A 57,671-nucleotide genomic window follows, 5' to 3' on the forward strand; every position below is an offset into this window, starting at 1 on the left:
AAGGCTATTGGCTGCTTTAGAGGAAGGAGAGGTAGACGCCATTGTAGCTGATGATGTGGTGCTCAAATATATGATAGGTAACGGTAGAATGAGCGGCCAATTTGAAGATTTAGAGGTGTTACCGTATCAGCTAGAGAAACAGAACTACGGTTTTATCATTACAGAAAACAACCCTTACGAAGAAGAGATTAACCGCGCTCTGTTGCAAATTCGAGAGTCTCGCAAGTGGCGTAAAATCCTAGTCGAGTATTTTGCGGACAATTAACCGAGACAGCGATATATAGCGTGAGGTATTAGCTATCAGTCTGCTCTGATTCTAACGCTGAAACTTTACGCTTTTTGAAATATTTAACACCTATCCAAACGACATAAGCGGCAACAAAAACAATTAACGCAGAGCGGAGTAGGATAGGCGCGTCATGCTCTAATTGCTTAACATGGGGTGCGATACTGGCGAACAATCGGCTGGTAAAAAGCATCCCCATTACAAACATAACAACTTTATTCATCTGACTCGCCACTCAATTAGACACGTTACACAGAGCACATTCTCTTTCAGTTTGGTTATGAAAACCGAGAAAACGACTCTGCTCGAAATGAAAGCATGCGCTTCTCAAACGACATCGTCAACGCGATATCAGCCTATAGCCTGTAAGCTAAAATTCCGTTTTTGGAGGTGCTCTACTTTAATGTTATCCGTTACTAGGCTTAATTTATTGACGAACCTGGAGAATCAAACGAGACTTTGAGTCAGATTCGATCTTCTCTTCTAATGCGGCTCTATTCTTTTTATCCAAAAAAGCGTCCCATTCATCAAGTAATAGCGTCTCTTGCGTGTTGTTGAGTAACCAATCTAGGCATTTCTTGGTGTACTCTCCGTCGGAAATATCTTCTTTATTTAGCTCCGACTCCCAAGGCCAGCATACGCGGTACGAGGGGTTGAAATACAGAGCGCCGGAACTTCGTTGATAGTCTTTAAGGTAAGTGGTTTTTCCAGAACCGTTCGAACCAATAACAGAGAGATAGCCGTTACGATAGCTCTGAAGTTCATTTGCGCTGACTGGTTTATTGGTTTGATTATCTTTGAGCTCAATAGTAAGCGTATCTATTTTAAATGGTGCTTTGGTGTCATTAAATTTGGTGAGTAGCCTAAGCTGCCCTTTTATATTAGGTAGCAGGATAATTATCGATACTAATTCGTTTGCCGAAGCAAGCAGATGGTAGATACGAGTCAGGTTTACCACAATCCCCAGTTTAATCGCTGCATCTATTTGAGGTGAAAACAGCAAAAACACGACCAAAGAAGTGGTGGGTAAGAGCGAAAATAAAGAAGTGATTAGCATCGCAGCGTATTTACTGCGAGCCTCTTTCATTCGAGATGAAAGATACGCCTCGGTACTCAGTCGTGTATCACTCTGAAAACTGTCACGATTAATAGACGAGCCGTGATGATAGTTTTCATGGATGGCCGATAATTTCTTGGTAAGGATTGAGCCTTGAGTATTTCGAGTCTCCGATAGCCCCTCCATTCTTTTGGATATGTAGATCTTGTAGGCAGCAATAAAGAATGCGCTGACCAGGATTGAGAGAGCAAATCGATAGTCTAAAACCACACTAATCACTAACAAGCTCAAGCTGAAGTTTAGTAGTGCAGAGATAGAATGAAATGAATAACCAATAACGCTAATGATGGTCTCTTTACCTTGAGAGACCAGAATACCTTTGATGTTATCGGTGTCAGTTTTGTTGGTGCACGAACCGTAGATCGTTGTGGCAGCAGACCAAAAGTCACTTAGTGCAGAGCACAACCAAGCCTCCCGAGACATGTCACTGAAATATGACACAAAGTAAGGCAGCACCATACACGTCAAGTAAACAGCGGCCCACAGTTTGAAATCAACACTGTCGAAGCCAACATTATTGACTTCGTAGATAATTTGAACGGATGCGTAAACAGAGATTGCGATAGATAGCTGGTGTATACCCGCAAAGGAGATTGCCAACCAAGAGTGCTTATTGAACAGGCTTAGCGCAATAGATCTTACTGATTCAAACTTCATACAGGGAATATCCGTTTAGTGCTGTAATTTCGAAAGGCGTGTGCTTTGTTCTTTCTGTATTTAAGGAAATTAGCGTGTAACGACTCGATCTCCTCCTTAAGCGCTATATGGTCTTCCGCACTAATATTATCGAGCCTTGTCTGGTGTGTAGGTAAGCACGCCCACTTTAAAAAGTCCGATAGCGTAGGCGTAACAATACTGTAAGTCACATGGAACGATTTACGTGATTCCGAAACAGGGTTATGAGCAACTCCTTTAGGAACAAAGAGGAGATCACCTTCGCTGAGTACGATATCGTCTTGGTTCTCGCCAAATTGCCAGCGCTTCTGACCAGCCAGTTGTTTGACCAACACATGGTGGTCGTCTTTATGGTATCCAAATCCGCTGATTGAACCGTAAGAAACATACAAATTAGCTGATGATTCACAATGAAGAAGCTCGCTAAGTTGCCGAGTAGTCGATGAAAAGTAGCCTTTGAACTCATCAATAGAGTCCATAGCAAACGTACCTCCAACAAGAAACTGGTCGTGTAGCTTATCGTTTCTTATATAGAGATTGGTTTTCCCATGTTTATTCATGCCTTTGGTGGAGACTAATTCTGTTTGTTCGGTCCCATTGCGGAAAAACCTAGCTCTGTCACTCGTCATTCTTGCACCGGACAACAATGTCTCTATATGGTCGGTGATGGGGGCGCTGTCCCCGTCTAGTGCGCGCATCAGCTGGGTCTTGTTAGAAAGCCGGTTGTTAACCAATAGGGCACCGATGAAGGCTTGCTCCTTCTCAGAAAAACTCATATTTTCTCCAATTTTGCGTTGCACACTTCTAATATCTCTTTCCCTCTTGGTTTCAATAAGTGGGATTCTAAACAAGATTGGATTGACGTTAGTGTTTGCGCTAATAATTGTTCTGTTGGCGGGTGAGCACAAAATTCTTCTGGTACGATCGATAACTCGTGTCGAAATAAGAGTAACTCGGTTCCTACAACTGCACTGTGATATGACTTATCGAGAGGGCGAGATTTATTTAAGACTGCAGAACGAGTCCAGTTCTCTTCCTTATACATATTTTCATACGAATAAAGGCCTCTAATCAGTTCTTCAATAAATAAGAGGTTATGTGTTAATTCATGAACGAGGAACTCGACTCGGTTATTTATACACCAATGTGTTTTAGGGTTTACCCAAATAACACCTGGCATACCAGAGGTGCTTCCGCCACTTGCTTGATCTGAGCGCATGAAAAATATGACATTAATAGCCAACTCGAAAACTTCATGGAGGTCAGGTGATAACTCTTTTAGATAGTCTAGAGAGAGTAAATAGTCGGCCATCTCTTCTGAAGTTACATTACATGTTGAGTTAGATATAATGTCCGACTGGGATAAGTCGTCGAGTTTTGACAAGTTATAACCTGTAGACAACTCACTACATAGGTTTGGCTCGTTTACCTTAAGTATCTGATTGTTTTCTGAGATGTTATCCAGACCTATCGGAATGAATTGAGATATTGTTTGTATATACGAATCTTTAAGGCGTTGCTTAGCATTCTCTTGAGTTAAACCATTGATGTCGTTTTTTCTTGAATAGAGATCTAGAAAATTCTTTTTAACCGTGTTTGAACCAAGTGAAAAATACATATTATCCTCCTGTAACCTGCTAGCTAATATAAAGCTAGCAGGTTAGTTTTAGTTACTCTTGGTCTTCAAAAGCGATCATGTTTCGACGATCATTACCGTTGTTTGGTCCATCCCAATTTAATTCACATAGGTTTAGTTCTTCGCTTTCTGGACCATTAAAATCAGCCATGACGTTTTCAAAATTAATCATTTTACAATCTCCGTTATTGGTTTTAATTAATGAGCCTATTTTTGGCTCGGCGCTATTAATTGTATAAATAAGATCTTCTTGCAATATGAATTATCCGTAGATTTCTATATATGCAACGCAATGCTCAAAAGTTATGGTTTTGTTAATATAATGTTATCAATACAATCTCACTAGGAGGTCAAAAAGTCACCGCTTTGAACTTGCTTCTTATCCTGTTTTTCTCTCTAGATTTAAGGTAGGGCTTTAGAATTGTGCTAATTAGTGAGGAGGGAGATTATGGGGACGTGTTAAAAAGCCCCGTGAATACGAGGCTTTCTTTGTGTCACAAGTCACTTATTTGCGGATGTTAAGAAGGTGTGGCGAGTTTACACTCTCTCAACTTGCTTTCGCTAAATCTACGTTTAACGTAATAGGAGCCTGTAGGTGAGGGTTAATAGCGGCTCTGAGATCCTCTTCATATTGGTCCAGCCAAGCGTAACGTTGGCGGTATAGCTTTCGTTTTTGGCGTTTAAGCGGCTCAAGATCCTTTCTTGTTGCGCGTAAAGGCAACACGTAAAAGCACTTGTTATGTTGTGCTCCGTTATGCTCTTCCCAAAGCTCATCATATTTTAGGTTGATGTCTTTGCTTTTCTTTCCATAGCGGAATGAGTTTGACACATGGCTCGCTTCGTTGACTGCGTAAATGTGGGTTATACCCAGGTCGGAGGCCATTAGTCTCAGTGTTTCAACGATAAATGACTTAGGTCTTAAGCCGTGCAACGCTTTGGTAAACGCTCGGCTGAACCCGTTATCATTGGCACCCCCTTGAACACCACCGATGTAGATATCATTGTTGAAGACAGAGAATGATAGGGTGTACATCTTATTCAATTGAGAATCAGTCAGCGACAGCGTGAGCTCGCCTTCTTTTCTTGAATTGCGCTCAAAACTGAGATTCAGTAAGTAAGTTTGTTCACCAATTTCTAGCTCTAAAAGGTTGATTCTTTCGTTGTAAATATTGTGTCGAGCTGGAGTCTTGAACGTATTTTCAAACCAGTCGTAATGCTTTGATAAAATTTCAATTTTCTGCTTTTTGCTAAAGCCATTACATAGGTAGGGTGTGACAAACTTAGATAGGAAATTCGGTTGCTTTTTAAATAAGAGTTTTCTCTCATCAGAGTTGAAATTCTCATTCATTCTTTTCGTATCTGAGTAATAAAACAATGCTCGAATTGTAAACTTAGCTATCGCTTTGTACTTGCCCTTGTTTTTATGGACATTAGCGTCAATTCCCATACGAACTACATTCATAATCACCTCAAAAGAAGAAGCATCCCCCGAACACATCCGCGTCGGGTTTTACGTTCTTTACACTCTTAAACATCAAGGCTGCGATGATAATGAAAAGTGAAATTTAGGTATGTATGGTTATGTATGACAATGTAATAGGAACAATTACTTAGTGTGTGGAATTTGCGCAGAGTAAAACGGCTAGATCTCAGATATTTTGATGGTTAATAAAAATGCCACTGCAAAGGTGCAGTGGCATTGTTTATCTATCGCTTGTTATCAACGCAGGGCTAAATTAAAGCTCTAACAGTTTGGCCAGTTCACGCTCTTCTAGAAGCTCTTCAATACGTTGTCGAGTTTTAGGTGCTTGGTTTTCTGTTGATTTACCTGCTTTTTTAACGCGACTGCTTTTGGCTTTTTCCTTTGGCGTAGTCATCGTCATTTTCCTTATAGTTCTGCGTTTTAGGGCGCTAGCTTAAAGGTTGCACGCCTCTTTTAGCGCTTTACCTGCTTTGAATGCTGGTGTTTTAGATGCAGCGATTTGAATTTCTTCGCCTGTACGTGGGTTACGACCCGTGCGAGCGGCACGAGTGTTTACTTTGAAGCTACCAAATCCAAGGATCGCTACTTCATCACCGTTAGCAAGCGTTGTTGAAATACCTTCTACAAGTGCATTTAGCGCGTTACCCGCTTGTTCTTTTGAAATGTCTGCAGATGTAGCGATGTGTTCAACTAATTGAGATTTGTTCATATTCTTGATTCCTTAGTGAGTAAGGCTGGTGTCTACCTTTGGCACCTAGCTTGAGTGATCTTATCAACACCAAGTACGATATTGTCAGTGATTGGGTAGGGCTTTGTTAAGTAACCAACAAGATCGTTTAGAAAACCATCAATTGACAGTCTAATACAAGTTGTTGATTTTTAGCGTTTTAAATACGAATAGTAAAAGAGCTATCAGGAATTTTAGAGTTTGAGGGAGTAGGTGAGTCATCATCGTGCCAATTATCTGCAACCTGAGTTATTCGTTTTACTTGATGATAGATAAAGCAAAGCCCAGCGAATTGCTGGGCTTAAGGTATTCAGGTTGAGCTGCTCTGAGTGAGCTTATTTATTGGTGACGAAAATTTGCTCTGTCTCTAGTGAGGTCATGTCACGAACTTGGCGCCAGATGTAGTAAAAAATACCTAACATCATTAGTAAGCTTGGAATCGCAATCGCAGGGTAGCTATATAGAGTCAATTTACCGAGTTCTTCATTGAACGCTGCAGTACCAGCAGGGCTAGTAACAATCCAAGTCGCCAGGAAATAGTTCATCGCAGAAGAGAATGCGAACGTGCTAGCGAACATGTAGTTAGACGTCATTAGGCAACGATCAAACTTAGCTTGGTTTCCGAATTGCTTTAAACGCTCTTCAATTAGAGCAATGTTCAGCAATGCAGGTGTGAAAATCACTTTTTGGATGAATGGGTAGCGAGTAAAGGTAGAGCCAAGTACCGCTAGGCCAATTAAGCCAGGGATTAAGGCTTCTTTTAGAGCTAACCAACGCGTGTCTAGTTCGAAGAAACCAATACCACCAGTTAGTAACACGCTGACAAAGCCAAGTGCAGCGATGAAGTTAAATTTCTTGTTGCGGATTAACTCCATGCCACCGTAAGCAATAGGGAAGGCGAGTGCGACAAGCAGTGCTAAGCCAGTTCCGAGGTGCTCTTCTCCGCTGAACTTCATTAGGATAAATGATGGAAGAAGGACGTTAAATACGACTTCAAAAAGAGGACTCGATTTTTGGTTTTCAGTGTTACTCATAATATCTAAATACATTGTGTTATGGATTTATTCTCAGGGATTGTTGTTTACCTCGACTGAGATGTAAAGCCTAAAGGGGTCATGCTATGTAACGACATGTGACACCGACGACATCTTTTAAGGAGTTTTGCTCGTATTGCAGCCTAATAAATGCATTATGCGCGACGCTTTTTAAAGGCGTGCCAGCCTGCCGTTAGAAGGGTTTTGACCACGACACCTAATGCGCTAAGTTTTGGATCTGCGTCTTTTCCTGCAGCAATTCGCCGCATTTGGTGTTCATACCAAACCAGCCCGACCATCGCCATTCTATCCAGTGCGGGTTTACCAGTTGTTGGTACGTCTAATGGCATTCCGTGAGCTGGGTCTGCCAGTAACTTATTCGGGAAGTCAGGGTCTACTGCCATTGTTCGAGCAATCCCAACGAAGTCAGTGGCTGATGTCTGCAGAGCGTCATTCATTGCCGGTGCTGTTCTAAAGCCCCCAGTTACCACTAAAGGCGTATTAACTAACTTTCTGACCTTGACCATATAATCCAAAAAATACGCTTCACGCTTAGCTGTACTGGCTTTTACGGGTTCACCTTTGTTCTTCGAACCCATCATCGACGGACTCTCATAAGTGCCTCCGGATATCTCAATAAGATCGATACCCTCATGGCTGAGTACTTGAACCACTTGCATCGATTCTTCTTCAGTAAAGCCGCCTTTCATGAAATCTGCGCTGTTAAGCTTGATTCCGACAGGGAAACTTTCTCCAACTTCTTTACGAATCGCGCGATACAGCTCGATCACAAAGCGAAGTCTGTTCTCCAGTGAACTTCCCCATTTATCGTCACGCTGGTTGTGTCTTGAAGATAAAAATTGGCTGACAAGGTAGCCATGTGCACCGTGTATTTGCACTCCAGTAAAGCCGGATTGCTTTGCTAGTTTGGCGCTTAAGGCAAACTTGTTAATGATGTCATGGATTTCAGAATCGGTTAGCGCTCGCGGTGTATTGAAGCCTTTTTCTAATCCACGCTCCAGACTAATAGCCGATGGAGCAACAGGTTTTTCACATAAGAACTTCGGGATTTGTTTTCCTGGGTGGTTTAGCTGCATCCAAATCTGCGAGCCATTTTGTTTGCCCGCACTTGCCCAAGCTTCGAATTGAGTCAGGTCACTGTGTTTATCTAGAACCACGTTGTTAGGCTCGCCGAGCGCGTTTCTATCAACCATTACGTTGCCTGTAATGGACAAACCAATGCCGCCTTGCGCCCAGCGTTGGTACAAGGTAGCTAGCCCAGGCTTAGGATTATGCTGTTTATCGCCAAGTTGTTCACTCATTGCCGATTTAAATAGGCGATTCTTAATGAGTTGACCGTTGGGAAGAGAAAAGGAGTCGCTGAGGCTGATAGAGTTCATGATAGGTACTGGCTGTATTCTTTTGAGTGTTGGTATTAGTGCTTAGTATGTCCTATTTTAATGCCGCTTCCGAGTGGCTGATTGGACTTTCGTGGGGGAGTGTGTGGAGGTTTGGACTTTACGCACACTCATAGGGTAATGCTGTGATTACCCTATGAGTGTCTGGACTCGTGTTAACTCACTCTGTAATCGACCTTTATTTATCGAACATTAAGTTGAAGTTGAGTGGCACCTTATCGGAAAGCGCTAATCCGCCTACCGTTGCCGAAAGTTTGTTTAGATTGTCGGTTGAAATACCAAAATCTGCACCATTGACGATGATGGTCGAAGTTGAATTCACCATGACAAAACCGTCAGAGGGTACGACTATGACAGGGAAATCGATTGTTTTGGTTACACCATGCAGAGTCACTTCTGCTGCTATCGTCGTATTTTGGGGTTCACCTGTTAACAGCGAAGGCTCAACCGATCCCGAGATCTTAACCTCAGGAAAGTTCATTGATTCAAAATACAGTTCGTTTAGCCTTTGATCACGAATAGACACACCAGTGCTAATACTCTTCAAGTCCAATACGATTGAAAATTTCCCATCTTCGGTAAGCCCGCCGGACGAAGGCTTGATGGAAGCGGGTTCAACGACGAACTGCTTTTTAATGGTTGCGAATGTGACATTCGACAGCTTCGGATCTAATGTGTAGCCGCTTTCCGCAAAAGACTGCGCTGATATGACGGTGCAAAGAAGCCCGATTGTTGTAAGTAGTTTTTTCATAAGTTGTCACCACATAATGGATTGCCAGTTGAACCAAATAGCGCTGTTCGTATTTTGAACAACTTTGAGAAGTATAGGAGCAAGCTCAGCTCAACACCTTACTCATGCGCTAAATTCGGTAGGGGGCACACAGGTCATATTGGTACTTATGGAACCATGATCTCCTAAGTTGTTTGAATCCTTGTTGTTATGTTATAACATTTCCTTGGTTTGTTCTTTTGGCAAACAGAAATATTGCCTCTAGAGAATACGAGCACGCAGCAAGGAGATGAGATAATGAATGCCGTTTTAGCTGAACCTTTGACAACGAGTTGTAATCAATCGTCAAGCATTGATGGAGTGTTGACTCACAAAGGGCAGGAGGGCCGAAATCCATCTTGTAGTACTGCGCTATCCCCGACAGTGTTGGCTAACATTTACCAAGATGATATCAATGTCGCGATATGGCAGCGTAACTTTGATGAGAGCTTGGTGGCTGAAATAAATGAGTTTATAGCGGCTAACCCAAATTTTAGTAAGTCTGTTAGCGTGTCACCTGCAAACGCTTTTGACAAATTGGAATTTGCTACAGACGGAACGGCTTCAAAAGCCCTGCTAGAAAATATGGCTGAGCTGGTGGACATGTTCTGTTGCTTGTTTGAGCTTGAAGAAGTTGGTCTCCGTTTGGCTGTATTGAATCAGGCAATGTGTCCTCGCTTTCATTTTGACCAAGTACCTTGTCGGTTAGTGACAACCTATCATGGCATTGCGACTCAGTGGATAGAGAACGATGCGGTTGACCGTTCTAAATTAGGTCGTGGAAGTAATGGCCAGCCAGACTCAGCATCTGGCCTCTACAATAACGAGTCTGACATCCAGCAAATGTCCGCTGGTGATGTGGCGTTATTGAAAGGGGAGCGTTGGAGCGGTAATGAAAACAGAGGCCTTGTCCACCGATCGCCTGTCACTTCATCTGAAGAAGCTCGACTGTTACTGACCATAGACTTCGGTTAGTTCTTTTTGGCTGATGAGCTAGATGAGATGAGCAAGCAACTGGAGAGTCGCTTGCTCTTTTCATTTAGGCGAAGATTCGAATGCGGTGGCCGTCTGGGTCAATCGCGACAAAGTTAGTACCAAACACGGATTCTTCTGGTGCTTGTTCAAACTGGATTCCTTTCGCTCTCCATTCTTTATAGAGGTTTTCCAGAGCTTGTTTATCTGTCATTGCTATCGATAGCTCAGTGCCACCACCAGTTATTTTGCTTGTTGGTGTTAGAGCGTCAGATTGCTTGAGGGCGATCTTCACGTTGCTTGCAAAAGTTAACGCTGCAAACGTCGGTGATAGCAGTGTTGGCTCACAGTCAAAGGCTTTGGAATAAAAACCCATACTGCTGTGAATGTCTGTGACGTAAAGGACAAATGAATCGATAGTAAACATAGCTGCTCCTAGTTAGGTTATCTGGTGTGGTGCTTATTTGGACCACAGAAATATATCCCTAACTAGTGACAGTTTTTGTCAGTAGCGAATCACTTTGTCTGTAATTCCTTCCATTCTTTGCCACTCTTTGAGTAAGCTATTCCGCGATTTCGGATACTTTTCTTCCAGCTTGGCCCATTGGTTAATCCTATCGAGTCTGAAGTTTCGATAGGCACTGCGTGTTTCACACCAAGCGACCAATACATAACAGTTTTCAAATACGCCAATCAGCATTGGCCATACGACCCTAGAACTGACTTTTGCCTTGGCGTCTGTGTAATGAATTTGTGCTTTGTTCTGGTGTTTAATCGCTAGTTTTATTTCCGACAGTTCAAAACCTAAGTCTGCAATCTCAATAATTGAAGCAACACGAATGACATCTTCACTTCGTTTAGCCTGATGGTCTGAAGGGAGCACGGCCGAGATCTTGGCAATCGCATTTCTAGCCGATTCACTGAACTCTCCATTAGCTTGTTTAGCGACCCATTCCGCGCCGAGTCGCAACGCCTCTAGTTCATCCGAAGAGAACATCATAGGTGGCAGAGTAAAAGTGGGTTTAAGCAGGTAGCCAACACCAGCTTCGCCATCAATTTCCGCGCCTTGTGCTTGTAGCGTGGCAATATCACGATAGATGGTACGTGTACTGACATTCAGTTCGTGAGCAAGGTGATCGGCAGGCACGGGATATTTGTGACAGCGCAATAATTGAAGCAAATCAAAGAGGCGTTGGCTTCGAGACATAAGAAAACTCTATGGACATAACGACTTATAAGATTAATCGAATGATAGGGTGAACGCTAGGTTACCCCCATAGATAACTGATTTAATGAAAATTGTTTGTTGACTTAAAGTTAAGTTGAAGTTTTACACTCCCTAACGTTAAAAACACAGCTTAATAGGTCAAAAGAATGTCACGTAAAAGATTGAAATTTTATAATCCTGAAAAACTTTTTAACCCAACTTCTTTTGGTTTTTGCCATACGGTGAAGACCTCCGCGAACGGAGAGTTTGTTTTTATTTCAGGGCAAAGCGGTGGTGAAGGGCTAGAACATGAATTGGTGGAAGACTTTCGTCGTCAAGTCCAGGTTGTATTATCTAACCTTGATATTGCTTTGAAGGCTCATGAGATGGATTTTAGCGATGTCGTAAAGATTACCGTTCTAATCGTTGAGCATGATTCAGATAAACTGCATATCTGGAGTGAAGAAATGCTCAAACGTTGGTCTGAAGAGCGCTTACCCGCGAGTACACTGATTCCAGTACCTAGACTTGCGTTAGATGAAATGCTAATTGAAGTCGATGCTGTGGCCTTTAAATCTGAAATATCGAGTAGTAATAAATAAGGCAACCTTTTCAGCACATCTCATTTTTACTTTTCATCAGATTAATTCCTCTGGGCAATATTAAACATGCTAAAAAATTATTTAACGTTAATCGCTATCGGGCTAATTTGGGGTTCCCAATTTGTTTTTCAAGAAATCTCACTTCAAGGGTTCTCTCCAGTCTGGGTTGGGACACTTAGAGCAGTGCTAGGTGCAATGACACTTATTGTTATATGTAACCTTATAAGAGTTAAAAGCATTAGCAATCAGTGGGGGCTTTTTGCTCTTATAGGGCTATTAGAAGCTGCGATCCCTTTTATTCTTGTGCCTTGGGCACAGCAGAGCTTATCCAGTTCAATTGCGGCGATACTGATGGGCACACTCCCTTTTTATGCGTTATTGCTAGCACCTGTTTTTATAAAAGATGCAAGAATAACCAAGGGGAACGCTGTAAGTGTCATCGTTGGCTTTAGTGGGTTATTAGTCTTATTCTCCCCAGAGCTATTATTGACTACTGGTGATATCAATTTAATAAGTGCCACTGCCATTATGGTTGCAGCGGTGTGTTTCGCTATTGCATTACTATTACTTAATCGAGTGAGAGGTGAGCATCCATTGATTGTTGCACGAAATGTACTTTGTATGGCGAGCATTCAACTGATGTTAATTGCGTTTTTGACTTCGCCAATCGTCAGCGTTAAGCCTACCGCTTCATCAGTGTTTTCGTTGGTTTACTTAGGAGTGATGTGTGCAGGTGTTGTTTATTATCTTTATATGATGAGCATACAAAACGCCGGGCCAGTATTTACTTCAATGACGAACTATCTTGTACCCGCTGTGGGTGTGTTCATCGGAGTATTACTTGCGAATGAGTCTGTTCACCCCACAACATGGTTAGCGTTGGTTATCATTTTATCAGCACTGTTTATCAATCAAAAGCTAGCCAAAAACCATTAGCGGCTGTTTAGCAATATGGAGATTCATTTCTTTTAAAGTGAACAATAAATGGCATAGGTCACGTCTCTTTATAGATAGAAATTAAAGGTCTCGTAACGACGAGGCCTTTTGGGTTGGCTTGTGATTGATAACGAATCAACACGCGCGGCATTTATTCTCGACATAATAACGAGGAAGTGGAATAGAACCTTATCGAATGATATTCGACCTTTTGGTTTGATCTGGATCTATTTTTCGGCTCACATATACCTTAAATACAATAGCTTAGGGCATTTTATAATTTATTTTAATGTGTAAAATATATCAGCTTGCTTGCAGCGTGGGAACGGTTCTGTTTCTGCGGGCTATTTATATAAAAATTATAGGTTTCCTATGTTAAAGAAACTCTCACTTAAGAATAAGCTGGCGATCTCTGCCAGCCTTGCCATCATCCTGGGGGGGATTTTGGTTGAAGTACTTTCATTTCGTGCTTCATTGCAGCGATTGGATACAGAGGTTGAACAGCGCTTAGAAGGTGCATCGGCTTCTTACAATCAATATGTATCGGATTGGATCTTATCCAAAGAGCGTGCGCTTACTTCTCTGTCTCAAGAGTCCCGAAAGGAAAGTTTGGTTACTCACCTGAAACAGGTTCGCGATTCTGGCTCTTTTGATAATGTCTTCTTGGCGTACCCTGATGGTTCACAAGAGAATGCCAACGGGGTAGTGCTACCACCGGGTAATGATGATCCTCGTTTGTGGGGTTGGTATACCAATGCGGTTGCTAACCCAAGTAAGGTTTTCATGGATAACCCTACGGTTGCGGCGGCAACAGGAGCGAATGTAGTGTCACTGGGCACCGCAATGCAATTGCATGGCCAACAGGTGGTATTGGGGGCGGATGTTGAAATTACCGACATTCTGAACAGCCTTGAGCAAGTAATTCTTCCAGGTGAAGGTTACATGTTTATCGCGACCAACAAGGGCACGGTTTACACGCACGCAGACACTAAGCTACTGAACAAAGATATCAGCTCACTTGGTTTGAACTTTTCAGATGTGCAAAAGGCGTTGGTAAGCGGTAAGGACATTTCCATTGAGTTGAACGGGACTGATTATGTGCTGTACGCACGCACGATTGATGGAACCAATCTAATTACGATTAGCGTGGTGAATCATGACTCTTTGGTCGCGCCACTCTTTGATGCTGTTATCGGTCAGGTGTTGGTGACATTGCTGGTGGTTGTGGTTTGTACTGTACTATTTAACTTACTTTGCACCATTCTATTCCGTCCACTGAATCATGTGTCTCAAGCTCTGGCGCAAATTGCGAACGGCAGTGGTGACTTAACTCAACGCATTCATGTTGATAATCAAGATGAAGTGGGCGAGCTTGCTCAGAACTTCAATACGTTTGTCGGCAGCTTGCAGCAGCTAATCGGCCATATCCGTAGTCAATCTGAGCAGTTGAACAGACAATCTGAACAGAGCGCACAACGTGCAAACCTTTCGGTGAATGAGCTAAACCATCAACAGCAAGAAATCACGATGGTCGCTACGGCCGTGACTGAAATGGCGAGTGCAACGCAAGAGATCGCATCGCATGCAGAGCAAACGGCAAAAGCCGCGCAAGACTCAGCGACGAGCACCAACAGCGGTCACGCATTAGTTGTCGACACTAAAGGTTCCATCAATAACCTAGCGAATGAAGTGAACGAAGCGGGTAGTGTGATCAGCGATCTGAATAAACACGCTCAAGAAATCTCAACTGTATTAGCCACCATTCAAGGTATTGCGGAGCAAACGAACTTGCTTGCCTTGAATGCTGCAATTGAAGCAGCTCGTGCCGGTGAACAAGGCCGTGGCTTTGCCGTAGTAGCTGATGAAGTTCGTGTGCTTTCTCAACGTACTCACTCTTCAACGGAAGAGATCAAGGCAACGATCGATGTTCTACAGCGCACAACAGCCCAAGCCGTTGAACTGATGGAAACGAGCTCTAAGCTAGCACTACATTCTGTAGAAGATGCAGACCGAGCTTCTCTCGCGCTAGAAGAGATCAATACGTCTGTTGCCTTGATTAGTGATATGGCGACTCAAATTGCGACTGCAGCAGAAGAGCAAACCCATGTGACGGGTGAGATAACTCAGAATATTACGACCATTAAAGATGTGACTGACCACTTGGTGGTAGGTGCTCAGGACAGTTTAACTGAGTCGAATGAACTTAAGAGCCAAGCCGCTGGTTTAAGTGACAAAGTGGCGACTTTTAAGCTTGCTTAAGCGTCTAATGGACTGATGCCTGATCAGCCTGTTTGCATTAAGCAATAAGCCAAAGCGACGTACATTGCGTCGCTTTTTTTGTGCTTCCTCGTTGCAGTCTTCTCATTTTCAAATGTCTGTTAGACAGGTCGTTGGTTTAACCTAGTAGGTGATGACACATTAGCTCGACAAACTCGTTTGGTGCTTCAAACATCGGAGTATGAGATACACCTTTAAGCGCCACTAGCTCAAGCGAGCCAAATGAATTTTTTAAAGGCAACCACGTATCCAAAGGCGCGATGCTGAAATCAAGCTCACCAATGGCGACAGTAACATCCAGTTGGTTAGCATTGGGCAGCGTAGCGAGGTTTATTTTGTTAAAGGCATCACCCCAGAGCGAATCCAGTACAGTCGTATTGGTTGTAATTTGCTCCCAAAGAGGAAGCTCATTAAAGGCGGGATCTGCCCAACGCATCGGCCCTAATCTATGACACAAGTGCGCAAACTTCCGATGTGGTTCTCTGTTTATATCCTGTTCAAGCTTTCCAAGGCTTTGCTCCAAAAGGTGCTTTCGCTCGTTTGAGGCATTGTTCTCCCAGTAAAGCAATTGCTTGGCTTTCATCGCCTCCGATAGGTTTGGCGGAGCGCCTACAACCATCACTTTATTAATCTGAATATCGGTCAAACTCGCGAAATGAAGTGCCATGTACGCGTGTCCGGAATGTCCCAGAATACTGGCTTTACGAATATTGAAATAATTGCAGATAGCTTCAATATCCTTGGAGATGATGTCCAGAGTGATGGTGTTGTTCTGCTTGTCGTTTACGATTTGAGCAAAGCCTCGATGATCTAGGTACAGACAAGTAAAGTGATCGTGAAGCCTTGTTGGAATCACTCTTTTGTAATAATCAACACTGCCAATAATCAATAATTTCGGTCCTTTACCATGCTGCTCTACTTTGAGTTTGTATCCATCGCGCTCAAAAATTTTCGATTTGATTGCTGTCATAATTTGTTCTCCTTAGCGAATTTTCTGTACCTTATCGTGATAAATAATCCTGAAAAATAGGCTAATATTAGATTCAGTATTAGCAGTTTTGGGATAATGAATTGGAAAGGATCGATAACGCTTGGTTGAACTCATTTATTTGTGTCTTTGAACAGAGTAGCTTTGTAAAGGCATCAGAACGCTTGCTAATTCCTAGCTCAACGGTAAGTAGACATGTTCAACAGCTTGAAGCTGAGCTTGGCAATAAATTGTTCTACCGGACAACCAGAAAGGTGACGCCAACTTCGGCCGGTGAAATGCTTTACAACGAAATCCGAGAGCCTCTTCGTCAATTGAGCCAAACATTGCAAAACGTCAGCATTTCAACGGAGTCAATGAAAGGCAGTATTCGCGTGAGCTCACCAGACATCCCTTTCATTGGTGATGTGCTCGCTGATTTTGCTCTTAGCTACCCCAATGTTTCTCTGTTTTGCGAACACAGTACGTCGATAGAAAGCGCGTTAAACAGCGATCCTGATATCGTTATTAGTTTTGAGCGAGGCTCGCTTGATGATCGCGACTGGGTTTCACGGCCATTGTGTCAATGGGAGAGTTCGGTTTTAGCTTCGCCATCTTGTCTGGCGGAATATGGCTCACCGACCACAGTTGAGGAGCTGTCCGCAATGCCTTGTATTTCAAGTTACAAAGCTTTTGCTGGTAACCCCTGGATATTTAGTGGGCCAGAAGGCTTGAAGAGTGTGGCTATCAAGTCAGACATCAATGTTGATGGCGGGTTTATCGCTAAAGCTATAGCTGTCAAAGGGTTAGGTTTTGTAGCGTTACCAAGAGAATTCTGTCGAGATGAGTTGGACCGGGGCTCGTTAGTCGAACAACGGTTAGACCTTGAATTAGCCCCACTAACGATTTACATCCATTATCGGTCAATGAGCTATCACACGCATCTCACCAAGCTCTTGGTCAGCTTTATCCGTGAACAAGCGAACTCATCTACTTAGAGCGCTTATGTTACTAGTTCGCTTCTGCTAGTTTGCTTCTGAGAATTCTCGAAGTGCGCTCATGGCTTGATCAGCTTTGTGCTTTTGGACGAAGATATGATCGTGATAATAGCCTGCAATCACATTGGCACTGATGCCGTACGAGCCAAGTTTAGTCGCAAAGGCGGCTGTTAACCCGACGGCTTCTAGGCTCGAGTGTACCGATAAAGTGATCATGCTAAATACACCGTCGAAACTTAACTGCGCTTGAGTCGCCACTTCTTCTGTCAGCACCAAAGTTAACCCTTCTTTTTCTCGAAAGGTCGCCATCGGATTGAGGTGGACATAGTCGGCTAGTCCTCCATCTACCGTACAAAAAACATAATCACCTTCAATGAGCTCAGGTGACATGGACTTTAACAGAATGTCTAAATCGGTAATGGCGGTCATCGTTTTCCCTGTGTAATCGCGTTGGTTTATGGTGTTTGGTAATGTAGCCAAGATAGAGATAAGCTGCCTGCGAGTACAATTAATAATATTTATTCACTATAAGCAGGACTAATCACCTTTAATTTTGATGCTGTATTTTTGAGTTTTTGCGGGATTTTTGGTGTGTAATATGTCAATAGTAAAGATGATCCCTCTCACATACACCATTTTTAACCAACCATTCGACTTTTGTTAAAATTAGAGCTTTTGATCAAATTATATAAAATGTGATTGCATAAGCTTTTCAAAATAGTTTGCCCCCACTCGAAGTTCCTAGTGAGATGAATATAAATTAATAAGCAATCTCATTTGTATTGTCTTAGGTTGAATTTGTAACACTGTTGCTTCACGTATTGAGCGTATAACGCTAGCTGTCTGCATTTTCGTGTTTGTCGTAGGTAACAACCAACAAACCTAAAATATCAAGGAACAAGCTATGTTAAAGAAAGTATTAAGTTGTTGTATTGCAGCCACATTTGGTATCTATTCTGCATCAAGTTTGGCTCAAGGTTCGGCTTTAAATTCAACTGAAAACTTACAACAACCTATTGCTCCACTGATGTTGGCTTCATCAGATGATGCGATCACTGATCGTTATATTGTTGTATTGAAACAACCGCAGATGCTAATGAATGACGCGGCTGGATTACAGCAGTTCACTCAACAAACGGTAGGCCAGATGGCCAATTCGTTTTCAATCAAAACAGACGATGTTTTTGATAGCTCCATTATTGGCTTTGTGGCAAATCTAGACGCACTTCAATTAAAGCAACTCAGACGTGATTCTCGCGTTGAATATATAGAACAAGACCAAATACTCAGTATCGATCCTGTTGTTTCAAATGAAGCCGTTCAAAGTAACGCGATTTGGGGGCTAGACCGAATTGATCAAAGAAGTCTTCCTTTGGACCGAAACTATAATGCCAATTTTGATGGCTCTGGCGTAACAGCATACGTGATTGATACGGGCGTTAATAATAATCATGAGGAATTCGGCGGGCGCTCGGTTTCTGGCTATGATTTCGTGGATAATGATGCTGATTCGAGTGACTGTAATGGGCATGGTACCCACGTTGCAGGAACGATTGGCGGTAGCCAGTACGGTGTGGCTAAAAATGTCGATATTGTTGGGGTAAGAGTACTTAGTTGTTCGGGTTCAGGAACCACATCTGGCGTAATATCTGGTGTGGACTGGGTTGCTCAAAATGCATCAGGGCCTTCAGTCGCCAACATGAGCTTAGGTGGCGGTCGTTCAACCGCATTGGATAGCGCGGTACAAGGCGCAATTCAATCCGGCGTGAGCTTTATGTTGGCAGCGGGTAACTCAAATGCCGATGCGTGTAATACATCACCAGCTCGTGTACCAAGTGGTGTGACGGTGGGCTCCACAACCAGCTCTGATTCGCGTTCAAGCTTCTCGAACTGGGGCAGCTGTGTTGATCTATTCGCACCGGGATCTCAAATTAAGTCTGCTTGGTATGATGGCGGCTATAAAACGATTAGCGGAACTTCCATGGCGACGCCACATGTTGCGGGCGTTGCAGCCTTGTACTTACAGGAAAACAATGGCTTAACACCGCTTCAACTCGCAGGGTTACTGAACTCAAGAGCCTCGGAGAATAAGGTTTCTGACACAAGAGGAACCACCAATAAACTGCTGTATAGTTTGACTGATAGTGGCTGTGAACCGGATTGCGGTGGTCCAACACCTGGACCAGATCCAGATGGAAAACTAGTCTCTGGCGTGCCGGTTAATGGACTGAGTGGCAGCCGAGGGCAAAAGGATTACTTCTACATGGACTTAGAGCAGGGTCAACAGCTGACAGTGGTCACCATTGGTGGCACAGGCGATGCGGATCTGTATCTACGTTTCGGGGATAAACCAACGCTTAGTACGTGGGACTGCCGACCTTACCGATCGGGCAACAGCGAGACTTGTACGGTGAATGTCACCCAAAGCGGCAGATATCACGTGATGTTGAATGCATACTCGGCGTACAGTGGTTTGACGCTTCAAGCAAACTTTTAACTTTTGGTTTGAACAATGGTTTCAAAAAGTTACTCACTAGTTTAGTCAGTTCAGAAGACTGATAACCAAAGCCCACCCTGTTGTGGGCTTTGTTTTTGGTTTGTAGGAGGCAACAAAAGGATATGGCGTTGCTTGCTTTGGTTGATAAGCAGGAATTGGCGGTACTTCGACGAACTTTCGGTTACGTCTCAGAAAAGCTCGAAGTTTGTATGCTAGATTTAATAGTGATACACAACTGGAGATATCGATGATCTGGCTTTCGGTGAAAGTACTACAGATTGGACTTGTCTACGGATACAGGAAGTATCAACAAACAAAAAGAGCTCCAGTGTAGGGGCTCTTTTCTTTTGTTTTTCGAATAAACGCGTTTTATGTTGCGTGGTAAGGAAAGAAAAATCGGTTCTGTCCGGTTTAATAACGAGTAGCTAAATGACTTCCCCTTAATATCTCTTAACCGATAAGCGAAAGTATGTTGAAAATTGAACCCATTACACCTCACATTGGCGCTCGTATTCATGGATTAAGTCTTTCGGATTGCAGTGAGAGTGAACTCGATGATGTGTACAAAGCACTTGTTACTTATCAAGTCATTTTCTTGGATGAACAAAGCCTCTCTCCAGAACAACACTTAGCACTTGCAAAACGGTTTGGAGATCTCGAACCCGCTCATCCTTTCTTTCCGCGTGTAGAACAAGTTCCGCAAGTCAGTGTGATAGAAACTACTCGAGGTAATGCGCCAATGGAGAGTTATTGGCATACCGACTTAACTTGGCGGGAGCTGCCATCTAAAGCCTCTCTATTACATGCTCAACATGTACCGGATGTCGGTGGCGACACGATTTGGTGTTCAATGACCGCAGTGTTTGATTCATTAGATGAAAGCATGAAAGACAAGCTAAGGGGCTTATCGGCAACGCATTCGTTAGTCGCATTTGAGGGTATTGAATCGGACCAAATCGAGCTAGATTGGCATAAGTCGCTGCTGAAAACTGCGCAAGAAAACCCGCCTGTGGTACATCCCTTAGTGCAAGTTCATCCAGAAACGGGCAAAGAGACGTTATATATCAACGAGCAATTTACCCGTTACATCAATGAGCTTGAGCGTGAAGAAAGTGATTCATTACTTAGCCAGCTGTTTGAAATTGCACGACGACCAGAATATCAAGTGCGTTTTAAATGGAACAAGGGCTCAATGGCGATATGGGACAACAGGGTCACTCAGCATTATGCCGTTATTGATTATGGTGATACTCCACGAAAAATGCACCGGGTAACAGTCACCTAACGTTGTAAATCAAGCCCAAGACGAAGCGACTAAATATTTTGACTCATCGATTAATGTGATTTACTTTTAGCGCTAATGTTCAACTCAAGACAAATACAAGGAGGATTTTTATGAAAGTGTGTGAATTTAACTTCGCGCATATTTTTTGGTACGACCAAAACTCAAGTTTTAACACTATCGTGCTGCGATAACCAAAACTTGAGCGAAGCATTTCAATATAACCTTCAATAGAGTTTCTTCACTCTAGTTTACTTGGTTGTTGTCAGCGAATGACGACAGCGCTTTGTTGCGCTTGAAACTTGAGTAAACAAATGACTACATTAATATCTACATCATCCATTTCTTACGATCTAACATCATGCCGCCTATTTGATGGGCTTTCCTTTACCATTAAAAAAGGTGACCGCATTGGCCTTATAGGCAGTAATGGCTGTGGCAAAAGTACTTTATTACGTCTGTTAAACAAAGATTTACCAGACTTTGTGGGGAATGTTTCCTTTGCTTCGAATGCCGTAGTTGCTTTGATTGAGCAACACCTACCCAAGCGACTGTTGAGTCTCTCAATGCTTGATGCTGTGACCGATAACCTTCCTTTAAACATGCAGCAAACAGAACAATGGCGTGCGCAAATTACTCTTTCTAATTTAGGGTTTGATGAAAGCTATTGGAACCAGCCAATAGGCACTTTAAGTGGCGGTCAATACGCGCGAGTGTTAGTCGCGAGAGCATTGATTCTTGAGCCAGATGTCCTGTTGCTAGATGAACCAAGTAACCACTTAGATCTACCGACGTTACTTTGGTTAGAGCAGTTCCTGAAAGGTTGGAGAGGGACGTTTGTCATGGTTTCGCATGATCAACGATTACTCGACCACGTCACTGATTCTACTTGGGTGTTACGTGACAAAAGGATACTTAGCTTTAGCCAAAGGTGCACCGAAGCTCGAAAAGCATTGGAAGATAAAGATCGAACGGATGCTGAAAGGCAACAAGCAGAAAAGAAAGAGATCGATCGCATCGAAAAGAGCGCTCATCGTTTAGCGATTTGGGGGCGTGACTTTGACAATGAAGGTCTGTCACGAAAAGCAAAAAGCATGGAAAAGCGAGCCGAAGGGTTACGCTCGACCATGACTCGTTTAGACTCCGTTGAACCATGGACACTAAGTTTGTCCGGTGAATCCATGAAGGCCAATCGACTACTTGAATTGTCGGAGGTGCCAATTACCGCCGCTGACGACCAAGCGCCACTGTTTGAAGTGCTGTTCCAACAGATAAAGAGCGGTGACCGTGTTGCTGTGTTAGGCAAAAATGGGTCGGGTAAGTCATCGCTTCTGAAAGTACTGTGGGCGAATTATCAGGCGTCTCAACTTGGAGATAATGATTATTTTCACCCCAATGCCGAAGTCGGGTATTACGATCAAAGCTTGCACCAATTACGTGATGACCATTCACTACTGGATTCACTTTACTCATTTTATCCTGTGTCTCAGGAAGCTAGGAAAATGGCTTTGATTAGCGCGGGTTTTTCCTACGAAAGGCACGAGCAAAAGATCGCTGAGCTGAGTGGTGGAGAGCGTTCACGACTGCTGTTCGTTGGGCTATCGCTAGCGAAGTATCACTTCCTGTTGTTGGATGAGCCCACTAACCACCTTGATATTGAAGGTAAGGAAGAGCTTGCGAATTGCTTAACTCAATTCGACGGGGGGCTACTGTTGGTCAGCCATGATCGAGAGTTGATCGAAAAATCATGCAATAGATTCTGGTACATCAATGACGGTCAACTTATGGAAATGACTTACTTAGATGCGGTGTATGAGGCGATGTCTGTCAGCCATCAAGGTCATAACGTGGAACCTTGCTCTGCGACGATTCAGTCTAACTCTAAAGCCTGTGTCGATTCAGGTTCTGAGCTGCTTAAAACAGATGATCAGCAGTCGCAAAATGATGAAGAGGGCCTTTTAGAAAGGCTATTCGAGCTCGAAGAATTACTCAGTAAGGACCAAGCTCGTAAAGCAAAGCATCAGAAGCCTGATCTGCAAGTGAAATGGCAGCAAGAAATAGTTCGGATTAATGCGATGTTGGAGCTGAACTAGCCCAGTTTGTAATGCAGTAGGCATCACAATGCTCAATATCTATTGTTGAGTAGGATTAGGCTCTTTAGTGCTGTATTGGCTAAAGAGCCTTTTGTTATCACTTAATATAGAATTAAACACAACAGTTAAGTCAGTCTCGCAATCTCAATCAGGCGAACTTAACGCCTCGTCGGTATTATCTCTTCGAATTCTTTATTGGGTAACAAAAATGAATGTAGCGAAACATCATGAACGACGAATACGAAATGTGTGTGACTTCATTGATAGACATTTGGATGAGTCATTAACTTTGGAACAGCTGAGCTCAGTGGCGGCGAGTTCAAAGTACCACTTTCACCGGATCTTTAAGTCGTTTATGGGGATTAGCACTATTCAGTATGTGTTGTTTGCTCGGTTAAAGCGCGCTTCTTTTCGTTTAGCTTTTGAGCCCGAGTACAGTGTCACCGATATTGCATTGGAGGCTCACTTTGAGAGTCTTGAAGCCTTCTCTCGAGCATTTTCGAGGCACTTTGAGCAGACACCTTCTCAATTTAGAAAACAACCCAACTGGCCATATTGGCGTTCAAAGTATGAGTTTAACTCACCAAAGAGTGGAGAAAAGATAATGGATGTGAAAGTCGTCGATTTTTACGAAACAGAGGTTGCACTGATTGAGCATAAAGGAAGCCCAAAGCTGGTTTACAATACTGCTGCTAAATTTATTGATTGGAGGAAGTCGACGGGTTTTTCTCCGGTAAAAACCAGTGACACATTTGGTGTGGCTTATTCTGACCCTTCAGATACCCCTGAAGATGACTATCGTTTCGATATTTGCGGAAGTCATAACGGGGATGTGCTAGAAAATATGTTTGGTGTTAAGAAGGGGACTATTCCGGGTGGTCGCTGTGCGGTTGCTGTTCATAAGGGTAACCATGATTTAATCGCTGACACGGTCAGCTACTTATATCGTGAGTGGTTACCTAAGAGTGGCGAATCTTTGAGGGATTTTCCGTGCTTTTTCCAGTACGTGAATCTAGTCCATGAGGTGGATGAATGTGATTTGCTCACTAACATCTACCTGCCGATACGCTAGCTTTATGTGTGACAGATAACACGTAATGAAATCAATATTAGGCCTCGTATCAACGAGGTCTTCATGTATTTGGCAACTGGGCTGAAACAGATTAAATGCAAAAGCGCGTATATATTTGATTCAAACCTCACTGCTCGGAGGTGATGTGTAATATAATCGTTCGGTTATAATAAAAACAAAAACTCAATTATAAAATGAGTAAACGTCTGGGCTTAGAGAATAAAGAATTTCGTATGAACGCTATTCGTAAAGTTTATCAATATGCTGAACCGAATCTAACCCTCGTAGGTTGGATGGGCTTTGTCGGTTTCCCTGTTTACTTTGTTGTGTGGGAGTATCTGTTCCCGCAGCCTTATGAAAATCTGACTCTCCGCCTATTATGCTCGGTGTTGTTCTTCGGTATCATTTTCCGTAAACACGTTCCCTTCGAATGGCGAAAGTATCTACCTGCGTATTATCAAGTCGCGATTACGCTCTGTCTGCCGTGTTTCTTCTTCTACATGTTGCTAATGAACAATTGGTCCAATGTTTGGGTCATGTCTTTCATGTCGGCAATATTCCTTCATATTCTTTTGGTTCACGTCACAAGAGTGATGTTTGCACAAACCTTTGCCGGAATAGGGATTGCGACGTTGTGTGCTTGGGTGGCACAAGGCTTCTATCTTGAGATAAACATGAACTGGACGCATGTGCCGATTTTCTTGTTTATCTATCTATTCGGTAACCTGTTCTATTTCCGCAATCAGGTGGAACACGAGAATAAGGTATCCCTGGCAAAATCTTTTGGTGCTGGTATTGCACACGAAATGAGAAACCCTCTTAGTGGCTTGTTAACTTCTATTGATGTTATTCAATCGATACTGCCAAACCCAAAGAGTGGGGACATCAAAGAGCCATATGCGCTAAGCGTCGAAGAGTTAAAACAGCTGCGTGACGTCGGTGATGAGGCGATGGAAATCATCCATTCAGGCAACGAAACTATTGATCTGCTTTTAACGTCAATTGATGAGAATCGTGTATCTCGTTCTACCTTCAAAAAGCACTCCGCGCAATCAGTGATTGAGGACTCAATCGACAGCTTTAACTACAAGCGCGCTGCAGACAAATCAGCCATATCTTTGGATGTGCAAAACGACTTTGACTTCTTAGGGAGTGATACCTTACTGAAGTACGTGATGTACAACCTATTCAAAAATGCTTTCCATCATCGTAGCCCTGAAGATTTTCATATCCATGTCACCATGAGCAGTGATGACGTGACCAATCAAATTGTAGTGACGGATAACGGATCTGGGATTTCGAGTGATGCTATCCGTCGCATCTTCCAAGATTTCTATACGACAGGTAAATCAGGCAACTACGGGTTAGGCCTACCATTTTGTCAGAAGGTGATGCGCTCGTTTGGTGGTGAGATCAAATGCCAATCAGAGGTGGAACAGTGGACTCAGTTCACGATGACATTCCCATCCTTGACGTCAAATTCCGTCAATGAAATTAAGAGTGAATTGAGGAAATTGAAGTCGGTACTGATGGTGAGTGATCAAACCGTGTTGACCAAAAAACTGACTGAGATGTCTCGATTTATGGGATTTGATCTTACGACTTTGGATGTGGCGTCAGCACTTAAAAACAAAGAGTATCAGTTCGAATTTGATTTAGTATTCGTCGACATGGAGAGTTTGGATTTGAGGGCAAGCAGCCTTGATAAGCTCGAGTCTTTGTTGTCGTTTACAGAAGCGCGAATTGTTTACTTGTATGAACATCATCCTATTCAACGGGTGAGGAATATTTCATTTGAACCGATTTGGGTCGAAACTCAAGTATGGCTGCTGAATACCAAAGCAACGATTGACCGTTTATTGTTTGACTCGAATTACGTGATGCCCTCGGTGGCCGCTAAGCCGATTGAAAATGCAAATAAGCGTACCATTATGGTAGTGGACGATAACGAGTCTCTGCGTCGTTTCACGGCGATGTTACTGGAAAAGCAGGGTTTTGATGTCGTACAGAAAGAAGATGGTCAGCAAGCATTGGATGCGCTGGATTCAGACGATGTAGACTTGATCCTGATGGATATCGAAATGCCTATCATGGACGGTGTAGAAGCTTCTCGACTGATTAGAAGTGCGAATAAGCCTTACTCTTCGGTACCGATCATTGCACATACAGGAGACAGCTCGCCAGTCACGCTAGAGAAAATGGAGTCATCAGGAATGTCGGACTTTATTGTGAAACCAGCAGACAAGAACCGATTATTCGACAAGATTGCTCATTGGATATAGTGGTTCTAAACACAAGTGTGTTTGAGGTTTGAAGTAGAGCGAGTCAATTTAATGAAGAGCTCAGCGATAAGCTGGGCTCTTTTAGTTTTGCGACATGATAGTGTCCATTCCGTCCTGCCGTATTGTTGGTTATTGAATTGGTGTGTACAGCGTTATACGAACTCTAGATCTGGATTTTGGTATGCCTCATGACAAACCGTAAGAACATGGTCAATGTCCTTTGGAGTCATGTCTGCATTCACAGAGAAGCGGATAATGTTTTTATTCCTTCCTGTGGCCGGGCGACAAAATACCGCACCGAACACATCTCGCTCCTCTAAGAAATCACGCACACGTTCAGTATTTCTCTCGCTACCGCATTCTAACGCTACGATCTGGGATTCGCTACGAATATTAAAACCGATCTGCTTCAGGCCTGTAGTAAGCGATTTGGCGCGCTTGAATAGGGCTTCTCGCTTTTCATCGGACTCTTTTATTACCGCTAAGGTTGTTTCTAAGCGAGCGACCTCATGTGGTAATACGGTTGAACTAAAAATCGCAGGGTACGCGACAAAGGGAAGTGTTTCCGATAGCTGCTTCGGCCCAAGGATTGCGCCAGCACGGTAAGCAAAGGTTTTGGCCAAGCTGACAGTAATAAAATCGACTTGGTTAGTCAGCCCAAGTGCTTCAACGAGGCCAGCACCTTTGGTGCCATGAGTCCCCAGAGAATGCGATTCATCAACCACGAGTGCACAATCAAACTCTTGCGCCATTTCGTAGATGTCGCGGAGTGGGGTAATTGTGCCAATGGTGCTATAGACCGAATCCACAACTATGACGCCAGAGCCATAGCGCTCAAGCTGCTTACGCAGATGGTTCATATTGTTATGCATGAACGGATGCGCGCTCGCACCTGCGGCTCGAATACCTTCCCATAAAGACATGTGGGCAAAGAAATCAATATACACAGGAGCTTGTGGTGGACAGATAGTTTGCAGTAAGCCTATGTTCGCCGCCCAACCAGACTGAGAGAGCAAGCAGCTTTCCATTCCTACATAGCTCGCTAGCTCATTTTCAAAGGCGGGTTTTGAATCCTCGTCTTGCAAAAAAATAGCTGACATGACGACATTGTCATCATGTTCACCAATCGCTTGCTGGTGGGCTTGTTGAATCTGTTTGTTGTGTGACAGCGCGAGGTAATCGTTGCTTTGCATTACAACTGAATTGAGCCTAGGACGTTTACCCAGAACTAAGTGTGTTTGGCTTTCGTTCTGGGTAATGAGATCTTCAATGTAATGGTTTAAGCGTTCTTCAATAAAGGAAGGTAGTGGTTTATTTTTGGTTTTATCACTCATAATTATTCTCTTCATATACAGGATAACGCCAGCGCTGACGGGTGTATATTGACGACAAAAAATGAGGTGTCATTAGCTAAGTTGCATAAATGGGCACACCCTTGCAAACTCAATATTTATGGGTTTTAAGGTGAGTGGATTTCCTTACGGTAACGAGCTTTAGTCTGGTTAAAATCGAATAATAAATGCCTTTTTTATAATAAATAACGATGAAAAACTAAAGTTCAAAGCTTGGGTGGAAGCTATTTGCTGACACATTGTCGGATAAGTTTAATCAAGTCATCTAGCTGTTGTTTGGCCGCTCCCTCTAGCGAATAACCAATGTTGATGCGTAAGCAGTTGCTATAGAGATCAAGAGTACTGAATAGGTGTCCAAGTCGAATATCAATCTTTTTCTCGGTAACGGCTTGAGCAAAAATTGGTTGATTCAGATTTGGAATCTGTAGCCAAAGTACCATGCCACCTTGTGGGTTACTGATCTTTACATCTGGAGGCAGGTGTTGGGTTAAATAGTTGAGGTATTGCTGGCGCAACGATAGGATTTGAGAGCATCTTCTTCGAACGTGTTTTGCGTATTGACCAGATTCAATAAAGTCAGCGACAGCGAGTTGAGTGGGTAGAGCAACGCCGTAGCTTGCAGCAGAAAACTGTGCCTTGTACTCATTGATATACCTTCCCGGTAAGCACCATCCTAAGCGGTAACTCGGTGATAAGCTCTTCGAGACAGAACCACACCATAAAACATAACCACCTTTGTCATAGTATTTGGCAGGCAGTGGAGTGTGCGAAGAATAAGAGAGTTCCAGGTAGACATCATCTTCAATGATCGGCACTCGATATTCATTCGCCAATGCTGCCAATTTCTGCTTTTGACTGGCAGACATATTGATCCCTTGAGGGTTCATATGCGAGGTACAGAAGATAGCGGCATCGACCCGCTTGCTTTTCAGATGTGTTTCTAACTGTTGTAGGTCTACACCGTCATCTAAAGAAGGGATCTCAATGATCTTTCGCGACATCTTGCCAAGTAATTCCAGTATACCGTTGAAGCATGGTGAACTGATGGCAATGGTGTCACCCTCTTTGGTGCATGATTCAAGAGCGGCCTTAATCGCCGACATACAGCCAGCGGTAATGACCATCTCGTCGGGCGTAAAGTGCACATCAAGCTTGGCAAAGTGAGTGGACAATGCTTGTCGTAATATCGGCTCGCCTTGAGTATCAGGGTAATGGTTGAGTCTGTTCCCCATGCGTTTTATAGATCGGCGGAAACTACGCTCTAGCTCAACGACCGATTGCTCATCATTGGTGGTGCTAGAGACACCTAAAGGACCATTGATTGAGTTGTGAGTCGATGAAGTTTGCTTAACTCTGGAAACCTTACTCTCAAACTGTGCCCACTCAGGCGTTGAGTGAGCAGGCTTATGAGGAGAAACAAAATACCCAGCTTGTGGGCGAGAGTGAATCCAACCCTGTGATTCTAACTCTTGGTAACAGCTCACTACAGTCGACATGCTGACGGCTTGTTGCTTAGCCAATTGACGAAGCGAAGGCATGCGCCCACCTTCAGGCCTTTTCCCACTTTCAATCTCATTAATAAACTGATTGGCAAGTTTTCTGTAAATGCTCATGGTCACGACCGTGGTTAACTGTACTGGTTTTTATTGTAAAAATTGTATCTGTACCGCTTTTGCTGTTCAAGGGATACTTTTTTAAAACAAAAGAGGGGGACAGTATGAAAAGAAATGATTTGTTGTTAGCGGTATTGGTGATGGCAATTTGGGGATTCAATTTCTCAATGATCAAAATGGGTGTGACCAACGTGCATCCATTGTTGGCAACGGCTGCGCGTTTTTCGCTAGCGGTAATACCAGTGATATTTTTTGTCGCAAGACCGAATGTCGCGTGGCGCTATTTAGTGGGTTACGGCTTCGTGTTTGGTGTAGGTATTTGGGGGATGGCTTCATGGTCAATCACTGCAGGGCTCTCATCCGGGTTGTCGTCGGTATTGCTTTCTACCAACGTATTAATCGGTATGGCTGTTGGCGTATGGGTTTTCAAAGAGAGTGCGTCGGTTCGTAAGTTAATAGGTGCGATGTTAGCCATGTGTGCACTTGCAGTCTTAGTCTCTGCGGCCAAGGGGAATGTGACCGTCAATGGCGTTATCTTGATTATGATTGCAGCGTGCAGCTGGACGCTAATGGGAGTGATTGTTAAAGCATCCAAAACTAAGCAGGCGTTTGCGTTTAATGTGTGGGGGATACTGTTTGCACCAGTTCCGTTGGTATTGTTTGCCGTGATGTTACATGGGGATCAAATCATCTGGCAGGGGATTGAACAGTGGGATTGGAACACAACGATTGCGGTGTTGTTTCAGGCTTACCCGACCACATTGTTTGGTTACTGGGTGTGGAACAAGTTGTTAATCCAATATCCGTTAAGTACAACGGCACCGTTAACCTTACTAGTACCAATATTTGCTTTGATTAGCGGTTACTTTATGTACGACGAAGTATTGTCGCTCGCTCAAGTGGTTGCATCGGCGTTGTTTTTAGTCGGGATTGGTTTGATCGTGAAACCAGCAAAGGCAGCGATCACCAAAACACGAGGCGACAGAGAGGCGGAAGGAAACCTCGCTAAGCAATCATGAGGTCGTTTGCAGTAAAGAAGCACGATGTAAACTAATCATTGAAGCTACAGTGTTGATTAAGGAACTAAGGCCTCGCAATCGCGGGGCTTTTTCATGTGAAGGTTTCGAGGTGAAATATCGTTGCGGTTTAGCGTTCTCGTGGTTCCTTTGAATTATCTGATGCTTGCTCGTTAAGTCTTCTGGAGAAATAGGTATATTGTTGTTATGTTATACCATAACGGTAACGCAAGGGTGACTTGCACTTTCGATACTTGGAAATCAATTACATGGATAACATCAATCAAGTCTTACTGGTTGCCGGAACTCACGGTAACGAGCTTTCTGGAATCTACTTAAACAAACTGATCAAAGAGCGCATGTATGCCGCCAATCGTTCGACATTCTCTACGAATTCAGTTATCGCAAACCCTAAAGCGGTAGAGCAGAACGTAAGGTACCTAGACACGGATTTAAATCGTGAGTTTTCTCAGCTCAACAATGACGACACGCTAGGTTTAGCCGAGCATACCGTAGCTCGCCAGTTTGCAGAGCGATACGCAAGCAAAGAGCAGCAACTCATTATCGACCTACACAACACGACCAGCAATATGGGGGCGACATTAATCTTGCTTTCCAATGATGCTTTCTATCAAAAAATGGGCGCGTATGTGAAACAGCGAATGCCAGAAGCTAATATTCTGTTTGAAGATAGAAAGCCTTGGGATGAGCAGCCATACCTTTGTACTGCCGGGAAGTGCGGTGTGATGATTGAAGTGGGCGCTCAGGCACATGGTTCGCTTAAATTCGACACGCTTAAACTGATGAAGCAGATGCTGACCATGGTTCTTGATTACGTTGAGAAGCACAACCTCAACCAAGTACAAGCGTTAGAAGACTACGATGCTTTCTTCTATGTTGAAGAGGTGAATGTTCCGCTTGGCCCAGACGGTATGCGTGTTGCTACTGTGCACCCAGCGATCTGTGGTCGAGACTTCGAGGTAGTGAAGCAAGGGGAGCCGATACTGGCGACTTTCTTTGGATATGATATTTATTGGGAACGTGAACAAGACATATACCCGCACTTTATCAACGAGAGTGCCTACGCTAAAGCTAACATTGCGATGGCATTAGCAGAGAAACGATTGGTGTCGGTAAACTAACTTAGTGATGTTTACTCCAATGTCTAAAAAGCCCTATGAGTGTCTTAATTCATAGGGCTTTAGTTTTAATCATCGATTGAGCGAATTTAGTTAACAAGACAATCTAGAAGCTGGCTTTCCAGATCACTCTCTATGTCCTGACCAATTACTTCAATTCTGGTTTCACTGCACTCATCGAGTTCTGATTCGGTCAAACCATCCTCTGTTAAGTTGTAGCCAAAGATACCATTTGGAGTGATGAACACGGCCTTCATACGTTCAACTTTCAAGCCGACTAGAAAGTGTCGTAAACGCTGGTGGTCAAACAGTTTATCGGCTGAAAATCGCCAGCCAATACTCTCGAAGCCTTCACCTTGGTTGGTTGCTTTGAGCATGCCACTTTCTGGCATCGGTAATTCTGAAGCGAGTGACTTATCTTGCTTATGATGGTGATGGTGTCCATGAGCTTGATGATGGTAAAAGTTGGTGTTTCCTTCAAACTCTTCAAAAGGGATGTTTCCATGATGAGCGAAGACCAGTTTGGTATTTGCGTGACAAATCTTGGTGACGTATTCAGTGAGCTTCTCTGCGTCGCCGTCTTGGTATAAGTCGACTTTGTTACCAACCACGGTATCAGCAATGGTGATCTGCTGATTGAAGGTGTCATGGTCTGCATAGCGAGAGTCAGAAAGTTTACGTGCATCGACCAAGGTAACGTTCTTCTGTAGTGTTAGCACTTTGCGGTAATGCTCAGAGGACAAAACTTGTAGCACTTCTTTAGGGTGACCAAGACCAGTAGGTTCGATCAACAAGCGATCTGGCTTGGCTTCGGTAAGTAGTTGATTGAGCGCGATTTGCATCGGCAAACCTGCTGCGCAACACATGCAACCGCCCGGTACTTCGCGAATGAATACTTGTTGTTTGTTGTCGTTTCCTTGGATCAAACTGCCATCAACGCCAATTTCTCCAAATTCGTTCACCAAAATAGCCCAGTTTTCATCTGCGGGCTTGTTCTTCATTAGGTTGAGAATCGCAGTGGTTTTACCTACGCCGAGAAAGCCGGTAATGATATTGGTTGGAATGCCCAAGAGAGGCTTTTGATCAGAGCTCATTGGCAATTCTCCTATAACCTTGAATAAGAGTATGGTTTGCCGAAACCACAGACTCTGAAAATGCAGAGTATTCAGGTGGCACTTTGGAGATGCTATTCAAATTAAACCCTGAGCCTATATTGGTCATTGGTGGAACATGGAAGTGTTCCGGTAAGTCGTGCCCGTCTACCACACAGTTGTGACGAATTACACAACCTTTGCCAATTACCGTATTAAAGACGACTGAGTTGAAGCCAATAAATACGTCGTCACAGACCTGACAAGGACCATGAATGATCGATCTGTGAGCGATGGATGAGCGTTCACCAATAGTGACGGCAGCGCCAGCTTTAGAGTGGATGACGACGCCATCTTGGATATTGGTATCACGCTTAATCATGATGGCTTCCATGTCACCTTGTTCATTGACCTCGTCAGCTCGAATCACAGCGTAAGGCCCAATAAACACGTTGTCTTCAATGATTACCTTCCCGCAGATGATGGCGGTCGGGTCAATGAAAGCGGTCTCTGATACTTCAGGCATGTGGCCGCTTGGATTTCTTCTTAACATATTGAACTCTTGTATTTTTTAATGCCGCTGGGTCTATCTTTACAATTGGCCAGCGGTTATTTGTTTAGTTGGTGGTTTGTTTTTTCGTCAAGGTTTTAGCGTTCAAAGGAGAGCCTCATTGCGGGTGTCGTCTTGTCGTTGCCTTGAGCTGATTGAATTGCCGATGCCTCAGGATGGCTATAAACTCTGCTTCCATTCACCCAGGTGTGTTTTATCTGAGCGGAGAACTCATGCCCTGCGAACGGTGACCATCCACATTGATACAAGCTGTTGTCATTACTAACTAAGGTTGGCGCTTGTGGATCGACTAATACTAAATCGGCGAAGTAACCCTCACGGATATAGCCGCGTTCCTGTATCGAATAACGGATCGCTGGGTTATGTGCGGTTTTCTCGACCACCTGATCGACAGTCAAGGTTCCAGCACTCACGTGGTCAAAAAGGCTCAGCAGGGCGTGTTGTACCAGAGGCAACCCAGCAGGTGCTTGTTCGTAAGGAACTTGTTTCTCTTGCCATGTATGTGGCGCATGATCTGTCGCGATGATGTCGATTTGGCCCGCACACAAAGCTTCTAATAGAGCGTCTCTATCACTTGGGTATTTGATGGCTGGATTGCACTTGATTTGGTTGCCGAGCGTTGCGTAATCGTTATTGCTAAACCAAAGATGATGGACACAAGCTTCTGTGGTAATGCGTTTCCCATGAATGGGGCCAGCTTCAAACTGAGCGAGTTCTTTTTCTGTTGTGATGTGCAACACATGAAGTTGACTGTTGTGTTTTTTAGCTAGCTCAATCGCATAAGAAGAAGAGGCATAACAGGCTTTGTCATCTCTTAAAATTGGGTGATCTTCAATCGTGAAAACTGCTTTCTCTTTTCTCAGTTTTTCTTGGTTTTGGGCGATGACTGAACCGCTTTCGCAATGGGTAACGATAAGGACCGGAGAGTCACGAAATATGACATCGAGCGCTTGAGGATCTTCAACCAACAGGTTACCCGTTGAAGCCCCCATAAACACCTTTACACCGCAGTGTTTGGTTGGGTCGAGACGTTTAATTTGTTCGAGGTTGTCTTCGGTTGCACCAAGATAAAATGAGTAATTGGCCAGCGAGCTTTGTGCCGCAATATCAAACTTTCGCTCTAAGGCTTCAATGGTAGTGGTCGCTGGGTTTACATTCGGCATCTCCATATAACTGGTAATGCCGCCGGCAACCGCAGCGCGTGATTCGGAGGCGATTGATCCTTTGTGGGTGAGGCCGGGTTCACGAAAATGAACTTGGTCGTCAATCATACCGGGAAGGAGATAGCAGCCTTGAGCGTCAATAATCTCATCACCTGGCTTTGCTTCGATGTTGTTGGCAATTTTTTCTATTCGCTGGTTAAGGATCAATAGATCCGACTCGATAATGATGCCTTCATTAACCAAGCGGGCATTCTTGATGAGTGTTGCAGACATAGCGTTTCATTCTTCCTTTTTGATTGCTGCTGATGCTGGGGGAGTGTTTAAGACATTAGCGTGAACATTGACGGGCTTCGGCGCTTATGTATCGACGCATTCATCACATACGCAGCTAATCTCTAACTGGGGGCTTGTTACAGTAAAGCCTTCTTGCTTTGCGTGAGATTGAAGATCGCGAATGATGGAAGGGGCGATGGTTTGCTCGCTGATTTTGTCGCACTTAGAGCAAATCAAAAACTGCGGGATGCCGTGTTCATGATCGCAAAGGATATGGTCACAAAGTATGTACTTATTAGAGACTTGCAGTTTGTGCGCTAAGTGTTGATCTTCAAGAAATTCCAATACCCGATAAACCGACATTGCTTGAACATGCTGATCAAAGTGCTCTTTACAATATTCAACGATTTCATACGCAGAAAGTGCTTTGTTGGCGTGTATCAAGGCTCGCAGTATCAACTGTCGTTTTGCCGTAAATTGTTTGCCACTGACTTTGCAGCCTTGTTTTACATGCTCAATGATTTCTTCAATATCTCTCATTCAATCCACAAAACTAGAAATTATGTAGATATGTTATAACATATCATTTTATTGTGAGAAACAAACTTTGTTGTCATTGCTTAGGGTTACTACTCAGGGGGATGATCGATATATGTTCTGGATTGGGTACGCAGCGAGGAGGCTCGCTACGCAATAACAGCGAAGGAATTACTACGGGGTAATGAGCGTATTGAGCTGTTCTTAAACCAAGTTTACTGGCTTTTTGAGTGTTGGGTGGAAAATACCCTTGGCGCCCATATCGACAATGGCATAGTCGTTTAACCCTTCGGTCATTCGACTGCGTGATTGGCTGAGTTTTACTGTCTTTAACATTAATTTTTCAAGTTTAAGGTTGTAGTCTTTAAATTCTTCTTCGGTCAGCCTAAATTTGGTCGTAATAAAGTAAGCTTGTTTGTTGTCAGCATTAATATATTGCACCGCTTGTTTCAGTGCATCGATGACTTGATTCTTGAACGTTGCGTTAAATCGAGCGTGTTCAGAGAAAGCCGTATTTGAAGGCACAATGACATGGAACTTCAAGTCGAATAACATCGCAATCAGTTTTAGCTGTTCAAGCTTTCTTAGGTAGATATGCAGTGAAGGTTTGTTTAAGTCAAAACGAGCCATTAATTGCTGAGCGTTTGTCCCTTCATTAACGATTTCTTGGAAAATAGTAAACAGCGCGGGCTCTTCACAAAAGGCCGCATCTTGTTCATCAGTAAATAGTGAGGTCGAGGCCAATGATTCTTCTGCCTCAGAGAGAATTGCGGATAGAGGGCGTTGAATTAATTCGCATATCTTTTGTAACTTGAGAATGGAAAGCGATTGATGGCCATTAAGAAGCCGTTTGATACTCACTTCAGACATTTCAGTGAACTCTGAAACCTCTTTATAAGAGATGCCTGTCTTTTTTAAATGCCGTTTTATAACGCTACAAATTTCTCGGTTGAGCGTATCCATCACTTTATCCTGTTACTTATTTATATCCTCAATGTATCACATAGTGTTACTTTTGTTATTTGTTTTGAATAGGAAGGGGCAATTAACGATACTAATTTAGATGGTTAATACTACTTTGAGAGATTACGATGGATTTGGGATTAGATAATATCAATGTTGTTGTTACAGGGGGCTCGAGCGGAATTGGGGCGAAAATAGTGGAAGGGTTTGCCAACGAAGGAGCGAACATTTGGTTTTGTGGTCGTTCTCAACATCGAATCGACAGGTTGTATGAGCTGCTCGGAAACAAGGCGGAACGAGTTGTTGGTAAGGTAGTTGACGCCCATGATCCGGCTCAAATGAAAGCTTGGATTGCGTCTATTCCTCGCATCGATGTTTTTGTTCCTAACGTGAGTGCACTTTCTGATGAATGGGAAGATGTACTGCAAAAGGACATTAGTGCAACGCAGCATGCCATTGCATTGGTTTTACCCAAATTGCTTGAATCGGATTACGCAGCAATAACCTATATTGGTTCGAAAGCGAGCGGATATACCGCTTGTCACGCTAATGCTTATGGGGCAGGAAAGGCCGCGCTTGCGCATTACATGAAATCTCTGGCTTTGACCTACGTCCGTAAGGTAAGGGTTAATACCGTTTCACCTGGAGATACTTATATTGCTGACGGCCTTTGGGGGAGGTGTAAGCGTGAAGATCCTGAGACCTTCCAGAAAGTTCTCGAAAGAAACCCAATGGGTCGATTGGCAAACCCTGATGAAGTTGCCAACGTGGTAACCTTTATTTCTAGTCCTGCTGCGAGTTTTGTTTCTGGAGCAAACTGGTACGTAGATGGAGCATCGACCAGCCATGTTCAATACTAGCTGTATTGGTTAGGTTGTTTATGCATAGGTGAGCTTTATTAGGTTAACTTCTAAACAAGTAACTCCGTGGGAAAGCGTAATTCAGTAAGGTTTTATTCAGGCCAATTCGAATTAAATTCTGAAATGATACAAATCTCATATTTAATAACGCTTATTTAGTAACCTCTGTTGAGTGCCATATCAAATCAAGTGGCTGATTTTATTGGGTATCGGAGAAAAGTCTCAAAAATTATTATTTAGATCGTTAAAGTTTTAAATACCATATTAGTGACTTTTTGTGGAATATAAGTCTATTTGGTTGCTGTTGAGTAGTTGGTTTTTAGCTATATATGTGAAATTTGAAGCGAGTTATCTTTCTGATTTGAAAGAATAATTAAATAGTTAAGATAAAAAAGTTGGCGAAAATCAGAAGCTTGGCATACACTTTCCTTGTAAATGACCTTATCTCATTGATTGAATAGGGTAAATGCTTTGGCGCTACTGGCGATAGTAGCAATGTTTAACATAGCTTTGAGGAAAGTTTTATGGCACTCACGAAGGCCGATTTGGCTGAGAACCTGTTTGAGACACTCGGATACAGCAAGCGGGATGCCAAGGAAACGGTTGAAGTGTTTTTCGAAGAAGTTCGTAAAGCGCTCGAAAATGGCGAACAGGTAAAACTGTCTGGTTTTGGTAATTTTGATCTTCGCGAGAAAAACGAGCGACCTGGTCGTAACCCGAAAACTGGTGAAGACATTCCAATTTCTGCTCGACGTGTTGTTACTTTTAGACCGGGACAAAAACTAAAGGCCCGAGTTGAAAATATAAAAATCGAGAAGTAGCCAAGCAATAGACCACGCCTAGCGTGGTCTTTTTGTATCTGTACATAGTCCGAGCTAAACACGCTGCTTTCACTTCGAGTCATCTTTCTCAAACATTTAAACTCTACCTCCTTTCTTTTCCCTACGCTATTTCTGATCACTGACTGTGATTGGTATTACCTCTGACTCATCGCCTTTGTTTTCAGCAATATCTATCTAAGCATTCTGCGTAAGCTAATATGTAACTACAGTTAGTTACACCCACTAGAAAGATCCCGTTCAGGAGAAGCAACATGACAAAAATAGCGGTAACAGCGTCAAGTGGAAAGCTGGGTTCGGCAATCGTTGAAGCTTTGGTAAAACTAATACCAAAGAGCGATGTTATTGCTTTGGCGAGAACACCTGAAAAAGCCAAACATTTGGATGTTGAGGTTAGACCTGGAGACTATGATGACCCCGCTCAATTGGAGCTGTCGCTAGATTCAGTCGACACGCTGCTTGTCGTGTCTGGGATGGATGCGCCCGACGTTAAAGCCATTGGACTTATACAATCGTACTAAAGAGTATTATCACCAGTAGGTGGGCTTTCTAGGAACACTGGCTAAGTTGGTTTCTACAAGGTTGGATAAGAAAAACAGTAGATAAAAGAAAGGGCTGTGATTATGCAGCCCTTTGTCGTTCTTGTTTATGATAACGGTTTAGTCAGTGATTAAGCCGCTTTAATGTGCGTGGTAATGTACGGTTGCCATGCTTGTTGGTAAAGCTCTAAAGATTGACGTCTTAGGCTATTGATTTGCGCTGCTTCGATATCGTTAATTGGACGATGTTCTGCAATGGCGTGACGCTCAATACCTTGGATGATTTCGTATAGCTCGTGCTCAGGACCACTTTTCACATCAGCAATCGCTTTTAGGTGAAGTTGAACTTCGGCAATGATGTTGGTTTTTGGCAATCGAACCAACAAGTTAAGGTCACGGTAGCCAGAGTCAGCGGGAGATTTAAACTTGTTTTTCAGCTTAACAACGTCTGCTTCGCGGCTTAGTGCTTCATAGACTTCAACCAAGCTTTCTACATCGTTCGCGATGATAGTTGCACGTGCTAAGTCGGTAATTTTTGTTACGTCACCATCAAGTTCAAGAGCGATTTTTTCTTCTGCGCGAGCTTGAGATTTAACGCCAGCAAATAGCGCTTCAGAATTGGTGAGTAGGGCAGTACTTTTACAGATAGTTTCTAGCTCAGCTTGGCCTTGATGCGCTTTGCTGTACAGAATATCGAAGTCGGTATATGGCTGAGTCGGACGTGAGTCGAATGCTTTGATGCCATACAAGCCGCTTAGGCTATGGCGGAATACATTTGATGAAACTTGGTTTTGCGATGACGCTGTGCGCGATTGATCAGTTGAACTTGTTGAAACAGGTGCTGCTGCGAATGCAGGCGCTCGGCTCAATACCAGAAGCATTAGGGCCGTCGTACGGAGAAATACACTCATTCAAACTCCAAAATACAAGGTTACAAAAACGGGTAGTCAAAAGGGGTAACCAGTAACGCAAAAGAGTAAAAACAGCTTAACTAAACTCACTACATATTAAATGGGGCTAGCTAAGACAGAAACCAACTCTAACGTTTAATATTGCTTTAAAATGTGAACATATAGACAAATAATCCAAGCGTTAGTTCCGCAATTTTCAGAACTTTGAACTTAGCCAGTTTCTGTTTTTGTCGAAACCGATTTGGTACTTTAACCCAAGCTAAGGTTGCTCTTACTTCTCTATACTGTACCCTTGCATTATGACTGTTTAACATGAACGAAAGATGAATAATCCTGAATTTTGGCACAATAAATGGGCAGCCAACCAAATTGGTTTCCACCTTGAAGATGTAAACCCACTTTTAGTTGAGTTTTGGAAAGCAACTGACCCTAGCTATGAGAAGAGTGTATTTGTTCCTTTGTGTGGCAAGAGTGAAGACCTGATTTGGCTAGCGTCTAAACATGAAGACGTTCAAGGTGTGGAATTGAGCCAGATTGCGGTTCGAGCTTTTTTCTCTGAGCATTTCTACACGCCAACCGTAACTCAAATTAACGGCCAACATGAGCTTTATCAGTTTGATGAGTTGAGTGTTTACACTGGGGATTACTTCACTGCGCCAATTCAGCCGGTCGATATTATTTATGATCGTGCTTCTTTAGTTGCTTTGCCTGCTGAGATGAGAGTGCAATATGTAGAACGCTTGAAGCAGTTATTGAAGCCTGGCGGCAAGATCCTGCTTGTAACGCTAGACTACGACCAAGATGAAATGGCAGGCCCTCCGTTTAGCGTACCTAAACTAGAAATCGCTCAGTTGTTTGCGGGTTACAAGGTTACGTTATTGAACCAAGACATTGCAGACCACGAGCACCCTAAGATTGCTAAGAAAGGTTTGTCTCGATTCAGTGAGGAAGTGTACTTGATTGAGTCGGAAGTCTAAGCTCAGTTTGCTTTCGAAAAGATAACACCAATGAAAAGACGGGCGCATGGCCCGTCTTTTTGATCGTTAAGACTTCATGTGTGAAAGCCTAATTAGTAAATCACTTTAACTTTAGATGCGCTGGTGATTGCATCTTCAATCGCGGTTTCTGTGCTCTTACGGCGTGTTAGTGCAACACCAAGGCGACGACGACCATCGATGTCTGGCTTACCAAACAGGCGAACTTGTGTTTGTGGTGCATCTAGCGCTTCCGCAAGGCCTTCAAAACGGATGTTCGTTGATGTGCCTTGTCCAAGGATTACTGCAGACGCACATGGGCCATACTGAGTAATTGATTTGATTGGCATACCTGTAAATGCACGTACGTGCAGCGCGAATTCTGATGAGTCTTGAGACATCAAAGTCACTAAGCCAGTATCGTGTGGGCGAGGGGATACTTCGTTGAAGATCACATGGTCACCTTTAACGAACAACTCTACGCCAAAGATACCATGACCGCCTAAAGCATTAACCACTTGCTCTGCTGTGTATTGTGCAGCTTTTAGAGCGTTGTCTGACATGATTTGTGGCTGCCATGATTCGCGGTAATCACCATCTTCTTGGCGGTGGCCGATAGGTGCACAGAAATGGACACCGTCGACGGCGCGAACGGTTAGAAGAGTGATCTCGTAATCAAAGTCGATGAAACCTTCAACGATTACACGCCCCGCACCAGTGCGTCCGCCTTCTTGTGCGTAATCCCAAGACTTCTGGATATCTTCTTCGGTTTTGATAACGCTCTGGCCTTTGCCTGAAGAACTCATTACTGGTTTCACAACGCAAGGCATACCGACAAATTCAACCGCGGCAGCGAAATCTTCAAAGGTGTCTGCAAAGCGGTAAGGCGACGTGCTTAGCTTGAGTTCTTCTGCTGCAAGACGACGAATACCTTCACGGTTCATCGTTAGCTTAGTGGCGTTAGCTGTTGGAACGACATTCAAGCCTTGAGCTTCAAGCTCGACCAACTTGCTGGTGGCAATAGCTTCAATTTCAGGAACCACATAATCTGGTTTTTCTAGTTCAATGATCGCTTGAAGTGCATCGCCGTCTAACATGTCTAATACATGGCTACGATGCGCAACTTGCATCGCTGGTGCGTCTGCATAACGATCACAAGCAATAACTTCCAAACCTAAACGTTGGCACTCGATAGCAACTTCTTTGCCGAGTTCACCTGAACCTAATAGAAGTACACGAGTAGCATTTTCACGAGTAGCAGTACCAAACATAGAAATTCCTTCCGATCTTTTTAACGATTGATTGAAAACGGGGTGATCATACTTATTTCAATGACAAAAGCAAACGTTTGCGCAAGTTGTTGCGTTAATTACAAGCATAAAAAAAGCAGCCCCGTTAAATAGGGCTGCTTGTTTAAAAGTTTGTTAAATAGATGTACTTAGATTGCTAAGTAAGTCACTGGGATGTCGGGATTAATCGCTTCTAATGTGGATTGCGTATCCGCTAGGTGACTGATGCTACCTTCTGCGATTTCAACCAAAGCAGCACTTTCAATTTGTTCAAAATCGAAGCCGGCTAGTTTAAGTTGAATCAACGCCACTTGTAGAGGTGGTAGGCTAGGGTTAAACGCTGCGTTTTCTGCGTAAGCACCCGTAAAAATCTCACCTGACGTCAATTGTAGTGAAACACCACTTAGGTTTTTGGTGTAAGGCGCATGGCTGCGGTTAAGGGCTGCTAATGCTTCAACTACGATAGGAGTGGTCTCTTCCGTCGTGTACTTATGATCAAGTTCAGACATCAAGCCTGTTGTTACACCAAGATCAGAAGGTCCAAATGAATCAGGCAGGTACTCTTGTAGTGACATTTCATCACGCTGTGGAAGCTGAACTTTAAGCTCTTTCGCTGTAGTCAGTTCGTTCATGAATTGACGGCAGTGACCACAAGGGCTGAAATTGATCGTGATATCTGAGATACCTTGTTCGCCTTTCATCCAAGCGTGACTGATTGCAGATTGCTCGGCATGAACGGTTTGGCCAAGTTGAGCACCGGCAATTTCAAGGTTTGCACCAAAATACAGAGTACCAGACAAACCACGCACGATTGCACCAACATAAAAGTCAGATAGCGGAGCGTAAGAGTACGCTGCGGCAAAAGGAAGTAGCGCAATACGTAGCTCGTCATCCGCTAAACCACTTGCTTGCAGTAGGCTAGCAAATTGTTCTGGAGACAATGTCGCGTCAAAGTTGTCTGCTAATACGATGTCACTTAAAAGCGCTTTCATTGATGATGGAGCACTTTCCAGCGCCAGGGTAATACGACTGTTCATGTTGAATCCTTAATTGACCTTAGGCTTTAAGTTTATGCAATGCTCAGGAATTTTCTGTGATAAAGATCACTATTGAATTGTTGCTGTTACATTGGTTTGCATAATTAGAGTGAGGTCACACTTGAAATCGATTGCAAGCATCATTTTTACCGTTTATATCGCACTTATTGTTCAAAATCGCCTGTTATTAGCTGAATAAATGGCAATAAAAAGCCCAAGCAAACACTGATATTGACAGGGTTAGGCTTGGGCTAAATCGGGCTTTGAGCGTCTAGGCTAGGAATAGAACCAGACCACCATGCCAAACACGCTAGGTGCGATGATTGAGGTGATAACGCCACAAAGTACTAAGGCCAGTGAACTGAAAGCCGCATCTTCTTGGTTCTTTTCAGCACAAGTCGCCGTACCTAACGCGTGAGAAACCGTGCCCATGGTTAAACCCCTGGCAATAGGGCTCTTAATGCCAATTAGATTGTAGATAGGGTAAGCAAAAATTGCCCCGAATAAACCAACGATAAGAACCAGTATTGCAGCAATAGCCGCTTCACCACCAAGATGGCTTGATACTTCCATTGCAATGGGGGTGGTGACTGATTTGCCCAATAGACTCGCAATCAAACTTAGGTCAGCTTTGAAAGCGACGGCAATCATTGCCGCTGTGGTCATCGACATCACACTACCCAGTGTGCATGCAAAGGTTATGATTCGCCAGTTAGCTCGAATTTGAGGTAGCTGCTCATATAAAGGATAAGCTAGGGCGACAACCGCTGGCTGAAGCATGTACGTAATCCAAGTATTGTCTGCGTAGTAGGTCTCGAACGGGACTTTAAAGAACGTCAGAATTGGAATGATGATGCCAATGCTTATTAAAAGCGGGTTGCATAGCGGGGAATTCACTTTCTGACTTACCCAACGAGCAAACAGAAACACCACAATAGTTAATAGAATCCACATGATTATTTACCTCTCGCCAGCAAGCGGTCTAAGAACCATGACAAAGATACCAATACGATGAGTGTGCCGCCCACCGCGCTTGCCATAATCGGCAGTGCGTTAGCGATAAGCATGTCAAAATGTTCCATAAGCCCGACACTGATCGGGACAAACAGCAAAATCATCAAACGAATAATTAGGCTGGCACCAGGTTGTACCCAGTGCGCAGGCACAATACCTATCACCATGGCAGTAAACAAAATCAACATGCCAAAAATACTGCCAGGGATTGAGGTGTCTAAGTATTGCTGTAACGCGTTGCCTGCAGTGAGAGCACCTATGATTAAGGTGAAGGAGATTAAGCAGTAAACGAGTTTGATCAATCTTTCTTTCAAGGTTTTACATCTCTCGATAATGGGTTAACTAGCTAGCTTTTCTACGTATTGATACACCGCTTTCAAGATAGCCATTTTCTTTTCGTCGCTTTCATGTTCATGTGCGAGGTTTTCTAGGTTGAGCATGTATTCTTCTAAGCGGCTTTCGTAAAACTCACGACAATGGTTTGCCCACTTAAGTTGTTCAGATTCGTCTAGCGTCCATGGAAAGTGGCGAGCGCGGTAACGGAACAGCAAAGGCTTAATACGTTCGTCACTGAAGGTGATATCCAACGCTGCTAAGTTATTTGGATCAGTCTCGCGGATGATGTTCATCGCGGTCTTATCTGCTGGAGAGAAGAAGCCATCGTAAAGTTGGGTATCTACATCGTCGCTCTTTTCATACTCACGTTCCTGTGAATATAAGCCAATCAATTTTTCACGAATTTCTGGGTGTTCGCGTAGGATCGCTAGGTTCTTCAAACACTGCTGGCGGTCGATACCAATGGTTTCGGCATTTTCAGCAGTTAATGTTTTTGCCGGCGCTAGAATAGGGCACTTGTTGAGTTGAACCAGCTTAATTGGCACTGGTAGCTCGTCTTCATTCAGGTCGCTGCGTTTGGTGTAAAGCCTTTCTCTAAGCTCATCAGTCTCTAGCTCAAGCAGAGGGCTAGGATCTTTTGCCAAGTCCACCACGATAACCGCGTTTTGATTGGTTGGATGCCAAGCCATAGGAACAATCCAGCTTGTGTAATTGCAGTCACGACCAAACATGCCTGACACATGCATGAGAGGTGTCATGTTTACGATGTCGACTAATTCGTTCAACTTGCGCTTGTGACGCATGTTGTAGAGATAATCAAACATCTTAGGTTGTGCGGTTTTCAGCTTTTTCGCTAGTTCGATAGTCGCGATAACATCCGCCATCGCATCGTGCGCGTTTTCATGTTCTATGCCGTTTGCCACAGATAGATGTTCCAGTTTGAAGCTTGGGAAACCTTCTTCGTTTTCTGGCCACACAATACCGTCAGGGCGCAGAGCGTGTACGGCACGCATCACGTCTAATAGATCCCAACGAGAGTTACCGTTTTGCCAGCTCCATGCATATGGGTCAATGAAGTTACGGTAACAGGTGTATCGCGTTACTTCGTCATCGAATCGAATACTGTTGTAACCAAGGCTTGTGGTGTTCGGTTTTGCAAGCTCAGCATGTATCTTGGCGATGAACTCAGGTTCCGGTAGGCCTTGAGACATGGCTTTTTGTGGAGTGATGCGAGTGATCAGTGCGGCTTCAGGTGCAGGTAGATAATCAGCAGGAGGTTGGCAGTAGATGACCAATGGCTCACCAATAATATTGAAATCTTGGTCGGTACGAACGCCGGCAAACTGACTTGGACGATCTTTTGCTGGGCTCACGCCCCATGTTTCGTAATCGAAAAAGAAGTAGGTTGGCTGATTATCTGAACTCATTGAATTTCCTGAACAGTCTACGGGTAATCGTGTACTGTGGCTGAAGGTTAGTTTTGTTCAGTATCTGATAGTATGCGGTACGCGTGCAACCCAGATCACAAATAAATTGTAGGAAAGTGCTGCATTCCTATTCAATCAGACTGCGATCGAGGACTTGGTATCTTAGTTTGCTTATTTATTGGCAAGATCAACCAACAAAGTGGTGTGACAAAGCGCTCGAAGGGGACACCATTTGGGGGGGTAAAATCAGCTCTGGATAGCCAAAACATTCTGAGTCTATGAAGAGTGTGTTACTGCTTGTATCTGCCTTACATCACGCTTTCAACGTCACGCGCTTTGCTGCACTAAACGCTCCTGAGAGATGAAACTGAATCGGTCATTAGAGTAAATCGTAGAACCAGTCATAGATATAAAATTATTATCCTAAATGATGTTATTTTATAGTTTTAATGACCACAATAAATAATCATGTTAGATAATTTGACATGTCTTAATTTTAATACATCATAAATTGTGAGGGTAAATAATTCACCTTTGATTTCTTAGTATTACAATGAGAGGATTAATCTAACTTGTTTCAATTTTGAGAATTTATTGCAACATGATGATCTATATATTTCGTTTTTTGGTATGACTTCAAGTTTATCTTGGTCGGTATTTCTGGATATATTCCAATAATTAGGTTTTTACTTGATTAAATAAATGGTTAACTAACTAATTAGTATGTAAAACGAGTTTTATATATTATTGGATGGAATGCTCTAATACCATTATTTTTATTAGTGTTATTTATATCAATTTGCGTGATCTTATTCTCACTGCTATCTATTTCTTTATAAATAAGTGTCAATGCATATATTTTCTAAATAGGATTGTTGTTACTTAATTGTTAACTATGGTTGGCTGTTAGGTAACCCTAATAATAAAGTCGAATTTATATAAAGGATTAAAGAAATGAACAAAGTCTTTAAGGTTGTTGCTGTCTCTGCACTTTCTATCTCTTCAGCGAACGTTTTCGCTGTGAGTGACACTTTTGATGCAACATTAGAAGTAAAACAAGCAATTACAATGACAAAAACCAGTGATTTAGACTTCGGTATCATCACATCAGACAACACTACTGATGTTGTTGTCGCTAAAGGTGATGCAGGAGCTGCGGCGTTTACGCTTTCTGGAGAGTCTGGTGATACGGTAACAGTAAGTATTTCAGATACCAACTTGGTTAACGGCGTAAATACAATCGCGGCAGAATTTGACTTTAATAACGCGATAACTCTTACCGGGGGTACTGCGGATCTTAATATTGGTGGCACTGCACGTACTTCGAGCGCAACATTAGTCGCTGGTACTTATACTGCAAACGTTGCAGTAGATGTAACTTACCAGTAATTAAATGAAACTAGTCTAATATTGTGGCTGTTATATTGCAGCCGCTTTTACTATGAAGTCTCTATTTAGATGTGTAGTTAAGTACACGGCTTATATTGGTCTTATTTTTTATTCAAGCCCGTTCTATGCTCTGGAAATAATTCCTGAGAATATGGAAGTAAAATTTCCGGGCATGTATGTTTCTGGTTCTGGACAGAATGCCGATGCTAATCCATCGAGTAGTCAGATTTATGTGGTGCGCTTTTATGTCGAAGGTGAGCCAGGGAAAAAGATCGTGGTTTCGCTCCCATCTAACCAATACCTTAACCATTCCCAAAAGTCTAAACGTCTTCGTATCAAAAAGTTCTATTTTGGCTGCGGCTTGTCGAAAAGGGGCAGAGCGAAAATAAAAGGGAATGGCAGAAGTAAACTGCTGTGTATTGGCGCAAGAGTAAAAATCGGCGCGAATCACCCAGCTGGCGTTTATACCAGTACCATTCCTTTTGAGGTTAATTATAAATGAAGTTATTTATCTCATGTATTGTCGGCTTACTTTTCACTGCACAAGTCTATGCTCAACTCCTTATTGCACCAACACGTTTCGTCTTAGATGCTGATACCTCTGTGACAGAAAAAATCGTGGTAGAAAACAATTCAGATGAACCGATTCGATTAGAGATAAAACCTATCTATCGACCAGTAAAGGCAAGGGGGCTGGTGCGTACCGATGCCAATATTGCTGAGTCTGAAAACATCGCTGATTGGATTAAAGTGTCACCACCGATTATTCGTGAATTGAAGCCTAACCAAAGGCGCACCGTTCGCCTGCGCATGAACGCCTTACCTGCGGACATGCCTGATGGTGAATACCGTGCTTATCTATGGTTCTCTCCGATAGCGAAAGCGCCCGAAGCCTCACCGCCAGACCTGTCCAGAAAGGTGCGATCTAACAATGGTTCAGCGTTCCAGCTTAACTTCCACATCAATAGTTATGTGCCGGTTTACGTACAAAAAGGTGAACAGGTCCAAGATGTTAAGTTTGAATGTGATGAACAGAGCCTCAAGATCACCAATGACGGTAAGTTTCAGTTCAGCGCCAAACTGAATGTCGACGAACACAGCGAAAAGGTGGTGTTGCTGCGTAATGCTGAATTAACCAAATCGCTTCCAAAAGGCTCAAAGATTTCACTGGTTCAAAACGACGAGTCTTTGCACGAATGTGTTCTATAACTTGAGCTGTATGCTGTCAGTGCTTACGCGCTCGATTGAGTGACGATAAGATTCATGTTCCAGCACCTGTTATGTCGACTTGTCTTGCTTTGCTCTTTGCTTCCATTTGTCGCTTATTCGCAGTCAGAACAGGAAAGCGAGGCGAGTGAACTCTATCCTGCTCATATAGAGGTGCGAGTAGGACAAGTCGGTGATAGCTTTTACCGTGTCATGATGGATGACTACGAAGAGCCGTTCATATCGATATCCAATGCGGCTTTTTCGCTGTTAGAGATGAACGGGCAGTGCGATGACGTGGGTTATTGTGAAATCTACCTGCCGCAAGATGTAGGTAGAGAGTCTCCCCCCTATATTGTTGATACCCAGCAAGCGCTTTGTTATCGCGATGACAATAATATCCAATCAATTAAGTTTGAAGTGATTGAGTCTGAAACCTATATCCACTGGTACAGCCTACAAGCGTGTATCCCTGCCAAAGTCCGATGGGACATTGATGACTATCGGCTAACCGTGTCGCCAGAGTTCAGTTCGTTAACAGAGCTGGAAGCGGTGATCTCGAAGATCAAAAATGAATCCCGCAAGAAAGCCGAAGAATTAAAACGTGCCTCTAACGTGCCTGCAGTCGATCCCCTTGCTAGGGTGGGATTAGCGACACGAGTAGCAACGTCTGTATATCACGACAGTGAAGAGGGCGGCGATGTTTACGTTATTTCCGATACCATTTTAAGCACCGAACATTCCTTATCCCGATTGTCTATTGATTCGAGAGAAGATCAGCCCATCGTTTATTACAACATCGCGGTTGAGACAAACGATGGTGAGGGCTCGCTTGAGTTAGGGCATGTATTGTTGGATGGCAGCGTTTTTACGAATAACCAAACTCTTGAAGACGGGCTCTACTACACCAATCGAAACCGTCAGCCAGAGTTCGGCAACTTACAATTGGAACGTACAACTCAACCCAATATCAGCATTGATGTGTTGGTTAATGGTATCTATCAAACCACTTATCGTTCTGATGAGTTTGGACGTTTTGTCATTGAAGAAGACAACATTTCCCCAGGTGACACCATAAAGTTTCGTTACTACTTGTCTAAAGGGGTGTGGCAGGAGGAAGAGATCACCGTTGCTGGTTTAGAAGATGCCTTTTTACCACACAATGAATGGGGCGTTGAGGTGGTAGGTAATGAAGGCGCGGATCGAGCTGGCGCTGTCTCGTTAGAGTATGGCCTCGCTGATTATTTTACCGTGGGTAGTGCTTTCAGACGACAGCATGGTAAAGACTTAGTCGGTTTTCAGGGACGATATTTACCGACCCATTGGTTTGCTGGTCATATTGGTTGGTTGCCCTATTTTAATCGGTTCCCAATGGAGTTTGATATCTTGCTAGGTGCCGACCAGTCCGCATCGATTGAACTTAATAAGACCGATGAATTGGATTTAGAGTCGATGGAGTATGATGTCTTCAAGTACAACTTGTCACTTGCAAATCTCACTGCCTTTTTAACGGTAAGAAACGATCACTACGAGTTAAGTGTAGAGCCAAAAGTGAACGCCAAAGTGTCTAGTAACCTGTTCCTTTCTTATGCAGGAGATTATCAATACACGAAAGATACCCACCAAGATAGTTACTTGCATACCGTCGAGCTCGCCAAAAGCGGCTTCTCTGACACATCGTGGAATATATCTGGAACAGTGAATGGGTCTGGACATCATGAACGCACTGAGCTCTCCTTAAGAAATGCCTGCAAAGAGTGTGTGCTTGATCCTTTGAAGGTATTTCAAGAGCTGACCACTAATGTATCGGCACGCTACCAGAAACAAGAGGTCTCATTTACTGCCTCTTTGGAAGCACGCGTGAATCCATATCTGCTCTTTAAATTGGAAGGCACAGAAGACCGATATGGCGTCGAGATGACCACGGAATTTGGTGCGAAAACCTATTTTGACGAAGATATTGGCGAGTTTGTTGAATGGAATCGATACAACCACTCTAAACTGACCGGCATCGTGTATGACCATCACAAGCAACCTATAGCCGGAGTCAGCTTACAGGTCTTAGACCAACGTGCTGTTAGTAATTCAAAAGGAAGGTTTGAGTTTTCAAGTGTTCCTGCTAGAGAAAAGCTACCAATTTATATCGATGAAGGAGCGTTAGACCTCAACTTAACACCAATTCAGAATCCAGTGTTTGTAAATACTAAGCAGGTGGGACAAACCCATGCACCGATCGAGATGGTGGTGTCATTTGGTGTGGACGGTACCGTGAAAGGGGATATAGAGAGCAATGCGTACCTGCATTTTAAACACATCCAGAAAGGCACCGAATATTCCAGTGAAATAGAGAGTGATGGCTTTTACATGGTCGAAGGGCTTATCGCGGGTAAATATATTGTGACCTTAGAGATGGGAGACAAACGATTCGTACAAGGTGCCGAGTTGGATGGGGATTTTTGGGTAAGCGACTTAACATTTCAGCTGATCGACTTTCATAAGGTCTATTAGTGATCGTTAAGGCTGAGGAAAGATGTCCTCAGCTTTTATCATAATGCCTAATGTTTCCTACCTAACGGCAAAGTCACTAGTAGATACAGGCTTCTGCTACGGTGAGGTTTTCCCCTGAATGGAGATCTTTTATAGGGCGCGTACCGACCTGTTCTGCTGATACCTCGCGATAGATCACTTGATTTCCCTCCGGCGTGGTATTGATCGCCGTGACCTCAAACAGAGAGTTTCTATTAACCAGCACCTCTAGTTCATCATCACGCACCGTGGGTATCACGATTCCATGTTGACCAAGGTTAAGCTCAAATCGAGAAAGTTGCCCATTATGAAAAGTATAAGAAGATGTTTTCGAGATAGACGTAGATAAGTAGGAATTGGGACTGACGATATCTCCAACTTTTACAGTGTCTCCGTAAGCGGAGAGTAAGCTCTCCCCACGAAACACCGTCCCTTTGTATTTGATGCCATGTTCGAACGCTGAGTCTATTTCATTGATTAATGATTCTGTCTCCGAGTCCATTCTCCCTTGCGCTAACCCTCTTCTTATCGGCTGATAGGCATCATCTTGATACCTTTCTAGTGCATCAATCTCACTAGGGTTTAGGTGTTGGTTTTGCGCTCCTGCTTGTTGGTACAGCTGCGACCGGATCTTAGCGAAGTCTCCATAATTCGATTCGAATCCTGGGTCAGACATATCTTCAAGAATGGCTTCAATGTTATCAGCACTGTAATACTGAGCGTTATATTTGAGGGCGGCGAGTGAAGTAAATGGTAGTGCAGAGAGGCAAAGGGCAAGCAAATAGCGAATGTGTAATGTTTTCATTTTAGTAATAATAATCAATTTATAATAGCTTTTTATTATACATATTATGCCTATTGTTTAATATGGTTTGTTGCGTATCTATCTGATTATTTATAGATAGTTCGCGTTCTAATTAGTTCAGAAGATAAATGGAGGTGTTATTCGAAAGCGAATCACAGTTTGATTTATTGGCACGATCGTGAAATTGATTTATCCCATAAAGCGAACCACTCTGCTTACTTTGTCCTGTTAATGGTAATTATTATCAATAACAACAGTAACTGAGAGAGTAGAAATTTTAATGAAAACGATCGTAACTTTATTGTCAGCGATACTCCCATATGCCGCAGTCGCTAGTGATTCACAAGTCACTGAATTCATGGAGGCGTTTCATGAATCTCCCCAGACGGTTATGGATGCTATTCCGGAAAAAACTGGTCAGGTTATCTTTTCCAAGAACTCCGAGTATATGAGTCGTCATCGAGACTTGATGAGAGACACCATCATGAGAAGGGGAGAGGCAAACTCAGAAATATCAGAGTTCTTATTATCACCGATTCGACAAAACGATAATCCAGCTCGTTTAGTTGATGCAGGGAACGGACTGATTCGCAACTTAAACCAATTGGCTCAAGTGGCACCTAATCAAACGCGACTTGATGCTCAACCTTGGTCAGATACCTATTGGCCTCTCTACTCTGGTGCACTTGCTTGGCGTTATGCCGATAAGGAACTGAGAGCGAACAATTGGCAAGACTATTTCAACTTCAGTCATTCACAAAAACCACTAGAGTATTATCAGGGCAAAGACCGTGATGACCTGTCGCCAGCAGAAAAATATGATCTTCTGGTTGGAGATGAGAATTTCACGCTGACCCAACGTTCATGGGAGTCGGGGAAGGGATATTATGAGTCTCGCGGCCATGTGGAGCGTTGGATGGGGCTTTGCCATGGCTGGGCACCTGCCGCCTATATGCTTCCTCGACCAAAGCAATCGTTGATTGTACCTGACGCGAATGGAGAGCCGCTTACTTTCTACCCGTCAGATATCAAAGCTCTCGGGACATTACTATGGTCTGAAGCGCCGTTTAGTTCTCGCTTTATTGGTGGGCGCTGTAACATAAAAGACCCGGAGAGAGATGAAAATGGGCGTGTTGTCGATCCGAATTGTGTAGATACCAACCCAGCCAGTTGGCACTTATCTATCATAAATCAATTGGGCATTTCCAAGCGTAGCTTAATCATGGACGCAACTTATGACTATCAAGTTTGGAATCAACCTGTTGTTGGTTATAAGGTGACCTATTTTAATCCACAAACGAACCAAACCGCTTCTCAACCAGCAGCGGTAACCATTGACCTGAGTGATTACCGTAAAGATAGATTTTCTAGTTACCGTTCTTCAAATGCACAAAGCGTGGTCGGCGTTCAGATGGTGGTCAGTTATGTCGTTGAGACGTCCCCAACCCATAGAACCAGTGACTCACCGCGTTACGATGGTATTACTAACGTTACTTATTACTACGACTTGGAACTTGATCAAAATGGTAATGCGATTGGTGGGGAATGGTACCAGAACCGACATCCAGACTTTTTATGGACACCGACTCCTGAATCGATAGCTAAGTCATACTATGATGGCCAAGGCCTGTGGGACATTACACAGCCTGTTCCTCAATCTTGGCAAGATAACGCTCGTAGATCATCACGCAGCACTCAACCATTGACATCAGTAGTGAAGGCTCTGTTCGAAGCATCGAGTGGTACGCAGACCGCTGGTGAATGGCGAAGTATTGTTACCGAGTCAGAGGATGGATTGAAATGTTTAGATGCCGAAGTCGATGGCTCTAAATCAGGTTTAGTCATTTATGGTTGGCGCTGTCACGATGGTGATAATCAAAAGTGGAAAATGAATGCGAATGGCAAGTTGATCAACAAAGCCGCACCAACTATGTGTCTTGACCAGAATGGAATAGATATTAGCTTAGAGTTGTGCCGTAATCATGAGACTCAACAATGGCGTTGGGATAATGGTCAGTTGAAGAATGGCTTAGCAAACTCACTGAAATGGAATGACCGTACTTGGCGGGTGGGGGCTGATATCAACGGTAGCCAGTGGCGTTGGAAATAAACTGAATTGGTGGCCCGCCTAATGTGGGCCATTTTCATCCATCAATTCGCGGGTGTTAATCAGAAGGCGGAGAGAGCATTAACTTAATTTTCTGCATCCTAGATAGCTGCGTATTCTTGAGGTCTGTCCATATTAGCCTCCATTCTTGGAAAGTAACCTCGATGGGATTAAAACTGTCCACTGGTTTGGTGACGCCGTAACGCACAGTTTCCACTTCCGGTTCAAAAGTACCAAAGAACTTATCCCAGATAATAAGCACACCAGCGTAATTTTTATCGATGTATTGCGGGTTCCTGCCGTGGTGCACTCGGTGGTGCGATGGCGTATTAAAGAGGTACTCAAGAGGCCCTAAGCTTCGAACCCACTGTGTGTGAACAAAGAACTGCAAACCTAGGTTTAAAAGCACCACGAAGACCACCCACTTCGGGTCGAACCCTATGATGACGAGTGGCACCCAGAATAGCCACATCCCCGCGATTGGGTACATTAAGCTTTGACGAAAAGCGGTACTAAAGTTCATGCGTTCTGAACTGTGATGCGCGACATGAGCGGCCCACATCCAGCGAACACGATGACTTGCTCGATGGAACCAGTAGTAAAAAAAATCCTGTAAAATCATGAGCACAATGAAACTCAACACGCCCATCTCTATATCCATTAAACGCCAACCAAATAACCATAGGTAAAGCTGAACAATCAGCAGCCCGGTCAATAAGTCCGAGAGCTGATGCATACCTGCCAGTGTGAAATTACATACCACTTCAGATAGCTTATAGCTTGAGTTATCTGGTAATCGTCCTTGTTTCTGACCAATAAAATACTCCGCCAGCATGCAAATCATGAACAAAGGCGCCAGTACCAATAGTAGCCATTCTGGGTGATTGATTAATGCGTCGATATTCATCCTTTATCCTTGTGGGTCCACTCTGAGTGATGAGGTGATATGTTGAGTTAATCGCTATTCATTAATTCGCCTAGGTAGCAGGCTTTTCTACCAGCGAGCGAAGTGATCTTCGGTTAAACCAAGCACCTCATCGAGCTGGTGGGTTGTCCCTTCGTTGTCTTTAATTGAGCCAGAAAAGTGGCCCATGAACTGGCGAAAGTTACTCTTTAACAGCCATAGGTTGAGCTTTTCGCTGCGGTGGTTGCAGGGAGTAAAAGTCAGGTTGATGCGTCCATCTGCAGACGTTATCTGCCAAGGCAAATGGGTATCTTGGCGGCTAAATGTAAACTGTGCATCACTAAGTAAGTGTCGGGTCCCATTAATCCACAGTACGTTTTCACAGCCACCTGTTTCATTAACTCCAGCCGCGAGGTTAAGCCCAATGTTCGTGTTATCCACTAGCGCATTGATGCTAGCCCAACGCCAACTGGTTTCACGTCTCATGTATCCAGCAGAAAAGTCATAGCCAGCACGTGCGTCGTTGAGAGAGACCGCTCGTTGGTTGATCTCAAGCGTTCCAGTTACTGTTAGTGCATTGTGCTTTTGGGTGTAGGTCCATCCTGAATAACCAGTTGGTGTGCACATCGCCATAGGCAAGCTTTGGGGCTCTGGTCGCAAGTTAAGTTGTGCTTTCACATGCTTGGTGTTGAGTGAGATGCTCCAATGTCCGTCTTTAATATCAAAGACAATACTATGACCTGCGATTTTTGTTGTGCCTTGAAAGGGGGAGTGAGTAACTTGCTTATCAACTGCTAAAGGTCGCAGCCAATTGGACTCATCTAGGTGATTACTCTCTATGTCGTATACGTAACAAAACGCCGAACTCAAGTAACGAATGTCAGCAATAGCAACGCCAATGATGTGAGTCTGTGTAACTAGGCTCACAAACTGAAATTGCTTGTAATGGAAGTGCTTACTCCAAGCGCTTGCTTTTGCGTCCATGGCGTTTCGATAGTCAAACTTATCGATGTTGAGATGTTTTGGGACACCATCGAAATGCCCAATGATTGGCTGACCATTAGAGTTAATCACGCAGTCTGGAGCTGGAAGTGTGTTTATCATTGCGATGGTTCACATTAATTTAACAATTAACCCCATTGTGCGGTGAGTTTAGTAGAATTTGGAGGTCATATTCGGACAGGAGCGGGTTTCTAATCACGATCTTACCTATTTAGGGGCGATCGTGAGCGGTTACGTTGACGGAGGTGATCTGATTTTAGGAGATTCGATTGAACATTATTGCAGAGTACATGCCAACCGAGCACCGCCATCACCTGGGCGCTTTAGATGTGGGATTATTGCTCAATGCCATAGAACAAAGAGGCGTGAATACTGAAGAACTACTCTTTGGTTTAGGACTTGAAAGTGCCGATTGGCGAGATGCCAATACGAAACTGACTTACGCGGATAAGCTGTCTATTTTCAGTGCTGTAAACCAAAGCTTTCCACATGATGGTTTGGGTTTATGGCTTGGGGAAAACGCTAGCTTGAGCCACTTTGGTGTGTTGGGGTATGTGTTATCGACCAGTCAAAACGTAGAAGAGGCGATCAAGTCAGGTTTTAAATACCTACGCTTGAACGGGCCGATCTTCTCGGTAAAGTTGATTCGAGATGGTGAGAAAGCTGCGATACTGATCGACAACACATTAGAGGTTGGGGACCTGCTTCCTTTCTGCAGCGAGTACTTTCTTAGCTCGATCCTTTCTTTGTTTCAGGAACTGACTGGCTCTGTATTATCGATTGAAATGCTGTTGTTGCCTTATCCATGCCCCAATTACGCCGCATTGTATAATGAACGGTTTGCGTGTGATGTCGCCTTTGCTAAGGTCAGTTGTGAGATGCGATTTGATGCATCGGTGTTGTCCCAAACCCTACCAACTCATGACGCCGCCACTCTGAAACGTTACCTCACTTCTTGCCAATCGATTGTTGAGACCTTGGATTCAGAGCATCTATTAACCAACCAGATAAAAACGATCTTCTACCAAACGGTAGGTCACTTTCCCAGTATTGAGCGACTCGCAGAGCAGTTTGGTTGCAGCTCTCGCACACTCAGGCGCGAGCTGAACGCTCATGATTCCAGTTATCAGACATTATTATCGGAAGTTCGTATTGAGTTAGCCAAAGAGCTTTTGCTTGCGACAACCATGAGCATTGAGGATATCGGTGAAAGGCTTGGCTACAGTGATCCTGCAAACTTCAGAAGGGCATTTAAAGGCTGGCTTCATAAAACACCAGCACAGTTTCGCAATGACCTCAGCTGATCCGATACCACGGTAGTTGGCTGGTGATTTGAAGCTAGATTGTCCAAAGAGGTTATTTAAAGAAGGTCTCCCGAAAGCCAGACACCTGTTGTTGATAGTATGTATCCCACTCTTGGGTGCTCCAGTCCCTATGGCTGGTAGACCGCAGTACATCTAAGGACGACTTTAGTTGAGCGAATTGTTCATGATAAGTTGCCACCGTTTGCTGTTGCTTCGCTACTTGTTGTTCACGAGCCACAATGTTGCTTGCTTGTGATTCATCCAAATATATCTCTTGCAGTTCTGCCTTAATGGAGGCTAGCTCGGTTGGGCTAAAGCTACTCGGAAGTAATGACATAGCGAGCTCGTATTGTTGTGCTTTAGTTTCTACGTTTAATGCTTCGGCTTTACTTTGCCACTGCGACAGTAATTTTTGATAGTGCAAAGTAAACTCGTTCGCTTCTATCGAATTAACTGCCTTTGCACTAAGCGTAAAGTCTAAATGCGCAAATTGATCGGAAAACAGCTGGTGGGCTAACTCACCCCATATCTGTTGCGCGGATTGCTTAAACAAGGCAACGCGCGCCTCTAAGTCATCTACAGAGTCGAGAGGGATGGTACTTTCCATAGTTTTCCACTCTGAATAGAGAGCAGGATAGTTGCTCAGTAATTCAAACCATTCTTTTGGTAACTCAGATTCTAGTTGCGATAGTTGTACCTTACAGTTGTTGGCCTGTTCGCATTGTGCCCAAAATTGGTCAAACTCACTGAACAAGCTTTTACCTTCAAGGCTAACCAACTGCTCAGCATACGCTTTGCCATCAATCGTTACAGGCAGATTGGGTTGGCGCAAAGCGTCTTGTTGTCTTTCGGTTTCGTGATTCTCAATGAGAGGGTAATCATCGCTTTGTTGCGCAACTGCTTCCTGTTCAACCAAAGCCGTGGATGTTTCTGGTGTTTTCGATGACCATGAATAACTAATCATGCCCACCAATGCGGTGAGCATGATGATTAATATAACGCGCTGCATTTCTTATTCACCACGTTACTTGATGACTGCACTAACAGGGAAGTGGTCTGAAAGATTGTAATGCTTCCAAAGCTCATTACTGGTAGAGCGGGGAACGTCAACCCGGTTATTGTTATGCGCTTTCACTGCGTATTCGGAACTGACC

Annotated in this window: 56 protein-coding genes (2 of these 56 cut by a window edge); 23 read left to right on the forward strand and 33 right to left on the reverse strand. The window is 43.6% G+C overall.

Features of this window, described 5'->3' with window-relative positions:
- Window positions 1–265 carry the 3' end of a transporter substrate-binding domain-containing protein gene (locus F0251_RS06245; protein WP_171730589.1) on the forward strand. Its footprint begins 827 nt before the window's first position, so only the last 265 of its 1,092 coding nucleotides appear in the window; its start codon lies beyond the left edge, outside the window; the stop codon is at window positions 263–265.
- 28 nt (window positions 266–293) lie between these two features.
- Here F0251_RS06245 and F0251_RS06250 read toward each other — a convergent pair whose 3' ends face one another.
- The 11 genes from F0251_RS06250 to F0251_RS06300 all read right to left on the reverse strand — a co-directional run bounded on the left by F0251_RS06250 (window position 294) and on the right by F0251_RS06300 (window position 9,127).
- Complete coding sequence (locus F0251_RS06250) at window positions 294–509, reverse strand: hypothetical protein (RefSeq protein WP_061031899.1); 216 nt, start codon at window positions 507–509, stop codon at window positions 294–296.
- Window positions 510–713: 204 nt separating this feature from the next.
- Window positions 714–2,060 carry a hypothetical protein gene (locus tag F0251_RS06255; RefSeq protein ID WP_171730590.1) on the reverse strand — a complete coding sequence of 449 codons (1,347 nt, stop codon included), beginning with the start codon at window positions 2,058–2,060 and terminating at the stop codon, window positions 714–716.
- Window positions 2,057–2,854 carry a cupin domain-containing protein gene (locus F0251_RS06260; RefSeq protein WP_061031540.1) on the reverse strand — a complete coding sequence of 266 codons (798 nt, stop codon included), beginning with the start codon at window positions 2,852–2,854 and terminating at the stop codon, window positions 2,057–2,059. Before F0251_RS06260 ends, F0251_RS06255 begins: the two co-directional genes overlap by 4 nt.
- The gene (locus F0251_RS06265; RefSeq protein WP_061031539.1) at window positions 2,851–3,696 is read right to left on the reverse strand and encodes an HEXXH motif-containing putative peptide modification protein; all 846 of its coding nucleotides are present in this window, start codon (window positions 3,694–3,696) and stop codon (window positions 2,851–2,853) included. The genes F0251_RS06260 and F0251_RS06265 overlap by 4 nt, the downstream gene beginning before the upstream one ends.
- 52 nt (window positions 3,697–3,748) lie before the next feature.
- The gene (locus F0251_RS06270; protein WP_155647292.1) at window positions 3,749–3,886 is read right to left on the reverse strand and encodes a hypothetical protein; all 138 of its coding nucleotides are present in this window, start codon (window positions 3,884–3,886) and stop codon (window positions 3,749–3,751) included.
- Window positions 3,887–4,261: 375 nt separating this feature from the next.
- Window positions 4,262–5,176, reverse strand: coding sequence for a VirK/YbjX family protein (locus tag F0251_RS06275; RefSeq protein WP_061031898.1), 915 nt, complete (start codon window positions 5,174–5,176; stop codon window positions 4,262–4,264).
- 274 nt (window positions 5,177–5,450) lie between these two features.
- Entirely contained in the window at window positions 5,451–5,591 is a 141-nt protein-coding gene (locus F0251_RS06280) for a hypothetical protein (protein ID WP_162884293.1), read from the reverse strand.
- A 39-nt stretch (window positions 5,592–5,630) separates the two neighbouring features.
- On the reverse strand, window positions 5,631–5,906 hold the full coding sequence (locus F0251_RS06285) for an HU family DNA-binding protein (protein WP_004741779.1): 276 nt from the start codon (window positions 5,904–5,906) through the stop codon (window positions 5,631–5,633).
- A 353-nt stretch (window positions 5,907–6,259) separates the two neighbouring features.
- On the reverse strand, window positions 6,260–6,958 hold the full coding sequence (locus F0251_RS06290; RefSeq protein WP_116870413.1) for a VC0807 family protein: 699 nt from the start codon (window positions 6,956–6,958) through the stop codon (window positions 6,260–6,262).
- Window positions 6,959–7,113: 155 nt separating this feature from the next.
- Window positions 7,114–8,358, reverse strand: coding sequence for an NADH:flavin oxidoreductase/NADH oxidase family protein (locus tag F0251_RS06295; RefSeq protein WP_171730591.1), 1,245 nt, complete (start codon window positions 8,356–8,358; stop codon window positions 7,114–7,116).
- Window positions 8,359–8,554: 196 nt separating this feature from the next.
- The gene (locus F0251_RS06300) at window positions 8,555–9,127 is read right to left on the reverse strand and encodes a YceI family protein (protein ID WP_105025126.1); all 573 of its coding nucleotides are present in this window, start codon (window positions 9,125–9,127) and stop codon (window positions 8,555–8,557) included.
- Window positions 9,128–9,403: 276 nt separating this feature from the next.
- On the opposite strand from F0251_RS06300, the gene F0251_RS06305 reads away from it, so the two are divergent.
- On the forward strand, window positions 9,404–10,120 hold the full coding sequence (locus F0251_RS06305; RefSeq protein WP_171730592.1) for a DUF1826 domain-containing protein: 717 nt from the start codon (window positions 9,404–9,406) through the stop codon (window positions 10,118–10,120).
- Window positions 10,121–10,184: 64 nt separating this feature from the next.
- Here the strand turns inward: F0251_RS06305 and F0251_RS06310 are convergent, their stop codons facing one another.
- Together F0251_RS06310 and F0251_RS06315 are read right to left on the reverse strand one after the other, a co-directional pair.
- Window positions 10,185–10,544 carry a VOC family protein gene (locus tag F0251_RS06310; protein WP_171730593.1) on the reverse strand — a complete coding sequence of 120 codons (360 nt, stop codon included), beginning with the start codon at window positions 10,542–10,544 and terminating at the stop codon, window positions 10,185–10,187.
- 78 nt (window positions 10,545–10,622) lie between these two features.
- A complete protein-coding gene (locus F0251_RS06315; RefSeq protein ID WP_171730594.1) occupies window positions 10,623–11,324 on the reverse strand; it encodes a YafY family protein in 702 nt (233 codons plus the stop codon).
- Between the two features lie 167 nt (window positions 11,325–11,491).
- Here F0251_RS06315 and F0251_RS06320 point away from each other — a divergent pair, with 167 nt between their 5' ends.
- The 3 genes from F0251_RS06320 (at window position 11,492) to F0251_RS06330 (ending at window position 15,121) form a co-directional block, all read left to right on the forward strand.
- Window positions 11,492–11,926: a RidA family protein gene (locus F0251_RS06320; RefSeq protein WP_008217422.1), complete on the forward strand. Its 435-nt coding sequence runs from the start codon at window positions 11,492–11,494 to the stop codon at window positions 11,924–11,926.
- Between the two features lie 66 nt (window positions 11,927–11,992).
- A complete protein-coding gene (locus F0251_RS06325) occupies window positions 11,993–12,862 on the forward strand; it encodes a DMT family transporter (RefSeq protein WP_116870418.1) in 870 nt (289 codons plus the stop codon).
- 372 nt (window positions 12,863–13,234) lie between these two features.
- Window positions 13,235–15,121, forward strand: a complete 1,887-nt coding sequence (locus F0251_RS06330) for a methyl-accepting chemotaxis protein (protein ID WP_171730595.1) — start codon at window positions 13,235–13,237, stop codon at window positions 15,119–15,121.
- A 136-nt stretch (window positions 15,122–15,257) separates the two neighbouring features.
- Here the strand turns inward: F0251_RS06330 and F0251_RS06335 are convergent, their stop codons facing one another.
- On the reverse strand, window positions 15,258–16,109 hold the full coding sequence (locus tag F0251_RS06335) for an alpha/beta fold hydrolase (RefSeq protein ID WP_171730596.1): 852 nt from the start codon (window positions 16,107–16,109) through the stop codon (window positions 15,258–15,260).
- Between the two features lie 101 nt (window positions 16,110–16,210).
- Between F0251_RS06335 and F0251_RS06340 the strand changes: the two genes are divergently transcribed.
- Entirely contained in the window at window positions 16,211–17,104 is an 894-nt protein-coding gene (locus F0251_RS06340) for a LysR family transcriptional regulator (RefSeq protein ID WP_171730597.1), read from the forward strand.
- A 27-nt stretch (window positions 17,105–17,131) separates the two neighbouring features.
- On the opposite strand, the gene F0251_RS06345 is transcribed toward F0251_RS06340, so the two are convergent.
- Window positions 17,132–17,533, reverse strand: a complete 402-nt coding sequence (locus tag F0251_RS06345; protein ID WP_061031528.1) for an ACT domain-containing protein — start codon at window positions 17,531–17,533, stop codon at window positions 17,132–17,134.
- 475 nt (window positions 17,534–18,008) lie between these two features.
- Between F0251_RS06345 and F0251_RS06350 the strand changes: the two genes are divergently transcribed.
- From F0251_RS06350 to F0251_RS06370, 5 genes are all read left to right on the forward strand, one after another.
- Window positions 18,009–19,601 carry a S8 family peptidase gene (locus F0251_RS06350; protein ID WP_061031527.1) on the forward strand — a complete coding sequence of 531 codons (1,593 nt, stop codon included), beginning with the start codon at window positions 18,009–18,011 and terminating at the stop codon, window positions 19,599–19,601.
- A 469-nt stretch (window positions 19,602–20,070) separates the two neighbouring features.
- Window positions 20,071–20,886: a TauD/TfdA family dioxygenase gene (locus F0251_RS06355; RefSeq protein WP_171730598.1), complete on the forward strand. Its 816-nt coding sequence runs from the start codon at window positions 20,071–20,073 to the stop codon at window positions 20,884–20,886.
- Window positions 20,887–21,197: 311 nt separating this feature from the next.
- Window positions 21,198–22,976 carry an ABC-F family ATP-binding cassette domain-containing protein gene (locus F0251_RS06360; RefSeq protein WP_105056988.1) on the forward strand — a complete coding sequence of 593 codons (1,779 nt, stop codon included), beginning with the start codon at window positions 21,198–21,200 and terminating at the stop codon, window positions 22,974–22,976.
- A gap of 208 nt (window positions 22,977–23,184) precedes the next feature.
- The gene (locus F0251_RS06365; RefSeq protein ID WP_171730599.1) at window positions 23,185–24,048 is read left to right on the forward strand and encodes a GyrI-like domain-containing protein; all 864 of its coding nucleotides are present in this window, start codon (window positions 23,185–23,187) and stop codon (window positions 24,046–24,048) included.
- Between the two features lie 233 nt (window positions 24,049–24,281).
- Complete coding sequence (locus tag F0251_RS06370; RefSeq protein WP_171730600.1) at window positions 24,282–26,330, forward strand: response regulator; 2,049 nt, start codon at window positions 24,282–24,284, stop codon at window positions 26,328–26,330.
- 152 nt (window positions 26,331–26,482) lie between these two features.
- Here the strand turns inward: F0251_RS06370 and cqsA are convergent, their stop codons facing one another.
- Together cqsA and F0251_RS06380 are read right to left on the reverse strand one after the other, a co-directional pair.
- Window positions 26,483–27,664 carry an alpha-hydroxyketone-type quorum-sensing autoinducer synthase gene (gene cqsA / locus F0251_RS06375; protein WP_171730601.1) on the reverse strand — a complete coding sequence of 394 codons (1,182 nt, stop codon included), beginning with the start codon at window positions 27,662–27,664 and terminating at the stop codon, window positions 26,483–26,485.
- Window positions 27,665–27,906: 242 nt separating this feature from the next.
- Entirely contained in the window at window positions 27,907–29,295 is a 1,389-nt protein-coding gene (locus tag F0251_RS06380; RefSeq protein ID WP_061031521.1) for a PLP-dependent aminotransferase family protein, read from the reverse strand.
- A gap of 104 nt (window positions 29,296–29,399) precedes the next feature.
- Here F0251_RS06380 and F0251_RS06385 point away from each other — a divergent pair, with 104 nt between their 5' ends.
- Both F0251_RS06385 and F0251_RS06390 read left to right on the forward strand, forming a co-directional pair.
- Window positions 29,400–30,314, forward strand: coding sequence for an EamA family transporter (locus tag F0251_RS06385; RefSeq protein ID WP_171730602.1), 915 nt, complete (start codon window positions 29,400–29,402; stop codon window positions 30,312–30,314).
- Between the two features lie 266 nt (window positions 30,315–30,580).
- On the forward strand, window positions 30,581–31,453 hold the full coding sequence (locus F0251_RS06390) for an aspartoacylase (RefSeq protein WP_171730603.1): 873 nt from the start codon (window positions 30,581–30,583) through the stop codon (window positions 31,451–31,453).
- Between the two features lie 86 nt (window positions 31,454–31,539).
- Here the strand turns inward: F0251_RS06390 and F0251_RS06395 are convergent, their stop codons facing one another.
- From F0251_RS06395 to F0251_RS06415, 5 genes are all read right to left on the reverse strand, one after another.
- Window positions 31,540–32,544: a GTP-binding protein gene (locus F0251_RS06395; protein WP_171730604.1), complete on the reverse strand. Its 1,005-nt coding sequence runs from the start codon at window positions 32,542–32,544 to the stop codon at window positions 31,540–31,542.
- The gene (locus tag F0251_RS06400) at window positions 32,534–33,094 is read right to left on the reverse strand and encodes a carbonate dehydratase (protein WP_171730605.1); all 561 of its coding nucleotides are present in this window, start codon (window positions 33,092–33,094) and stop codon (window positions 32,534–32,536) included. The genes F0251_RS06395 and F0251_RS06400 overlap by 11 nt, the downstream gene beginning before the upstream one ends.
- A gap of 95 nt (window positions 33,095–33,189) precedes the next feature.
- A complete protein-coding gene (locus F0251_RS06405) occupies window positions 33,190–34,548 on the reverse strand; it encodes a dihydroorotase (RefSeq protein ID WP_171730606.1) in 1,359 nt (452 codons plus the stop codon).
- A gap of 84 nt (window positions 34,549–34,632) precedes the next feature.
- Window positions 34,633–35,088, reverse strand: coding sequence for a Fur family transcriptional regulator (locus F0251_RS06410; RefSeq protein ID WP_076651470.1), 456 nt, complete (start codon window positions 35,086–35,088; stop codon window positions 34,633–34,635).
- A 201-nt stretch (window positions 35,089–35,289) separates the two neighbouring features.
- Complete coding sequence (locus F0251_RS06415) at window positions 35,290–36,048, reverse strand: helix-turn-helix domain-containing protein (protein WP_076651471.1); 759 nt, start codon at window positions 36,046–36,048, stop codon at window positions 35,290–35,292.
- 128 nt (window positions 36,049–36,176) lie between these two features.
- On the opposite strand from F0251_RS06415, the gene F0251_RS06420 reads away from it, so the two are divergent.
- The 3 genes from F0251_RS06420 to F0251_RS06430 all read left to right on the forward strand — a co-directional run bounded on the left by F0251_RS06420 (window position 36,177) and on the right by F0251_RS06430 (window position 38,268).
- A complete protein-coding gene (locus F0251_RS06420) occupies window positions 36,177–36,908 on the forward strand; it encodes an SDR family NAD(P)-dependent oxidoreductase (protein ID WP_102384531.1) in 732 nt (243 codons plus the stop codon).
- Between the two features lie 524 nt (window positions 36,909–37,432).
- Window positions 37,433–37,729: an integration host factor subunit alpha gene (ihfA, locus tag F0251_RS06425; protein WP_004734853.1), complete on the forward strand. Its 297-nt coding sequence runs from the start codon at window positions 37,433–37,435 to the stop codon at window positions 37,727–37,729.
- A gap of 272 nt (window positions 37,730–38,001) precedes the next feature.
- Window positions 38,002–38,268, forward strand: a complete 267-nt coding sequence (locus tag F0251_RS06430; protein WP_241902779.1) for an NAD(P)H-binding protein — start codon at window positions 38,002–38,004, stop codon at window positions 38,266–38,268.
- A gap of 149 nt (window positions 38,269–38,417) precedes the next feature.
- Here F0251_RS06430 and F0251_RS06435 read toward each other — a convergent pair whose 3' ends face one another.
- Window positions 38,418–39,197 carry a RelA/SpoT domain-containing protein gene (locus tag F0251_RS06435; RefSeq protein WP_012604146.1) on the reverse strand — a complete coding sequence of 260 codons (780 nt, stop codon included), beginning with the start codon at window positions 39,195–39,197 and terminating at the stop codon, window positions 38,418–38,420.
- 323 nt (window positions 39,198–39,520) lie between these two features.
- Here F0251_RS06435 and F0251_RS06440 point away from each other — a divergent pair, with 323 nt between their 5' ends.
- Window positions 39,521–40,174, forward strand: a complete 654-nt coding sequence (locus tag F0251_RS06440) for a thiopurine S-methyltransferase (protein WP_171730607.1) — start codon at window positions 39,521–39,523, stop codon at window positions 40,172–40,174.
- Window positions 40,175–40,266: 92 nt separating this feature from the next.
- On the opposite strand, the gene purT is transcribed toward F0251_RS06440, so the two are convergent.
- The 5 genes from purT to sbcB all read right to left on the reverse strand — a co-directional run bounded on the left by purT (window position 40,267) and on the right by sbcB (window position 45,274).
- Entirely contained in the window at window positions 40,267–41,442 is a 1,176-nt protein-coding gene (purT, locus tag F0251_RS06445; RefSeq protein WP_171730608.1) for a formate-dependent phosphoribosylglycinamide formyltransferase, read from the reverse strand.
- Window positions 41,443–41,609: 167 nt separating this feature from the next.
- Complete coding sequence (gene cdd, locus F0251_RS06450) at window positions 41,610–42,497, reverse strand: cytidine deaminase (protein WP_171730609.1); 888 nt, start codon at window positions 42,495–42,497, stop codon at window positions 41,610–41,612.
- Between the two features lie 276 nt (window positions 42,498–42,773).
- Window positions 42,774–43,451: an LrgB family protein gene (locus tag F0251_RS06455; protein ID WP_008217479.1), complete on the reverse strand. Its 678-nt coding sequence runs from the start codon at window positions 43,449–43,451 to the stop codon at window positions 42,774–42,776.
- A 2-nt stretch (window positions 43,452–43,453) separates the two neighbouring features.
- Entirely contained in the window at window positions 43,454–43,825 is a 372-nt protein-coding gene (locus F0251_RS06460) for a CidA/LrgA family protein (protein WP_008217481.1), read from the reverse strand.
- A gap of 24 nt (window positions 43,826–43,849) precedes the next feature.
- Window positions 43,850–45,274, reverse strand: coding sequence for an exodeoxyribonuclease I (gene sbcB, locus F0251_RS06465; RefSeq protein ID WP_061031508.1), 1,425 nt, complete (start codon window positions 45,272–45,274; stop codon window positions 43,850–43,852).
- Between the two features lie 954 nt (window positions 45,275–46,228).
- Here sbcB and F0251_RS06470 point away from each other — a divergent pair.
- The 4 genes from F0251_RS06470 to F0251_RS06485 are packed head-to-tail and all read left to right on the forward strand — an operon-like array spanning window position 46,229 to window position 50,377.
- On the forward strand, window positions 46,229–46,663 hold the full coding sequence (locus F0251_RS06470) for a DUF4402 domain-containing protein (RefSeq protein ID WP_171730610.1): 435 nt from the start codon (window positions 46,229–46,231) through the stop codon (window positions 46,661–46,663).
- A 52-nt stretch (window positions 46,664–46,715) separates the two neighbouring features.
- Window positions 46,716–47,165, forward strand: a complete 450-nt coding sequence (locus F0251_RS06475; RefSeq protein ID WP_061031507.1) for a DUF4402 domain-containing protein — start codon at window positions 46,716–46,718, stop codon at window positions 47,163–47,165.
- On the forward strand, window positions 47,162–47,872 hold the full coding sequence (locus F0251_RS06480) for a molecular chaperone (RefSeq protein WP_171730611.1): 711 nt from the start codon (window positions 47,162–47,164) through the stop codon (window positions 47,870–47,872). The genes F0251_RS06475 and F0251_RS06480 overlap by 4 nt, the downstream gene beginning before the upstream one ends.
- A gap of 54 nt (window positions 47,873–47,926) precedes the next feature.
- Window positions 47,927–50,377, forward strand: a complete 2,451-nt coding sequence (locus tag F0251_RS06485) for a carboxypeptidase-like regulatory domain-containing protein (RefSeq protein ID WP_171730612.1) — start codon at window positions 47,927–47,929, stop codon at window positions 50,375–50,377.
- A gap of 76 nt (window positions 50,378–50,453) precedes the next feature.
- Here the strand turns inward: F0251_RS06485 and F0251_RS06490 are convergent, their stop codons facing one another.
- On the reverse strand, window positions 50,454–51,200 hold the full coding sequence (locus F0251_RS06490) for an ADP-ribosyltransferase (protein ID WP_061031896.1): 747 nt from the start codon (window positions 51,198–51,200) through the stop codon (window positions 50,454–50,456).
- Window positions 51,201–51,480: 280 nt separating this feature from the next.
- On the opposite strand from F0251_RS06490, the gene F0251_RS06495 reads away from it, so the two are divergent.
- The gene (locus F0251_RS06495; protein ID WP_105057002.1) at window positions 51,481–53,310 is read left to right on the forward strand and encodes a ricin-type beta-trefoil lectin domain protein; all 1,830 of its coding nucleotides are present in this window, start codon (window positions 51,481–51,483) and stop codon (window positions 53,308–53,310) included.
- 55 nt (window positions 53,311–53,365) lie between these two features.
- On the opposite strand, the gene F0251_RS06500 is transcribed toward F0251_RS06495, so the two are convergent.
- Entirely contained in the window at window positions 53,366–54,214 is an 849-nt protein-coding gene (locus F0251_RS06500; protein ID WP_116870439.1) for a sterol desaturase family protein, read from the reverse strand.
- An 87-nt stretch (window positions 54,215–54,301) separates the two neighbouring features.
- On the reverse strand, window positions 54,302–55,315 hold the full coding sequence (locus tag F0251_RS06505; protein ID WP_171730613.1) for a DUF2804 domain-containing protein: 1,014 nt from the start codon (window positions 55,313–55,315) through the stop codon (window positions 54,302–54,304).
- A gap of 167 nt (window positions 55,316–55,482) precedes the next feature.
- Between F0251_RS06505 and F0251_RS06510 the strand changes: the two genes are divergently transcribed.
- Entirely contained in the window at window positions 55,483–56,517 is a 1,035-nt protein-coding gene (locus tag F0251_RS06510; RefSeq protein ID WP_171730614.1) for an AraC family transcriptional regulator, read from the forward strand.
- A 52-nt stretch (window positions 56,518–56,569) separates the two neighbouring features.
- On the opposite strand, the gene F0251_RS06515 is transcribed toward F0251_RS06510, so the two are convergent.
- Together F0251_RS06515 and F0251_RS06520 are read right to left on the reverse strand one after the other, a co-directional pair.
- Window positions 56,570–57,526 (reverse strand): chromosome partitioning protein ParA, encoded by a 957-nt coding sequence (locus tag F0251_RS06515; RefSeq protein WP_116870441.1) that lies wholly within the window; start codon window positions 57,524–57,526, stop codon window positions 56,570–56,572.
- 15 nt (window positions 57,527–57,541) lie between these two features.
- Window positions 57,542–57,671, reverse strand: the final stretch of a protein-coding gene (locus F0251_RS06520) for a sphingomyelin phosphodiesterase (RefSeq protein WP_105057005.1). It continues 1,205 nt past the right edge of the window; the window shows 130 of its 1,335 coding nt (coding positions 1,206–1,335); its start codon lies beyond the right edge, outside the window; the stop codon is at window positions 57,542–57,544.

The organism is Vibrio sp. 070316B (assembly GCF_013114115.1).
Taxonomy (GTDB): domain Bacteria; phylum Pseudomonadota; class Gammaproteobacteria; order Enterobacterales; family Vibrionaceae; genus Vibrio; species Vibrio chagasii_B.

Excerpts from the sequence above, each read along its gene's own strand:
- F0251_RS06250 (WP_061031899.1), bottom strand. The coding sequence starts at position 509 with ATGAATAAAGTTGTTATGTTTGTAATGGGGATGCTTTTTACCAGCCGA.
- F0251_RS06255 (WP_171730590.1), bottom strand. The coding sequence starts at position 2,060 with ATGAAGTTTGAATCAGTAAGATCTATTGCGCTAAGCCTGTTCAATAAG.
- F0251_RS06260 (WP_061031540.1), bottom strand. The coding sequence starts at position 2,854 with ATGAGTTTTTCTGAGAAGGAGCAAGCCTTCATCGGTGCCCTATTGGTT.
- F0251_RS06265 (WP_061031539.1), bottom strand. The coding sequence starts at position 3,696 with ATGTATTTTTCACTTGGTTCAAACACGGTTAAAAAGAATTTTCTAGAT.
- F0251_RS06270 (WP_155647292.1), bottom strand. The coding sequence starts at position 3,886 with ATGATTAATTTTGAAAACGTCATGGCTGATTTTAATGGTCCAGAAAGC.
- F0251_RS06275 (WP_061031898.1), bottom strand. The coding sequence starts at position 5,176 with ATGAATGTAGTTCGTATGGGAATTGACGCTAATGTCCATAAAAACAAG.
- F0251_RS06280 (WP_162884293.1), bottom strand. The coding sequence starts at position 5,591 with ATGACTACGCCAAAGGAAAAAGCCAAAAGCAGTCGCGTTAAAAAAGCA.
- F0251_RS06285 (WP_004741779.1), bottom strand. The coding sequence starts at position 5,906 with ATGAACAAATCTCAATTAGTTGAACACATCGCTACATCTGCAGACATT.
- F0251_RS06290 (WP_116870413.1), bottom strand. The coding sequence starts at position 6,958 with ATGAGTAACACTGAAAACCAAAAATCGAGTCCTCTTTTTGAAGTCGTA.
- F0251_RS06295 (WP_171730591.1), bottom strand. The coding sequence starts at position 8,358 with ATGAACTCTATCAGCCTCAGCGACTCCTTTTCTCTTCCCAACGGTCAA.
- F0251_RS06300 (WP_105025126.1), bottom strand. The coding sequence starts at position 9,127 with ATGAAAAAACTACTTACAACAATCGGGCTTCTTTGCACCGTCATATCA.
- F0251_RS06305 (WP_171730592.1), top strand. The coding sequence starts at position 9,404 with ATGAATGCCGTTTTAGCTGAACCTTTGACAACGAGTTGTAATCAATCG.
- F0251_RS06310 (WP_171730593.1), bottom strand. The coding sequence starts at position 10,544 with ATGTTTACTATCGATTCATTTGTCCTTTACGTCACAGACATTCACAGC.
- F0251_RS06315 (WP_171730594.1), bottom strand. The coding sequence starts at position 11,324 with ATGTCTCGAAGCCAACGCCTCTTTGATTTGCTTCAATTATTGCGCTGT.
- F0251_RS06320 (WP_008217422.1), top strand. The coding sequence starts at position 11,492 with ATGTCACGTAAAAGATTGAAATTTTATAATCCTGAAAAACTTTTTAAC.
- F0251_RS06325 (WP_116870418.1), top strand. The coding sequence starts at position 11,993 with ATGCTAAAAAATTATTTAACGTTAATCGCTATCGGGCTAATTTGGGGT.
- F0251_RS06330 (WP_171730595.1), top strand. The coding sequence starts at position 13,235 with ATGTTAAAGAAACTCTCACTTAAGAATAAGCTGGCGATCTCTGCCAGC.
- F0251_RS06335 (WP_171730596.1), bottom strand. The coding sequence starts at position 16,109 with ATGACAGCAATCAAATCGAAAATTTTTGAGCGCGATGGATACAAACTC.
- F0251_RS06345 (WP_061031528.1), bottom strand. The coding sequence starts at position 17,533 with ATGACCGCCATTACCGATTTAGACATTCTGTTAAAGTCCATGTCACCT.
- F0251_RS06350 (WP_061031527.1), top strand. The coding sequence starts at position 18,009 with ATGTTAAAGAAAGTATTAAGTTGTTGTATTGCAGCCACATTTGGTATC.
- F0251_RS06355 (WP_171730598.1), top strand. The coding sequence starts at position 20,071 with ATGTTGAAAATTGAACCCATTACACCTCACATTGGCGCTCGTATTCAT.
- F0251_RS06360 (WP_105056988.1), top strand. The coding sequence starts at position 21,198 with ATGACTACATTAATATCTACATCATCCATTTCTTACGATCTAACATCA.
- F0251_RS06365 (WP_171730599.1), top strand. The coding sequence starts at position 23,185 with ATGAATGTAGCGAAACATCATGAACGACGAATACGAAATGTGTGTGAC.
- F0251_RS06370 (WP_171730600.1), top strand. The coding sequence starts at position 24,282 with ATGAACGCTATTCGTAAAGTTTATCAATATGCTGAACCGAATCTAACC.
- cqsA (WP_171730601.1), bottom strand. The coding sequence starts at position 27,664 with ATGAGTGATAAAACCAAAAATAAACCACTACCTTCCTTTATTGAAGAA.
- F0251_RS06380 (WP_061031521.1), bottom strand. The coding sequence starts at position 29,295 with ATGAGCATTTACAGAAAACTTGCCAATCAGTTTATTAATGAGATTGAA.
- F0251_RS06385 (WP_171730602.1), top strand. The coding sequence starts at position 29,400 with ATGAAAAGAAATGATTTGTTGTTAGCGGTATTGGTGATGGCAATTTGG.
- F0251_RS06390 (WP_171730603.1), top strand. The coding sequence starts at position 30,581 with ATGGATAACATCAATCAAGTCTTACTGGTTGCCGGAACTCACGGTAAC.
- F0251_RS06395 (WP_171730604.1), bottom strand. The coding sequence starts at position 32,544 with ATGAGCTCTGATCAAAAGCCTCTCTTGGGCATTCCAACCAATATCATT.
- F0251_RS06400 (WP_171730605.1), bottom strand. The coding sequence starts at position 33,094 with ATGTTAAGAAGAAATCCAAGCGGCCACATGCCTGAAGTATCAGAGACC.
- F0251_RS06405 (WP_171730606.1), bottom strand. The coding sequence starts at position 34,548 with ATGTCTGCAACACTCATCAAGAATGCCCGCTTGGTTAATGAAGGCATC.
- F0251_RS06410 (WP_076651470.1), bottom strand. The coding sequence starts at position 35,088 with ATGAGAGATATTGAAGAAATCATTGAGCATGTAAAACAAGGCTGCAAA.
- F0251_RS06415 (WP_076651471.1), bottom strand. The coding sequence starts at position 36,048 with ATGGATACGCTCAACCGAGAAATTTGTAGCGTTATAAAACGGCATTTA.
- F0251_RS06420 (WP_102384531.1), top strand. The coding sequence starts at position 36,177 with ATGGATTTGGGATTAGATAATATCAATGTTGTTGTTACAGGGGGCTCG.
- ihfA (WP_004734853.1), top strand. The coding sequence starts at position 37,433 with ATGGCACTCACGAAGGCCGATTTGGCTGAGAACCTGTTTGAGACACTC.
- F0251_RS06430 (WP_241902779.1), top strand. The coding sequence starts at position 38,002 with ATGACAAAAATAGCGGTAACAGCGTCAAGTGGAAAGCTGGGTTCGGCA.
- F0251_RS06435 (WP_012604146.1), bottom strand. The coding sequence starts at position 39,197 with ATGAGTGTATTTCTCCGTACGACGGCCCTAATGCTTCTGGTATTGAGC.
- F0251_RS06440 (WP_171730607.1), top strand. The coding sequence starts at position 39,521 with ATGAATAATCCTGAATTTTGGCACAATAAATGGGCAGCCAACCAAATT.
- purT (WP_171730608.1), bottom strand. The coding sequence starts at position 41,442 with ATGTTTGGTACTGCTACTCGTGAAAATGCTACTCGTGTACTTCTATTA.
- cdd (WP_171730609.1), bottom strand. The coding sequence starts at position 42,497 with ATGAACAGTCGTATTACCCTGGCGCTGGAAAGTGCTCCATCATCAATG.
- F0251_RS06455 (WP_008217479.1), bottom strand. The coding sequence starts at position 43,451 with ATGTGGATTCTATTAACTATTGTGGTGTTTCTGTTTGCTCGTTGGGTA.
- sbcB (WP_061031508.1), bottom strand. The coding sequence starts at position 45,274 with ATGAGTTCAGATAATCAGCCAACCTACTTCTTTTTCGATTACGAAACA.
- F0251_RS06470 (WP_171730610.1), top strand. The coding sequence starts at position 46,229 with ATGAACAAAGTCTTTAAGGTTGTTGCTGTCTCTGCACTTTCTATCTCT.
- F0251_RS06475 (WP_061031507.1), top strand. The coding sequence starts at position 46,716 with ATGAAGTCTCTATTTAGATGTGTAGTTAAGTACACGGCTTATATTGGT.
- F0251_RS06480 (WP_171730611.1), top strand. The coding sequence starts at position 47,162 with ATGAAGTTATTTATCTCATGTATTGTCGGCTTACTTTTCACTGCACAA.
- F0251_RS06485 (WP_171730612.1), top strand. The coding sequence starts at position 47,927 with ATGTTCCAGCACCTGTTATGTCGACTTGTCTTGCTTTGCTCTTTGCTT.
- F0251_RS06490 (WP_061031896.1), bottom strand. The coding sequence starts at position 51,200 with ATGAAAACATTACACATTCGCTATTTGCTTGCCCTTTGCCTCTCTGCA.
- F0251_RS06495 (WP_105057002.1), top strand. The coding sequence starts at position 51,481 with ATGAAAACGATCGTAACTTTATTGTCAGCGATACTCCCATATGCCGCA.
- F0251_RS06500 (WP_116870439.1), bottom strand. The coding sequence starts at position 54,214 with ATGAATATCGACGCATTAATCAATCACCCAGAATGGCTACTATTGGTA.
- F0251_RS06505 (WP_171730613.1), bottom strand. The coding sequence starts at position 55,315 with ATGATAAACACACTTCCAGCTCCAGACTGCGTGATTAACTCTAATGGT.
- F0251_RS06515 (WP_116870441.1), bottom strand. The coding sequence starts at position 57,526 with ATGCAGCGCGTTATATTAATCATCATGCTCACCGCATTGGTGGGCATG.